Origin of the sequence: Bradyrhizobium sp. CCH5-F6 (genome assembly GCF_001556045.1) — a bacterium.
Taxonomy (GTDB): domain Bacteria; phylum Pseudomonadota; class Alphaproteobacteria; order Rhizobiales; family Xanthobacteraceae; genus Bradyrhizobium.
In genome coordinates, this window is record NZ_LSIC01000141.1 from 1 (window position 1) to 53,277 (window position 53,277).

Here is a 53,277-nt window from a genome sequence, read left to right on the forward strand (position 1 = left end):
TCGGCCTCGTCGTCAACGGCTTCGTCAAGGACGTGCTGCAGCAGCTGCCGATGGAGTTCGCGGTGGAAGCGCAGAAGCTGATCTCGATCTCGCTCGAAGGGAGCGTCGGATGACTGTCTTTGGACCTACCAGGCAAGGAGAAGTGTGATGACGGCGCTCCTCGATATCCGCGGGCTCAAGGCCGAGATCGACGGCCGCCAGATTCTCAACGGGCTCGACCTCGCCGTGAACAAGGGCGAGGTCCACGCCATCATGGGTCCGAACGGCGCCGGCAAGTCGACGCTGTCCTATGTGCTGTCCGGCAAGCCGGGCTACGAGATCACCGGCGGCGAGGTGTTCTTCAACGGCGAGGACCTCCTTGCCATGGATCCGGACGAGCGGGCGGCAAAAGGGTTGTTCCTGGCCTTCCAATACCCGCTCGAAATTCCCGGTGTGGCAACGCTGACATTCCTGCGGACGGCGCTCAATGCCCAGCGCAAGAAGCGTGGTGAAGAGGAATTGTCCTCACCCGACGTGCTGAAACGGGTGCGCGAGCTCGCCAAACAGCTCAGCATCGACCCTGAGATGCTGAAGCGGCCGCTCAATGTCGGCTTCTCCGGGGGCGAGAAGAAGCGCAACGAGACGCTTCAGATGGCGCTGCTGGAGCCCAGACTGTGCGTGCTGGACGAGACCGACTCCGGGCTCGACATCGACGCGCTACGCATCGTCGCCGACGGTGTCAATCGCCTGCGTGCGGCTGATCGCGGCATGATCGTGATCACGCACTATCAGCGGCTGCTCGACTACATCGTGCCTGACGTCGTGCATGTGCTGGCTGCGGGCCGCATCGTCAAGACCGGTGGCAAGGATCTCGCGCTCGAACTGGAGGCGACGGGCTACGCGCAGTATCAGAGCGAGGCGGCGTGATCCCATGAACGCGGAGATTCGTTCCGTAAAGACCGCCGCCGAGATCGGATTCGCCGATTTGTTCGCGGCCGTGCGCGAGAGTCTGCCCGGCGGGCAAAAGGTCGGAGCGGTCCGGCGCGATGCCTTCGACCGCTTCGCGGCGCAAGGCCTGCCGCATTCCCGCACCGAGGCCTGGAGGTATACTGACCTGCGGCGCCTGCTGCGTGATGCCAAGCCACTGGCTCCGCGCTCCGATGCGGCAGCCAGGAGTGTCGCTCGCGAGGCCGGTGCGGTTTTCGCGGGCCTCGGCCTCCGGCGGCTGCTGATCGTCGACGGCGCCTTCGCGCCCGAACTCTCCGATCTCGCCGGGCTCGAACCCGGCGTCGTCGTTCGCGCGACGGTCGAGGCTCTGGGAGCGGACGAAATGGTGCTGCCGCTCGACATGGCCGGAGGCGATCCGGTCGCTGCGCTCAACACCGCACTCGCCGCCGACGGTGTCGTGATCACCGTTGCCCCGGGTGTCGTCGTGGAGCGGCCGATCCATCTCGTCTTCGTGACCACGGGCGTCGCACCCGCCGCGACGTTCACGCGGTCGCGGCTGGAGCTCGGCAGCGGTGCGGTCCTCACGCTCGTCGAGACCCACGAGGGCCCGGATCAGTCAGATTACCAGGTTAATGTGGCCTTGCAGGTGGATGTCGCAGACAGGGCCCGTCTGGACCATGTCAAGATCACCGGCGAAGGCTCAGCTGCGCTGCACATCTCAACGCTCGAGGCCTCGATCGGGACGGGCGCGAGCTACCGCGATTTCGGCTTCACCATCGGTGGTGCCGTGGTGCGCAATCAGCTCTTTGTGAAGCTCGCGGGCGAGGGCGCGGTCGCCAATGTGCATCAGGGGAGCCTCCTGGCCGGCCGCCAGCACGCAGACACCACGCTCGTCGTCGACCATGTCGCCGCTGGTTCGCAGAGCCGGGAGGTCTTCAAGGCAGTCGTGGACGATGAGGCTCGGGCCGTGTTCCAGGGCAGGATCACGGTGCAGCCCGGCGCGCAGCAGACCGATGCCAGGATGATGGCCAGGGCGCTGCTCCTGTCCGACGAGGCCGTCGCCAATTGCAAGCCGGAGCTCGAGATCTTCGCCGACGACGTGCAGTGCGGACACGGGACCACCACCGGCGCGCTGGACGATCAGTTGAAGTTCTATCTGATGGCGCGCGGCATTCCGGAAAGAGAAGCCGAGACGCTGCTGATACAGGCCTTCGTCGGCGAGGTGATCGACGCCGTCGCGCGCGACGATCTGCGTGAGGCATTGACGCAGGCGATGCTCGATTGGCTCAGCGAGCGGGATTAGGTCCATGCATCCGGCGGTCGCCAACGGAAGTTACGACGTCAATCGCGTCCGGCAGGACTTTCCAATCCTGTCGATGCTGGTGCATGGCAAGAAGCTGGTCTATCTGGACAATGCGGCCTCGGCCCAGAAGCCAAGTGCCGTGCTTGACCGGCTGACGCAGGCCTACGCCAGCGAATACGCCAATGTGCACCGTGGCCTGCATTACCTCGCCAATGCTGCCACCGAAGCCTATGAAGGCGCGCGCGATAGGATTGCCCGCTTTCTCAATGCAGAGCGGCGCGAAGAGATCATCTTCACCCGCGGGGCCACGGAGGCGATCAACCTGGTGGCCCAGACGTTCGGTCGAGAAAGGATCGGCGAAGGCGACGAGATCGTACTCTCGATCATGGAGCACCACGCCAACATCGTGCCGTGGCACTTTCTCAGGGAACGACAGGGTGCCGTGATCAGATGGGCGCCGGTCGACGACGAGGGCAATTTCCTCATCGACGAGTTCGAGAAGCTCTTGAACGCGAAGACCAAGCTGGTCGCGATCACCCAGATGTCGAACGTGCTGGGCAGTGTCGTTCCGGTCAAGGAGGTCGTGCGGCTGGCGCATGCCCGCGGGATTCCCGTCCTGGTCGACGGTTCGCAAGCCGCGGTCCACATGGATATCGATGTGCGAGACATCGGTTGCGACTTCTACGTCATCACTGGGCACAAGCTGTACGGGCCGACCGGTATCGGTGCGCTCTACGGCAAGTACGAGCATCTGGCGGCCATGCCGCCCTTCAATGGCGGCGGCGAGATGATCCGCGAAGTATCGTGCGATGCCGTCACCTATGGCGACCCGCCGCATCGCTTCGAGGCCGGTACGCCGCCGATCGTGCAGGCCATCGGCCTCGGCGCCGCCATCGACTATGTCGAATCGATCGGCAAGGAGCGGATCCGCAGGCACGAGAGGAGCCTGCTGGCCTATGCCGAGGAACGACTGCGTGGGATCAACTCGTTGCGGATCATCGGGACCGCCGCCGACAAGGGGGCGATCGTGTCGTTCGAAATGAAGAGCGCCCACGCCCACGACCTTGCGACCGTGATCGATCGCTCCGGTGTCGCGGTTCGCGCCGGAACCCATTGCGCGATGCCGCTGCTCGATCGCTTCGGCGTGACCGCCACCTGCCGTGCGTCGTTCGCGCTCTACAACACATTGGAGGAAGTCGACGCACTGGCCGAGGCCCTGACCAGGGCCCAGGAGCTGCTCTCATGAGCGAGCAGATCGCCGCCAGGCCATCTCCCGTCAGGCCGCGGCCAGTTGCCCGCATCGTCTGCGATGCCCATCGTCGCCGAACGGTGCGGAACATGGAGCGGCGTTTCACGGGCGAGTATTCAGTCGGCGAACCGATCCGCGCCGCGGCACTGATCAGGAACGACGGCATGTATCCACACAAGGATGTCGGCGAGCCGCTCGTGCACCCCGGCGATGCCGGCGTTGTGCGCGAGAGCTGGCGCTTTCTCGGCGAGGTCTACTACACGGTCGAGTTCACGGCCCGCTCGGTGTTCGTCATCATGGCGGACCACGAGATGATGCGGATGGGAACCGCGTTCGACGTCGCCTGACGTTCCCCAGCCTTCATGCGCCCTCCGCCAGTGCGGCCGCCGCATCTGCGCGCGTCCGCGCCACCATCGACCGGAATCCGTTCGAGCGCTGCGGTGTCAGGTGCTCGCCCAGCCCGAGCCGCTCGAACAAGGCGAGGGGATCCTCGCCCGAGATTTCCGAGGCCGGTCGTCCCGATAAAAGCGCGATCAGGATCGCGACCAGGCCGCGGACGATATGCGCATCGCTGTCGCCAGCAAAGGTGAGGAATGGCCTCCCGTCCCGATGCTCGAAGGCGGTCGCAAGCCAGACCTGGCTGACGCAGCCCTGCACCTTGTTGGCGTCCGTCCGCTGCTCCTCCGGAAAGGGCGTCAGCTTGCGGCCCAGCTCGATGACGTAGCGATAGCGGTCGTCCCACTCTTCGAGGAGCGAGAAGTTCTCGATGATATCGTCGATCGGAGTTGGCCGAGATTTCGTTTCAAGCTGCATGATCGCCTCGATGCATTGGTGAGATGCGTCAAGCAAGCTCCGTACCGCGGCGCGGATCGATGCCTTCCTGCAGAAGAATGCATAGTCGATGCCGTCTGGCGACGACACGCATTGTTTTGTTTCGAACAGCCCTTCGCGCACGCACATGTCGACATGATGCGATGTCGGGTTTGCAACAATCGGGAGCGTCGAACCTATCTGCCTCCAATCACTCCGGTTTTTGCCTTCGGCCAACGCTGGCACACTCGTTGCAAAAGTCCTCGTGCAAGGCGACCTCGCGGAGGAGATCGCGAGAGCGGCGCGCCGGTTCAGGCGTCCGATCGTTCACACAGGGATAAACCGAGGGATATTCGTATGAGCCTAGCAACCACCCAGAGCGTCGCCGAGATCAAGGCCCGCAACAAGCAACTGATCGACGAGGTCTTGAAGGTCTATCCGGAGAAGACCGCCAAGCGTCGCGCCAAGCACCTCAACGTGCACGAGGCCGGCAAGTCCGATTGCGGCGTCAAATCGAACCTGAAGTCCATCCCCGGCGTGATGACCATTCGCGGCTGCGCCTATGCCGGCTCCAAGGGCGTTGTGTGGGGTCCGATCAAGGACATGATCCACATCAGCCACGGCCCGGTCGGCTGCGGGCAGTATTCGTGGGCGGCTCGGCGCAATTACTACATCGGCACGACCGGCATCGACACTTTCGTCACCATGCAGTTTACCTCCGACTTCCAGGAGAAGGACATCGTGTTCGGTGGCGACAAGAAGCTCGCCAAGATCATCGACGAGATCCAGGAGCTGTTCCCGCTCAACCACGGCATCACCATCCAGTCGGAATGCCCGATCGGCCTGATCGGTGACGACATCGAGGCCGTCTCGAAGGTGAAGTCCAAGGAGTATGACGGCAAGACCATCGTCCCCGTGCGCTGCGAAGGTTTCCGCGGCGTCTCGCAATCGCTCGGTCACCACATCGCCAACGACGCGGTGCGGGACTGGATCTTCGACAAGGTCTCCCCGGAGGCGAAGCCGGCCTTCGAAGCCACGCCCTATGATGTTGCGATCATCGGCGACTACAACATCGGCGGCGACGCCTGGTCCTCGCGCATCCTGCTCGAGGAGATGGGCCTGCGCGTGATCGCGCAATGGTCCGGCGACGGCAGCCTCGCCGAGCTGGAGGCGACGCCCAAGGCGAAGCTCAACGTCCTGCACTGCTACCGCTCGATGAACTACATCTCCCGCCACATGGAGGAGAAGTTCGGTATCCCCTGGTGCGAGTACAACTTCTTCGGCCCCTCCAAGATCGCGGAGTCGCTTCGCAAGATCGCGAGCTTCTTCGACGACAAGATCAAGGAGGGTGCCGAGCGCGTCATCGCGAAGTACCAGCCGCTGATGGACGCGGTGATTGCCAAGTATCGCCCGCGCCTCGAGGGCAAGACGGTGATGCTGTTCGTCGGCGGACTGCGTCCCCGCCACGTGATCGGGGCCTATGAGGACCTCGGCATGGAGGTGGTCGGCACCGGCTACGAGTTCGGTCACAATGACGACTACCAGCGCACGGCCCAGCACTACGTCAAGGACGGCACGCTGATCTATGACGACGTCACCGGCTACGAGTTCGAGCGCTTCGTCGAGAAAGTCCAGCCGGACCTCGTCGGCTCGGGCATCAAGGAAAAGTACGTCTTCCAGAAGATGGGTGTGCCGTTCCGGCAGATGCACTCCTGGGACTATTCGGGCCCGTACCACGGCTATGACGGGTTCGCGATCTTCGCGCGCGACATGGACATGGCGATCAACTCGCCGATCTGGAAGAAGACCAAGGCGCCCTGGAAGGATGCGCCGCGGCCGAGCCTGATGGCGGCGGAATAACGAGAGACGACGTCCGGCTCTCCCCAATTCCGGGGAGAGCCGGGACAGGCGATCGAACACGAATCCAACGAGGTGCCACATGACACAGAATGCAGAACACGTGCTCGATCACTTCGAGCTGTTCCGGGGTCCGGAATACCAGCAGATGCTGGCCAACAAGAAGGCGCTGTTCGAGAATCCGCATGATCCCGCGGAAGTCGAACGCATCCGCGAATGGGCGAAGACGCCCGAATATCGCGAGAAGAACTTTGCCCGCGAAGCGTTGACCGTCAACCCTGCCAAGGCCTGCCAGCCTTTGGGCGCGGTGTTCGTCGCGGTCGGCTTCGAGGGGACGCTGCCCTTCGTGCATGGCTCGCAGGGCTGCGTCGCCTATTACCGCAGCCATCTTTCGCGGCACTTCAAGGAGCCGAGCTCCTGCGTGTCCTCGTCCATGACGGAAGATGCGGCGGTGTTCGGCGGCTTGAACAACATGATCGACGGGCTTGCCAACACCTACAGCATGTACAAGCCGAAGATGATCGCGGTCTCCACCACCTGCATGGCGGAAGTCATCGGCGACGACCTCAACGCCTTCATCAAGACGGCCAAGGAGAAGGGCTCGGTGCCGGCGGAATACGACGTTCCCTTCGCCCATACGCCGGCCTTCGTCGGCAGCCATGTGACCGGTTACGACAACGCGCTCAAGGGCATCCTGGAACATTTCTGGGACGGCAAGGCAGGCACTGCGCCGAAGCTCGAGCGCAAGGAGGACGGCAAGATCAACTTCATCGGCGGATTCGACGGTTACACCGTCGGCAACATCCGTGAGATGAGGCGCATCTTCGAGCTGATGGGGATCGAGTACACGATCCTCGCCGACAACAGCGACGTTTTCGACACTCCGACCGACGGCGAGTTCCGCATGTATGACGGCGGGACCACGCTGGAGGACGCGGCGAACGCCATCCACGCCAAGGCAACCATTTCCATGCAGCAATATTGCACGGAGAAGACGCTGCCGTTCATCGCAGGCCACGGCCAGGAGGTCGTCGCCTTCAATCATCCGGTTGGGGTCAGCGCCACTGACGACTTCCTGATGACGCTGTCGCGCATCACGGGCAAGCCGATTGCAAAGGCGCTTGAACAGGAGCGCGGTCGCCTGGTCGACGCCATGGCGGACTCGAGCGCACACATTCACGGAAAGAAGTTCGCGATCTATGGCGATCCGGACCTCTGCTACGGGCTGGCGGCGTTCCTGCTCGAACTCGGCGCCGAGCCCACCCATGTGCTCTCGACCAACGGCAACAAGGCCTGGGCGGAAAAGATGGAGGCGCTGTTCGCCAGCTCGCCGTTCGGCAAGAACTGTCATGCCTATCCGGGCAAGGACCTCTGGCACATGCGATCGCTGCTGTTCACCGAGCCGGTCGATTTCCTGATCGGAAATACCTACGGCAAGTATCTGGAGCGCGACACCGGCACGCCGCTGATCCGCATCGGCTTCCCGGTGTTCGATCGTCACCACCACCACCGCTATCCGGTGTGGGGGTATCAGGGCGGCATGAACGTTCTGGTGAAGATCCTCGACAAGATCTTCGACGAGATCGACAAAAACACCAACGTGCCTGCCAAGACCGACTACAGCTTCGACATTATCCGCTGACGTCGCAGCAAATGCTGCCGCCGCCCCGGACATGCGGCGGCAGACCACCAGTCTAGCCAGAGTGATCGAGACTGCGGGGCACGAGGCTCGCGCAGCGGGTCAGGGAATAGGAGAGACGCATGAGCTCGCTGTCGGCCACCATCCAGGACGTCTTCAACGAGCCGGGTTGCGGCAAGAACGCCAACAAGACGGAGGCCGAGCGAAAGAAGGGCTGCACCAAGCAGTTGCAGCCGGGAGGTGCCGCCGGCGGCTGCGCGTTCGACGGCGCCAAGATTGCGCTGCAGCCGTTCACCGATGTGGCTCATCTCGTCCACGGCCCGATCGCCTGCGAGGGCAATTCCTGGGACAATCGCGGCAGCGCCTCGTCCGGCTCCGATCTCTGGCGGCGCAGCTTTACCACCGACATGAACGAGACCGACATCGTGTTCGGCGGCGAGAAGCGGCTCTACAAGGCGATCAAGGAGGTCATCGAGAAATACGACCCGCCTGCAATCTTCGTCTACCAGACCTGCGTGCCGGCCATGATTGGCGACGACATCAACGCGGTTTGCAAGGCTGCGGCCACGAAGTTCGGCAAGCCGGTCATCCCGGTCAATTCGCCCGGCTTCGTCGGCCCGAAGAACCTCGGCAACAAGCTGGCCGGCGAGGCGCTGCTCGAGCACGTGATCGGCACCGCGGAACCCGACTACACCACGCCCTACGACATCAACATCATCGGCGAGTACAATCTGTCCGGCGAGTTCTGGCAGGTCAAGCCGCTGCTGGACGAACTCGGCATTCGGATCCTCTCCTGCATCTCCGGTGACGGGAAATATCGCGAACTGGCTTACTCGCATCGGGCCAAGGCCGCGATGATGGTGTGCTCCAAGGCGATGATCAACGTCGCCCGCAAGATGGAAGAACGCTACGGCATCCCCTACTTCGAGGGCTCCTTCTACGGCATCCAGGATTCCAGCGATTCGCTGCGCGAGATCGCCCGCCTGCTGATCGAGCGCGGCGCGCCGGCGGAGCTGATGGACCGCACCGAAGCGGTGATTGCGCGCGAGGAGGCCAAAGCCTGGACCGCGATCGAGCGCTTCAAGCCACGCTTCAAGGACAAGAAGGTGCTGCTGATCACCGGCGGCGTGAAGTCGTGGTCCGTGGTCGCCGCGCTCCAGGAGGCGGGTCTCGAAATCGTCGGAACCTCCGTGAAGAAGTCCACCAAGGAGGACAAGGAGCGGATCAAGGAGCTGATGGGGCAGGATGCCCACATGATCGACGACATGACGCCGCGTGAAATGTACAAGATGCTGAAGGACGCGCGCGCCGACATCATGCTCTCCGGCGGCAAGTCGCAGTTCGTCGCGCTGAAGGCGGCGATGCCTTGGCTCGACATCAACCAGGAGCGCTGCCACGCCTATATGGGCTACATCGGCATGGTCAAGCTGATGGAGGAGATCGAGAAGGCGCTCTACAACCCGATGTGGGCGCAGCTCCGCAGGCCGGCGCCGTGGGATGACGTTGGCGTGAACTGGCAGGCCAAGGCGATCGCGCAAATGGATGCGCAGGCCGCCGAGGTCGCCGCCGATCCGGCGCTTGCGGAGGCGGCCCGCCGCGCCAAGAAGATTTGCCACTGCAAGACCGTCGACCTCGGCAGCATCGAGGATGCCATCGCTGCGCACGGCCTTTCCTCCGTCGACGGCGTCAAGGAGCACACTAACGCCTCGGGCGGCTGCGGCGCCTGCAAGGGACGGATCGAGGACATCCTCGCGGCTCAGCCGACGCCCATCCTCCAGGCGGCAGAGTAGGGCCCAGCCAATGGCCATCGTCACGACCTCGAAGAAAGCTTGCTCGGTCAATCCGCTCAAGATGAGCCAGCCGATCGGCGGCTCGTTCGCCTTCATGGGTCTGCGCGGCGCCATGCCGCTGCTGCACGGCTCGCAGGGCTGCACCTCGTTCGGACTGACTCTGTTCGTGCGGCATTTCAAGGAAGCCGTGCCGATGCAGACCACCGCAATGAGCGAGGTCGCGACCGTGCTCGGCGGCTATGAGAACGTCGAGCAGGCGATCCTCAACATCTACAATCGCACCAAGCCGGAGATCATCGGCATCAGTTCGACCGGCGTCACCGAGACCAAGGGCGACGACGTCGAGGGTTTCATCCGCCTGATCCGGCAAAGGCACCCGCAGCTCGAAAAATTCCCGCTGGTCTACGTTTCGACGCCCGACTTCAAGGACGCTTTCCAGGACGGCTGGGAGAAGACCGTGGCGCGCATGGTCGAGGTGCTCGTTGACCCCGTAGAGGCCGGGGCTGCGCACGATCCGGCGCGCGTGAACGTCCTGCCGGGCTGCCACCTCACGCCCGCAGATCTCGACGAGTTGCGTACGATCATCGAGGATTTCGGCCTCAAGCCGTCCTTCCTGCCGGACCTTGCCGGCTCGCTCGATGGACACATCCCGGACGAGTTCACGCCGACCACGATCGGCGGGATCGGGGTCGACGAGATCGCGACCATGGGGCAGGCGGCCTGGACGATCGCGATCGGCGCGCAGATGAAGCGCGCGGCGGAAGCCATGCAGCAGAAGACGGGCGTGCCGTTCCGCCTGTTCGAGCGGCTCTGCGGCCTGATCCCCAACGACGAGTTCATCGCATTTCTCAGCGAGATCAGCGGCCGGCCGGTGCCGGCGAAGTACCGCCGTCAACGCGGCCAGCTGGCGGACGCGATGCTGGATACGCATTTCCACATCGGCGGCCGCAAGCTCGCCATCGGCGCCGAGCCGGACCTGCTGTTCGACCTCTCCAGCATGCTGCACGAGATCGGTGCCGAGGTCGCGGTCGCCGTGACCACGACGGTCTCGCCGGTGCTGGAGCGCGTCAGGACGCAGGAAGTCCTGATCGGCGATCTCGAAGACCTGGAGGAGCTTGCCAAGGCGCGCGACTGCGATCTCCTCATTACCCATTCCCACGGCCGCCAGGCGGCCTCGCGCCTCAGGATCCCGTTCTACCGCGCGGGTTTTCCGATGTTCGACCGTCTCGGCGCCGGACACCAGCTGTCGGTCGGCTACCGCGGCACACGCGATCTGATCTTCGATCTCGCCAATCTCGTCATCGCCGATCGCGAGGCCAACCATCAGCCGACGCCCGATACCTGGCGGACCACGGACAGCGGCGTCCAGGTCGTCCCGCCGCAACTGCACTGACGCAACAAGAGGGACCAGATCGATGAAAGTCGCCTTCGCCACCCAGGACCTCAAGCGCGTCGATGCGCATTTCGGCTGGGCCAAGAACATTGCCATCTACGACGTCAGCCCCGAGGGACACCGCTTCGTCGAGGCCATCCAGTTCGACGGCGACCTCAAGGAGGACGGTAACGAGGACAAGCTGGCGCCGAAGATCGAGGCGATCAAGGATTGTACGATCCTCTACGTCGCGGCGATCGGCGGCTCGGGCGCGGCGCGGGTCGTCGCCAACAACATCCATCCAATGAAGGTGACGCAGCCCGAAGCGATCGACGATCTCTGCGTCAAGCTCGAGGATGTTCTGAAGGGCGTGCCGCCGCCCTGGCTGCGCAAGGTGCTGGCCAGGGATCAGGAACGCAACTTTGACTTCGAAGACTGAGGACAATCATCATGGCCGATGCGGCTGAACTCGTTCAACCCGACGCCGCGGCCGAGGCGCCGTTCGTCAAGGAACTCATCAAGATCTGGCGGGCCCAGGACACCCATGGCGCCTGGGAGGGCAAGAAGGATCTCGACCTGCTCGAGCCCTACATCCTCGACAAGGAGAAGCGTCGTGCGCTGCCGATCGTCGGCGATCCCGACCCGGACACGATCTGGCGCATGGAGCTGTTCTTCAACGCTGTCGCGCTATCGATAGAGAGGGCGACGGGAGTGATGATCTCTCCGATGCTGAAGATGCATCACGAGGGTTTTGGCCGCATGGTTCTGATCGGGGGGCGGCTGATCGTCGTCAACAAGCAGCTGCGCGACGTGCATCGCTTCGGCTTCGACAATCTGGCCAAGCTCGCCGCCGAAGGCGACAAATACGTCGCCGGTGCCGTCGAGATGATCCGCAAATTTCCAGACGTGGCAAACTACTGAGGTTGAATATGAGCGATCTTGAAACCCTGAAGGCCGAGATCAAGAAGCTGTCGGCCAAGGCCACGCAGGCCAAGATGGATCTCCATGATCTCTCCGAGGAGCTTCCGATCAACTGGATCTCTATCCTGAGCGTGGCCCAGAAGGCCCACGACGCCTTCTCCGAGCTCGAGCGCAAGCGCGAGGACCTCAAGGCGCTGGAAAAGGCCTGAGGCGGGATTCCGATCATGTCCTACGCAACCCGCGACGGCCGCGACTGGAAACCGGACTATCTGGTGTCGATCGATGCCCAGAAGTGCATCGGCTGTGGCCGCTGTTACAAGGTCTGCGGCCGTGAGGTCATGACGCTGAAAGGCATCAACGAGGACGGCGAGATGATCGACCTCGATGACGACGATGACGAGGTCGAGAAGAAGGTGATGGTGATGAACGACGACGGCGCCTGCATCGGCTGCGGCGCCTGCGCGCGAGTCTGTCCGACGAACTGCCAGACCCATGCTCCCGCGGCCGTCTGAGGCGTGTGGGATCGGAGATGAGCAAGACCCGGTTCGCCAGGTACAACATCGGCCAGGTGATCCGCCACCGGCTCTATACGATGCGCGGCGTCATCTTCGACGTCGAGACATCGTTCGCCGGCACGGATGGCGAACCGGAGCCCGACGGGGCGGCGACGGGTCTGGTCTACCGGCTGTTCGCCGAGGACGATGAAATCCCCTACGTGGCCTGTATCGCGGAACGCGACCTAGAGCCCGATGATTCCGGCGAGCCGGTCAGCCATCCAGGGATCGGGGCCATGTTCGAGGTCGGCGAAGCCGGCGGCTATCGCCGGCGCCGGCACGTATTGAACTGACACGCGAGCGACGCTGCGATCCGCCCTACTCGATCCCCTGTTCGCGCGACTTCATCATCGCAGCGATGCGGAAACGTTCGTGGATGGCGACGGGATTGGCAAGCATGTCGGCTTCCGCCTGCCTGAACGCGGCGAGCACGATCTCGGCCTCCTCGCGCGTCAGGGGCACGCGGCCAGCCATGTGGGTCGCCTCCGGCGCGGCGGCACGGATCGCGCGGCGATAGGGGTGATCCTTCACCTCGATCAGCTCGTTCGCTTCGAGCTTGCCGCCGAGCGTGATCGCGAGTCCGACGACCTCGAGCTTGCGGCCGTCCTGCGTGGTCTTGACCAGGATCGCCATCACGGCACCAGCGGCATGGCAAAGCCGGGGCTGGGATGGGCGTCGTAATAGTCCGGGCGTTCCGGCCAGCCGCCTTCGGCGATGAACTTGAACGCTGTGATCTTCACGGGCGCACCTTGCGAGCAGGAGACCTCGACGAACTTGATCTCGCGCGGGCCGGGGCCGGCGGAAAAGTCCGCCACGACGGTCCCGTCGGCCTTGCAGGCTCGCGCAAAGCCCGGTGTGCCGACACTGCTTGCCGGCACCGGATTGGCTGCGAGGTTTACGCCTGCATCGCCGCTGAAAGCCGGGGTCGCAAACTTGAACGTGGCGAGGACGGCGCTGCGATCCACCGGCCGATCAGCGGTGATCGGGCGCGCGACCGAATAGACGGTCAGCGTGCCGCCATCGAGCAACGCCTTGATCTCGTCTTCCGAGCAGGCGGCGAATTCAGACGCGACGTTCATGTCATTCTCCATGCCAGGGGGGCCTGGCTGAACAGCATCAATTTCCATGCCACCTCGCATTCCCTTCCCGGGAGCTACGACGTCGCCAAAACCGGGAGAATCGGCGTGGAACTGGCCCCACATGCTCAGCCGGGCGAGTGACGACGCTGTCGCGTGTCGGATTCCTGACCTAGCGTCCGCCAAGCCTAGCGCGATTCTTGCACCAGTCGAACGATCCGACCGCGAACGAGGACAGCATGGACCAAAATACCGCCTATGCGATCTGCGCCTTCAATGACATCCCGAGCCAGCGGGCGATCGGCTTTCATCTCATGATCGTCGGCGAAGACGGGATGCCGCAGCCCTGGCCGATCGTGATCGTGCGCTGGGGCAAGCAGGTGTTCGGCTATCTCAACCGCTGCCCGCACAATGGGGTGAACCTGGACTGGGAGCGCCACCAATTCCTGGACGGGAACGGAACCAGGCTGATGTGCGGCAAGCACGGTGCGACCTTCGAACTCGGAACCGGCACTTGCGTGGACGGGCCCTGCAAGGGCGAGAGCTTGACGCCGATCGCGCTCGCCGTCCTAGACGGCGATATCTGCGTGACCGGTGTGACGCTGGTGGAGGACGACGAGACGGCCTGCGAGGAAGAGGCCTGACGACGATGCGTCAGACCGGGCGGTTCTCGTTGCGGTTCTTCACCGGCTCCATCTTCGCAACGCCGTCCTCGAAGGAGATCTCGGTATAGGAGCCGTCGAGCTCCCTGGCGGCATCGAGCAGATAGTCGAGCTTGCCCGCGGTATCGAGCTTCTTGATGTCGTTCTTGTCCACGCCGGCGAGGTCCATCATCTCCTTCCACACCGTCGATTCGTCGCACGGCAAGATACGGAATTCGATGTCCCCGATCCTGGTACGGTACTTCGCCAGCAGGTCGATGTTGTTGCAGAACATGAAGTAGCTGCCTTTCGGGCTCAACGCGCCGTCCAGCACCTTGGCGACGTCGGCGAGATAGGCGTAGGAATGTAGATAACCGGCGAGCACCGGAATGGTCTCTTCGCCTTCCTGCGCGACGGTCAGCACCTGCTCGATTGAATAATCCGGCGGACGCTTCTCGTCGGCGACCTGGGCCTGGAATTTCAGCGCGATGTCGCCGCGAAAGCCGAAGCGGCCGGGCTTGGTCGTGTCGCCCTTCAGCACCGCGTTCAGGAGCCGGCCTTCCTTGTCCAGGCGGCCAAGGGCGGTGTTGTCGATCGACGTCATGAATGTCTCCTTGTCTCATCTGCCGCGCGGCGTCCGGCCGGCGCGAAGCTCTCGATCGCCGTTATGCAAGGAGTTTGCCGCCTGCCTGCGTATCCGCCGAAAGTTCGAAAGCGGCGGGAATCCGGACTGCTCGGCGCGCAGCTGCACATCGCCCGGTATGGCAATGCCATTCCACTTGTCCACGCGCCGCGAACGCCCCCTGTCGCAAACCCGACAAGCGTCGCAAAGGCAACAGCCGGGTGGCGGAACGAAAATGCAGCAATTTCAGACGTGTGCGCTCTGGCACGAGACTTGCGATCCCTCATTGCAGCAGACCCAGATAGCGAGGGCGACCGATGATCAACCTGACAGACAGCGCGGTGAACGCGGTGAAGACCGCGATCTCCTCGGCGGCGCAGCCGACGAGCGGCTTGCGTATCATGGTCGAAACCGGCGGCTGCGCCGGCTTCAAATACATGATGGGCCTCGCCGAAGAAGCCAAGCCCGATGACACCGTCATCGAGCGTGGCGGCGTCAAGGTTTTCGTGGACAGCCAAAGCCACGAGCATCTCAATGGCACCACGATCGACTTCGTCGTGGCGCTGGAGGGCTCTGGCTTCACCTTCGACAATCCCAACGCGAAGTCGAGCTGCTCCTGCGGCAAATCGTTCAGCTAAGTCGCGACCGTCGTCGATCTGCAAGAGAAAGATGCGAAATGCTCGTCGAATCCGAACACCAAAACCAGTTGCCAGCCGCTGAACCCAATGAACGTGAACGCGTCGTTCGCGCCGTGCTCGACGAGATCCGGCCCAATCTCAAGCGCGACGGCGGCGATTGCGAGCTGCTCGAGATCGATGGCAACAAGATCATGGTCAGGCTCACCGGAGCCTGCGTGTTCTGCAAGCTGGCGAGCGCGACCCTCGAGGGTATTCAGGCCCGGTTGATCGAACGGCTCGGCGAGTTCGTTCGCCTGATTCCCGTCGCCGGAGCTGTCAAAGCGCGCCATTGAGGAGAGGGGTTCCGTGCGGCCGATCTACCTCGACAATAACGCGACGACCCGCACGGATCCCTCAGTCGTCGCGGCGATGCTGCCATTCTTCTCCGACCAGTTCGGCAACGCGTCCTCAGTGCACGCCTTCGGTAACGACGTTGCCGGGGCGGTGAAGGAGGCGCGGCGCAGCGTGCAGGCGCTGATCGGCGCCGCCTTTGACCACGAGATCGTCTTCACCTCAGGTGGCACGGAGTCGGACAATGCGGCGATCCTGTCAGCGCTCGCCACTCAGGAAGGACGGGACGAGATCGTCACCACCGCCGTGGAGCATCCCGCCGTGCTGTCGCTGGTCGAAGAGCTGGGCGGCCGCGGTATCAAAAGCCATCTCATCCCCGTGGATACACGTGGCCGCCTGGACATCGAGGCCTTTCGGCGCGCGTTGGGACCGCGTACCGCGATCGCGTCCGTGATGTGGGCCAACAACGAGACCGGCACGGTCTTCCCGGTCGAGTTTCTGGCCAAGATGGCGCGCTCGGCTGGCGCGCTGTTTCATACCGATGCGGTGCAGGCCGTCGGACGACTTCCGATCGATCTCAAGACCAGCGAGATCGACATGCTCTCGCTCTCCGGCCACAAGCTGCACGGTCCCAAGGGCATTGGAGCGCTCTATGTGCGCAAGGGAACGAAATTCAAACCGCTGCTTCTGGGTGGTCCTCAGGAACGCCGCCGCCGCGCCGGCACCGAAAACGTTCCCGGGATCGTCGGTCTCGGCAGGGCAGCCGAGCTTGCAGTAGTGACATTGGAGCAGGAGCGGGCGCAGATCGCCGCGTTGCGCGACCGGATGGAGCAGGGCATCCTGCGGCTCGGCCATTGCATGGTGCTGGGCGACATCAAGAGCCGGCTGCCGAACACCTCGAACATCGCCTTCGAGCATGTCGAGGGCGAAGCCATCATCCATCATCTGAACCGCGCCGGCATTGCCGCCTCGCTGGGATCGGCCTGCGCCTCCGGATCGATGGAGCCCTCGCATGTGCTGCGTGCGATGAACGTGCCGGCCGCGTCGTTGCGCGGCGCGATCCGCTTTTCCCTGTCGCGCGAAACCACCGGCGACGAGATCGACCGTGTCCTGCACGCATTGCCGGACATCCTATCGAAACTGAGAGCATTGTCTCCGTCGTGGCAAGGGCGCGCGAGCGACACCTCTCGTCCTGCGGAGATGAGCCTATGAAAGTCATGATTCGCCGTTCCCCGGAGACCGGCCTGTCGATCTACGTGCCGAAGAAGGATCTCGAGGAGCCGATAGTCGAAGCCGAGCACGAGACGTTGTGGGGCGGCTGGATCCGGATCGCGAACGGCTGGGTGCTCGATCTGCCGCAGATGGCTGCCGATACCAACCTGCCGATCACGATCAACGCCAAGAAGCGTGGCGGCGAGGGAGACGAGTGATGAACGCGCCGGTCCCGCAGATCGAGTTCGCCAATCCGGCCGATGCCGAGGCGATTTTCCGCGAGGTTGTCGGGCGGCTTCGTAGTGGCAGCGTCATTCCCTATCTTGGAACTGGCGTGACCGAGCTGTCCGCGCCAAGCGTGCCGATGAACCCGGAAGGTCTCGCGGCATTTCTCGGTAGCAAGGTTGCGCTGCCGCGGCGGGCCAGGGGCAACGCCTGGGCCGCGGCGCAGCACATCGAGAGCACGCGGCATCGCGCCACCGTGACGGCCCTGATGTCGGAGGCCTTTGCGACGCCGGTCGCGCCGACATCGTTGCATCGGTATCTCGCCACGCTGCCGCTCCCCCTGATCGTCGATAGCTGGTACGATGGCGCGATGCGCACGGCGCTGGCCGGTCGGGACGACTGGGGCGAGATCCAGGGCATCACTCGCGCCGGCATCGGCGAGGATCGCTGGTACCGGTTTTACGATGCCACCGGCCAGGAGGTCGACCGCGCCCGGGCCAAGGACTGGACCACCATCCTCTACAAGCCCCACGGCAGCGTCGCGCCGGCGAAGAACTTTCTGATCTCCGACGCTGACTATGTCGAGGTCTTGACCGAGATCGACATCCAGACGCCGATCCCGGACGAGGTGAAGGCGCGGCGCACGGGCCGGAGCTTCCTGTTCCTCGGCTGTCGCTTCAACGATCAGCTCCTGCGCACCTATGCGCGACAGGTGTCGAAGCGCTCCGCGGACACGCACTATGCAGTCGTCGAGCCGGACGCGCTGTCGAAGAACGAACTGCGCTTCCTGGTGAGCCAGGGACTGACCCCGCTCGCCATCCCGCTCCCGCGCGCCATAGAGATCGTGCTGGCGGGTTGAGACACCGGCCGTTTGCGAACTGTCGTCCCTTCTTCCCTCCGGGAGCGGGGCCGAACGCGTTTGCAAGGCGCCTGTCGTCATCAGGCATCACCGCGAACCTAACGACATCTGTCACCTTTCCAACATGCGTTGGCAACCCGACATTCTTCCGCACGAGCGCTAACTCCTTGAAGCAAGACAAGAATGTCGCCGGCGCGACGGTGGCATGCGGGTTGCTAATACCTTTCTAGAACCACTCTTAGGACGCTTCTCGAAATCCGAGTCCCGCAAAATCCGTTCGGCCTGCAAGGAGAACTGACCACATGGACGTTTCAGCGCAACACGACGCGAGCAGCAATGGCAACGGTGCCGATGTCGGTGAGATCATGCAGGCCATCGCCGAGCACAAGGGCTGCGGCACCAGTGGCGGTAGCGGCAAGGCGAGCTGCGGATCGCAGGCCGGGCAGGGCGATCTGCCGACCGAGATCTGGGAGAAGGTGAAGAACCATCCCTGCTATAGCGAAGAGGCGCATCATCATTACGCGCGGATGCATGTCGCGGTCGCCCCAGCTTGCAACATCCAGTGCAATTACTGCAATCGCAAGTACGATTGCGCCAATGAATCGCGCCCTGGCGTCGTCAGCGAGAAGCTGACGCCCGAGCAGGCCGCCAAGAAGGTGCTGGCCGTCGCCTCCACCATTCCGCAGATGACCGTACTCGGCATTGCTGGCCCCGGCGATCCCCTCGCCAATCCGGAAAAGACCTTCAAGACCTTCGAGCTGATCTACAACACGGCGCCCGATATCAAGCTGTGCCTGTCGACCAACGGTCTCATGCTGCCCGATCACGTCGACACCATCGCGAAGTACAATGTCGACCACGTCACCATCACCATCAACATGGTCGATCCCGAGATCGGCGCGAAGATCTATCCCTGGATCTTCTACAAGCACAAGCGCTACACCGGCTACGAGGCCGCCAAGATCCTCACCGATCGGCAGCTGCAGGGCCTGGAGATGCTCACCGAGCGCGGCATCCTCTGCAAGATCAACTCGGTGATGATCCCCGGCATCAACGACCAGCACCTGGTCGAGGTCAACAGGGCCGTGAAGTCGCGCGGCGCCTTCCTGCACAACATCATGCCGCTGATTTCCGCGCCCGAGCACGGCACCGTGTTCGGTCTGAACGGCCAGCGCGGTCCGAGCGCGCAGGAACTGAAGGCGTTGCAGGATTCTTGCGAAGGCGAAATGAACATGATGCGGCACTGCCGCCAGTGCCGCGCCGACGCCGTCGGCCTGCTCGGCGAGGACCGCAGCGCCGAGTTCACCACCGAGAAGATCATGGCGATGGAGGTGAACTACGACGCCGACACCCGCAAGGCCTACCAGGCCAAGGTCGAGGAGGAGCGTGTCGCCAAAGTCGCCGCCAAGCAGGAGGAGCTCGCCGAGCTCGCCGGCGCCTCCAGCGACATCAAGGTGCTGGCTGCGGTCGCGACCAAGGGCTCCGGCTTGATCAACGAGCATTTCGGCCACGCCAAGGAATTCCAGGTCTACGAGCTCTCCACGGCCGGTGCCAAATTCGTCGGTCATCGCCGCGTCGATCTCTACTGCCAAGGCGGGTACGGCGAGGAGGACAGTCTCGAAACCATCATCCGTGCCATCAACGATTGCCATGCGGTCTTCGTCGCCAAGATCGGCGGGTGCCCGAAGGGTGATCTGATCAAAGCCGGGATCGAGCCGGTCGATCAATATGCCCACGAGTTCATCGAGAAGTCCGCGATCGCCTGGTTCAAGGCCTATCTCGATAGGGTCAACAGCGGCGAGATCGAGCATGTGGAGCGCGGCGATGCCGCCATCCGCCAGGGCGCGCTGATCTCGGCGGCTTGAGGAGGGACCGATGCCGTTCAAGATCATCGCCTCGCAGTGCACGAGCTGCTCGGCCTGCGAGCCGGAATGCCCGAATGTCGCGATCCGCGAAAAGGGCGGGACGTTCGTGATCGATCCGAAGAAGTGTACGGAGTGCCTGGGTCATTTCGACGAACCGCAATGTGTGGCGGTCTGCCCGGTCGACAATACCTGCGTCATCGATACGTCGCTGCCGCGCTATCAGGCGCCTGCTTGAGGGAGGAAAAGGAGATGAACTTCACGATCACACCGGCGGCGCAGAAGTTCATGCGCATGATGCTCCGCGTCGACGGCGGAGCGGGCAGCGGCTTCCGCCTCGCGGTCAGCCCCGGCGGCTGCTCCGGCCTTGCCGCCGACATCAGCGTGCGCACTGAACCGCAGGCCGGCGACGCGGTGGTCGAGCGTGACGGCGTCAAGCTGTTCCTGCCCGCCGAGAGCCGCCTGCTGCTCGACGGCGTCACCATCGATTTCGCGGATACGGCGACCCAGACCGGGCTCGTGTTCCACGATCCGAAGCAGGTTTCCTGCGGACATCACTGAACAGGCGACAATGATGCCCGACACGTTTGTCAGCCCGCAGGTCGAGATCAACGAGGCGCTCGTCACCGGCGCCTTGCTCGGGCGCGGGCTGCCGAGCGAGGCGGAACATCATTTGTGGGAAGCCGGTCTCTCCTATCACCTGGACGACATCGCGGAGCGTCATTTGCGTGAAGCCGAGGCGCTGGCGCCCGACCACGCCGCTGTGCTGATCGGCCTCTATCGATTCTATTTCTACAAGGGCCGTCTCGCCGAGGCGCTCGCTGTCGCCCGTCGCTGCCTGCTCAAGGCGGCGCAGGAGAACAATCTTCCCGCCGATTGGCGCTCCGTGCGGGCTGGCGATGCCGAGTTTGGCCGCTACGAGAACATCCTGCCGCGCTTCTTTCTGTTCTCGCTGAAGGGCTACGCCTATTTGCAGATGCGCCTTGGCGAGACCGAGGAGGGGCGGCTCGCGGTCCAGAAGCTCCTGGAGCTCGATCCCACCGACAAGATCGGCGCCAGAGTGCTGCTGGGCGTGCTCGAGCGGAAGGGGAGCGACGATGAGTGATGACATCGACGAGGCCCTCGATTGGCAGAGCCAGCAGATCGATTGCACATCCTGCGCCCATCTGGCGCTCAACCAAGCCGGCGGCTGTCGGATCAAGCGTGCGTGTGTCAACGATCGCTACGCGCGCCGCATCGATCGTTTCTTCAACTGGAATCCGGGCCTCGCCGACGCCTATCTCGGCCATCCGCATTTCGAGGTTCGCGCGATCGCCGCAAAGTCTGCGAATCTGTTCCTGCTTCCGCCGTTGCTTGGCGACGTCGACGAGACGGTACGCTGGAACGCCGTTCGCCGCCTGCCCAGGCGCTATGCGCTGCAATTGCGCAAGGACTCGCACCGCGAGGTCCGGATGCGGGTCGCGACACTGATCGACGGCGATGATCTGCTGCCGATGGCCTCCGACGATGACTATTACGTCCGTCTCGTCGTTGCGCGCAGGCTCGCGCCGCTGCTGCTCGGCCGGATGATCGGCGACGAGGAGGCGGAGGTTCGCCGCGTCGTGGCCCGGCGCATTCCGGACGAATGGCTGCTCGGCATGATCAACGACCGCGACGCCGCCGTTCGGCTCGACGTCGCGCAGCGCCTGTCGCCGGAACTGCTGGCACTGATGCGCCGCGATCCGGATTGGCGCATCCGCTACGAGGTTGCGAGCCGTGCTGCGGCCGGCGAGATCATGGGGCTCGTCGAGGACCAGGACGGCCTGGTGCGCGAAATCGCGCGGTCGCGGGTCGCGGTGCGGCTGGAACGAGGAACGGGAGCCTCCCTATGAGCAATATCGTCCGCGACAGCGACGTGGTCGAGCTGTCGGCGCCTCCTTTCTTCAGCTTCGGCGAAAAGGTGCGCGCCAAGCGCACCATCCGCAACGACGGCACCTATGCCGGCAAGGAGATCGGCGACATCCTCGCGAAGAAGGGCGAGATTGGTTACGTGGTCTCGATCGGCACCTTCCTCCAGCAGTTCTACATCTATGGCGTCGAATTCCTCGAAAGCGGCAACCGCGTCGGGATGAAGCGCAAGGAGCTTGACCCCGTCACCCCGCGCGACGCGGTCGAGGACATTCCACTGCCGGAGACCGTGTCATGATGATCGAACCCAGATTGCCGAAGTATCAATGGGGCCAGCGCGTGAAGGCGGCGGTGGACCTGCACAATGACGGCTCGTTTCCGGATGCGCCGGCCGAAGGTCTCCTCGTCCGCGTCGGCGGCACCGGGGAAATCGTCCAGGTCGGCAGGCATACCGATGCCAACCTGCCGATCTACCTCGTCGAGTTCGGCGAGCGGCTGGTGGTCGGCTGCCTCGAGGAAGAAATCAGTCCGCTCTAGGGATGTCACTATGAACGCCGCGGTGCTCAGACAGCCGGACATGCACTTGCCCCCGCATCCCAACGAGCTCGATCGCAGGCGGATCGAGCGCGCACTCGGATCGCGCAAGCGCTATCGCTATGTCTCGCCGGTGGTGAAGGGCGTGACCGGCGGGTATCTCGTGGAGAGTCCGTGCTGCTCGCGGAACATCGATGCCGAGGGCGGCGTCATCGACGTCGCGCTCCTGCATTACGACGCGGCGGGCGCAAGCTGGAAGCTGTTCCGGAAGGATCACGAGACCGGGTCCTGGAAGCTGCACGGCGTGCATCAGCGGCTCGTGTCGGCGACGGAGGTCCTGAACGCCGATCCCGAGCGCGTGTTCTGGCAATAGCGGGAGTTGGAAAGATGTCGCTGGCAGCAATCGAACTGGCTGAAATCGAGCAGGTGCTGGCATCCTCGGATGCGGCGCCACAGGCTTATGTCGAGCTGCGGCAAAGATTCCCCAATCTTGCCTGTATCCGTTGCGACGCCTCCGACGTGACGGAGACGCCATACCGCAGCTTTGGGGCGTTCGACCTGCATCTGCTCGACAGCGCCGATCATTGCGCCGCGATCACCGACGATCCGGCACGCGCGACCGGCATCGTGCTGGCGAAGCGGGCAGTCGCGTCATGACGGAACCTGCTCTCGCCTATGACGGCGTTGCGGAGACGGACGAACTCGCGGTCGCGGCTGGCCATGACTTCATTCCGCTCTCCGACCCCGACGTTACGCTGGCGGAGATCGCGGCGGTGGACGCCGTCCTGCGCTCGCCGCGGCTGTCCAGCGGTCCGGTCGCGGAAGAGTTCGAGGCGGCATTTGCGAGCTATGTCGGTCGTGCCTATGCGATCGCGGTGCCGAGCGGCACCATTGGCCTCATGCTCGCGCTCAAGGCTTACGGCATCGGCGCAGGCGACGAGGTCATCGCCTCGTCCTATTCTTTCCGCGAGACCGCGCATGCGATCAGCCTCGCCGGCGCACGGCCCGTGTTCGCCGACATCGACTACTGGTCGGGGACGCTGGCGCCGCAGAAGGTGGAAGAGCGCATCACTCCCGGTACGCGGGCCATTCTTGCAGCCAACACCAACGGCCATCCGGCGCCCTGGTCGGAGCTCCGCGACATTGCGGGCCGGCACGGCATTCTCCTGCTGGAGGATTCCACCGAGGCGATCGGCTCGCGCTACAAGGGCAGGTTGGTCGGCAGCTTCGGCGACATCGCCGTGTTCGATTTCGCACAGCCCTCGCTGCTGACCTGCGGCGAGGGCGGCATGATCGTCACCGACGACATCGATCTTGCCGTGACCTTGCGACGTCACCGCTCACATCGGCTGAACGAGCGATCCTCCGTTGTCGTGAGCTCGACGGCGGCCCATCAGGCCGCGATCAGCGATCTCGCGGCAGCGCTTGGGCTGGCCCAGCTCAGGCGCATCGACGAGATCATCGAGCGTCGCCGGCTGGTCGAGCAGCTCTATGCGACGCATGTCCAATCGTTCGAAGGCATCAAGCCGCCCTATGTCGGTCCCGATGTGACCGAGGTGAACTGGTTCCTCTATCTCGTGCATCTCGGTACACGTTTCACCCGCTCCAGCCGGGATGCCATTTCCGAGGATCTCCGGGTCGAGCAGGTAGAGGCTGCGGCCTACAGCCATCCGCTGCATTTGCAGCGACACTATTTCGATCTCGGCTACCGGCGCGGCGACCTGCTGGTGACCGAGAAGATCGCGGATCGCGCTCTCGCGCTGCCGTTCCATACCCATCTGACAGATAGCCAGATCGAATTCATCGTCGAGACCATGAAGGACGCCTCGATCAATGTGGGCGCAGGCGCGGCGATCTACTGAAGAGCCGATCACCAACGAAAGAGGATGACGACCATGACCACACTGACCGTTCTGCCCGCAGGAAAGACCATCGAAGTTTCCGAGGGAACGACACTTCTGGCCGCGCTGCTCGGCGCCGAAATCGCGATCCCGCACAAATGCGAAGGTCAGGCGAAATGTGGCTCCTGCCACATCTTCGTGCAGGAGGGGCGCAAGGGGCTGTCGAAGATCGCGCGCCTCGAAAACGAGAAGCTCGACACCATTGTCGGCGTCGGATCGAAGTCGCGCCTCGCCTGCCAAGCCACGGTGCTCGGCACGGAGGACGTCAAGATCGAGCTCCTCGGCTTCTCGTCGGGCATCTGAGCGCGGGAGCAGGACGATGGATACGCAGAAGCTCATTCTTCACACGCGTTTTGCGCCGAACGGTACCGTGGTTGAGATCAGCGAGCGGCCCGAGGGCCTCACGCCGCAGGCCTGGTTCAACTTTCTCAGCGACAAGGCCGGCGACGTCTATCAGACGCTTGCCGGCGGCCGGGGTGTGTTCCGGCTGACACGGGAAGAGCTGACGGCGCTGAGGCAGGCGGCCACGCCGGCGGCCTGACCAGCTGGAGGAGTGACGATGGGAGCGAGAGAGATCGACGTCTTCGTCATCTGCGCCAGCGACGAGATCGAACGCGGCGGCGCGAGGGCGTTCAGCCTGTCGCGTTTCGACGCGTCCGGCGAAACCCGGCCGTTCCCGATCGTCGTGATCCGGACCCACGGCAACGACTATGTCGGGTACGTCAATGCCTGTCCGCATGACGGTGTCTGGCTCAACATCGGCAGTGGCGATTTCTTCACGCAGGACCGCGCGTTCCTGAAATGCGGTCGCCACGGCGCCACGTTCGAGATCGACAGCGGGCTCTGCATCGACGGCCCCTGCAACGGCAAGAACCTCGAGCCCATCGCGCTTGCCGTGGTCGACGGCGAGGTCTGCTTGTGCGGCGAGCGGCTGGTCGAGGACGACCGTCCGTTCGGCGCCTTCGACGACCATGACGAGACCATGGACATCATGATCCACCCGGATTAGGAGGGCAGGGCGTGACCGTCGCGCAATTGCTCGATCGCCTCAAGGATCTCCCGGGGGACGCCGTGGTGCTGATGGACAGCGGCGACGGACTGTCGCGCGTCTCCACGCTGGAATTTGTCGCCGATCAAGGCCCCGGCGCGCCGGCGGAGGTTATCCTGTCGCCGAGCATGGACGAGTAGGTACAACAGAAGGCATCGGCATGAGCGATACGGCGGTCACTGTTTCAATGTTCGAGCGGATCGGCGGGCCGGTTGTCATCGACCGCCTGGTGGAAAGCTTCTATCGCCGGATGGACGCGCTCCCCGAAGCCGCCGGCATCCGCGCCATGCATGCGGACGACCTGACGTCGACCAGGCAGGTGCTGAAGCGATACCTCACCGAATGGACCGGCGGGCCAAAGCTCTATTCGCCGGAGAAGGGCCACCCGCGGCTGCGTCAGCGTCACATCGGTTTCCCGATCGGTAGCGCCGAGCGCGACGCCTGGCTGCTGTGCATGCGCGGCGCGCTGGTGGAGACGGTCGCCGACGAAGCGGCGCGGGCAGAGCTCGATGCCGCGCTCACCAAGCTCGCCGACTGGATGCGCAATCAGGCCGGCAATCCGCACGATGCGCGCGGCGGGCACGGCTGAGGGGACGCAGCGTCAGTCCGACAGCGGCAGTCCAAAGAACTCCTCCTCGGCGCCGCCCCACGCCTTGTGCAGGGCAAGGCCGCTCTGCCACTTGCCGATCTCGATATCATTTGCCAGGCGGTGTGTGATCTTGCCCTCCGGTTTCTCGGCCAGCAGGAAGGTCTTGCCGTTGCGGATGAAACGATTGAGGTCCTTGGTATCGGTCGGCCGCACGACGCAGCGCGGCGCATCGTCAATGAGAATCGTCGTCGGCATCATCGCGCTGGACTCCTTCAATCCATCGGCGGTCCGAGATCGTCGTTTTCCTTCTTCTTTTTCTTCTTCTCGGTCTTGGCCTGGGCGTAGGCGCCGGCATTCTTCAACAGGATCGGCTTCTGTCCCTCGACATATTGCGAGATCCAGAACAGGGTCCGTTCCAGCGCCTTCGCCGCCGCGTCCTCGCGAAAACTGCCGCGCTGCTCGCAGCCGAAGCCCTGGGCTGCCTCCGGATAGGTGAAAGCGCTGACGTCGGGGCGCCAGGCGCGGAATTGGGTGATGGCCTCCAGCGACAGCTCAGGATCGCTTTCGCAGAAGTGCAAGAGGGTCGGCACCTTGCGCTTTTCGCGATAGTCGGCGACCGCGTTGCTGCCATCATAGCCGATCACGCAGGCAATGCCGTTGACCTTGTTCGCCGCGGAATAGGCGAGGTCGCCGCCCCAGCAATAGCCAACGAGCGCCACCTTGCCGGTGTCCTTCACAGCGTCGACCGTCGCCTGGATATCCGAGATCGCCTGCTCCTTGGCGATCTGCGCGCTGATCGCGGCTCCCTCGGCCTTGCCGTCCTGGTCGTGACCGAGGCTGACGCCCGGCTTCACCCGGTCGAACAGGGAGGGCGCGATCGCTACGTAGCCCTTGGCAGCGAATGCATCGGCAATCTTCTGGATCTCGGGCGTGACACCGAAGACGTCCTGGAGGACGACCACGGCGCCCTTGGGCGCTTCGGCGGGATCGGCACGATAGGCGGAGAAGCTCGCTCCGTCGCTGGCCGTCAGTTCGATCATTGTATCCTCCTGATGGGTCTCTGGTTGTTCCGCTAGAGCAGGCCGAGCTCGAGCTTGAGGTCGTCGGTCATCCGCGATGAGTCCCAGGGTGGATCGAACACCAGCTGCACCGCGACTTTCTCGATGCCGCCGATCTCGATGACAGCCTTCTCCACCCACGACAGCATTTCGCCCGCGACCGGACAGCCCGGCGCGGTCAGCGTCATGTCGATCTCGACCAGGCCGTCGTGCTTCGGCTCGATCCGGTAGATCAGGCCGAGGTCATAGATGTTTACGGGGATTTCGGGATCGTGAACCGTCCGCAGCGCGGCGATGATACCCGCGATCAGCGTCTCGTTGTCGGCAAGCTCTGTGGTCGTCATCGCCACCTCACTGAAGTCCCTCGGCGAGTGCCGCAACGACCGACCAGCCGACCGTCCCCGTCGGGTCAAGTTGACGCAGGGCTGCCAGCAGTTCGTGAGCCTGCTGTCGTTCGTCCTTGCGAAGATGGATGAAGGCGAGCGCCTTCAACGTATAGAGCGCGAAGCGGCCGGCGCCGTCCGGCAGCTCGGCCTGCGGCTGCCAGCGACGCCAATCGGGGTTCCAGCCGGCCTGGTGAGCGGCCTCGCGCAGCCCGCGCTCGGCGATTCTCTGGGCCTCGTCGAGACGCCCGCGATAGGTGTGGGTTTTGTAGAGGCAAAAATAGACTGCGAGCTCGGTCGGGGCTGCATCCAGGGCCTTGCGGAAGATCCGATCGGCCTCGAGAGGGTCGTGCCGGTAGCTCACCACGCCTTGCTGGAGAAGCGTGTCGATCTCGGGCGCGAGCTCGCCGAAATTGATGCCGTCGGAATCGACGAGCACGTTCGCCATCATTGGGATTGGGCGCTGATCGCTCAATCTGCTGGAGTCTGTGCGAGACAATTCGAGTTCCTCTTCTGGCGTATCGGAATACGGATGCAACCTTGCAAAGCAAAAGCCGGGCCGAATAAGAAACGCCGCGAAAGGCGCATCGTTTCGAGGCGCTGCGAGGCATCGTCGCAAGTGTTCGGAGCGAGGCCGTCGGCGTTCGTCACGTCATCGACATGCATGCCGGCGGAGTTGTCGCAAGTCGGACATCGCGGCGGCGCCGGGCACGCAAGTCCCTCTGAACACACATGTTCCGAAACTGGTTTGGCGTTTGCATGGACCAGGCGCAGAGCAGGAGTGTGCGACATGGCGATGGCAGGACCGGAGATCGAGCAATTGATCAGGGAGGCGTTTCCGGACGCTCATGTGATCGTGACCGATCTCGCCGGCGACGGCGATCACTACGGCGCGCGCGTCGTCTCGCAGGCGTTTGCCGGCAAGAGTCGGATCCAGCAGCACCAGATGGTCTACGCCGCCTTGAAGGGACAGATGGGCGAGGCGCTGCATGCGCTCGCGCTCGAAACGGCGGTGCCGACGTGAATATGGAAGGATAGAAGCATGAGCGAACCGACCGAACAACGCATCAGGGACATCATCGCAGGCAGCGACGTCGTGCTGTTCATGAAGGGTGTTCCAGCTGCGCCGCAATGCGGCTTCTCAGGCGCCGTCGTGCAGATCCTGAACGGCCTCGGCGTGCCCTTCACCGGCATCAACGTGCTCGCCGATCCCGACATCCGCGAGGGCATCAAATCGTTCTCGAACTGGCCGACCATTCCCCAGCTCTACGTCAAGGGCGAGTTTCTCGGCGGCTGCGACATCGTGCGCGAGATGTTCAAGCTGGGTGAGCTGGCCGCAGTGCTGAACGACAAGGGCGTTGCGGTGGCGGCGTCATGAGCGACGGAATGACGGAGGAGTTCGAGCTTCCGCAGCTCTATCGCCATCACGTCTTCGCCTGCCACACCCAGCGGCCTCCCAGCCATCCGCGCGGAAGCTGCGGAGCGTCAGGCGGCGGGCCGCTGTGGGAGCGGCTCGGCAAGGCCATTGAAGCGAAGGGGCTGACTGACGTCGGCTTCACCGCATCGGGCTGTCTCGGCTTCTGCGCCGCCGGTCCACTGATGGTCGTGTACCCCGACGGCGTCTGGTATCGGCCGACGACGCCGGAGGACATCGACGAGATTGTCGAGCAGCACCTCGCGCAGGGCCGGCGCGTCGACCGCCTGGTGATGGTGCTGGCGCGGAGTTGAGCCTCACGGCTCTGCGCAATGCGGCATTGCCTCCGGTCGTGTGCAGCCCTCGAGGTCACTTCGCTCGCCGCCGAGCAGGGATGGGACCGGCTCGCGGTCGAAGCCGGCGCATCTGGCGCCGTCAACGTCGATCAGCGGACGCCGGATCAGCAGGGGATCGTCCAGCATCAAGGCGATTGCATCTGCTGCGTCGATCTCTGCCGGCTTCACCTCACCGGATTTGATCCGCGGCGCGGCCGGGTTGAACCAGGACGTGACGGGCGTCGCACCGAAGAAGGCGAGCAGACGCTCTGCCGTCCACGGCTCGGTGAGCAGGCTCTTCGCGATCACCTCATGACCTGCCGCATCCAGCGCGCGAATCTGCCGAGCGTTGGTCCCGCAACCGGGCTTCTGGTAAAACAGGATGGTCGCCACGCGGGCGCTCCTATTTCATCATGCTGAGCTGGACCAGGGGCGCAGCGCCGCCACGCCCGAGGATGGTGTCCACCTTCTTGCGGACGCCTTCCAGCGTCAGCGGTTTCACCACGGCGCCATGGGCACCGGCCTTCATCGCTTCGACCGCGGTGGTCTCGTCGGATTTGTCGGTGACGACGAGAATGCGCACACCCGGAAACCTCGCGCCGAGCTCGCCGATCAGAGCAGGGCCGCGAGCCTTCAGGAAGGAGACGCCAAGCAGCACGACGTCGGGCTTCAGCCATTCCACGCCCTTCTCATAGGCCTCCTCCGGAGTGGCGAGCTCATGCGTCTCGATCTCGTCGTGCAGCATGAACTGAAGCGCTGCGCGGGTGATCTCGTCCTCGTCGACCACGAACACGCGCCGCTGGTCGACTGCCTTGGCCGTCTCGACACCGATCTGCATCCGTCATTCTCCTCGAATTGTTTCGCCTCGTGGATTAGCAATTTCCGTTCCGCGTGCTCGCCGCGGAAATCGCGGTGCGCTTGCACCGCAAGCGCCGCGATCCTTGTCCGGTTTCTGACAGAGGCCCTACCTCTGTAGGGTTCGACACAGCTTCTGTCGGCTGCCTGGGGCGAAATATTTCGCGAGCGCGATCAGCGTCTTAGTGAGCGCGCCGCGAATGGCACGCCAGTTGCTATTTGGATGCAGCAACAACGAGTGAGGGCTGAGAACACGCCGACGCCGCTGGCGAGCGATGTTTTCCTTCCCGAACCCCGCGGGCCCACGCTTCTGAGAGAGAAGCAATCTCGCGCGAGTAGCGCGGAGTCATTGGCAATCGGTTGATGGAGAGCAACATGTCTTCACTGAGACAAATCGCGTTTTACGGCAAGGGTGGTATCGGAAAATCGACGACGTCGCAGAACACGCTCGCGGCGCTTGCCGAGATGGGTCACAAGATACTGATCGTCGGCTGCGATCCCAAGGCGGACTCGACCCGCCTGATCCTGCACGCCAAGGCGCAGGACACCATTCTGAGCCTCGCGGCCAACGCCGGCAGTGTCGAGGACCTCGAGATCGAGGACGTCATGAAGGTCGGCTACAGGGACATTCGCTGCGTCGAGTCGGGCGGGCCGGAGCCGGGCGTCGGCTGCGCCGGCCGCGGCGTCATCACCTCGATCAACTTCCTGGAAGAGAACGGCGCCTATGAGGACATCGACTACGTGTCCTACGACGTGCTCGGCGACGTCGTCTGCGGCGGCTTTGCGATGCCGATCCGCGAGAACAAGGCGCAGGAGATCTACATCGTGATGTCCGGCGAGATGATGGCGATGTACGCCGCCAACAACATCTCCAAGGGCATCTTGAAGTACGCCAATTCCGGCGGCGTTCGTCTCGGCGGCCTGGTCTGCAATGAACGGCAGACCGACAAGGAGCTGGAGCTGGCGGAGGCCATGGCCAAGAAGCTCGGCACCCAGCTGATCTACTTCGTGCCGCGCGACAACATCGTCCAGCACGCGGAACTGCGCCGCATGACGGTGCTGGAATATGCGCCGGAGTCTCAGCAGGCCGAGCACTATCGCAAGCTTGCGCACAAGATCCACAACAACGCAGGCAAGGGTATCATCCCGACCCCGATCACGATGGACGAGCTCGAGGACATGCTGATGGAGCACGGCATCATGAAGCCGGTCGACGAGACCGTCGTCGGCAAGACCGCTGCCGAGCTCGCGGCAATGTCGGCCTGACCATCGTGCCGGCCTTCCTGAACGGGGAGGCCGGCACGTTTCGGCATCACCGGCGGAGCCCCTCCATGATTGAAGCGCAAGTGATGATCGGAACGACATCGCCGGCGGGCCCCATCGCCGATGGCACGCATGCCGGAATAGAAGTTTATCGCGTCTTGACCGGCAGCGAACCGGCCGAAGCCGACATTGGTGACGACGACGATTTCGATCGACACGTGCTCGCTTCGGTCCTGGCGGCAGCTGTCATGGACGGCGGTCCGATCGCGGAGCGGGTCGGCCTGCCCGAACGGGACCTCGATGCGCTCCTGGCGCAGTGTTTCCCATCCGTGCCGGCCCGGGCGTTTGCCTGGACAGGCGGGCGCGACGCGAGCGTCGACGACGAGACGGCCATGGTGCGCGATCTCCTGCTCACTCAGCGTTCGACCGAAGGCGATGTCGGTCGCTGGCTCGCGGCGATGGTGGCGCGGCGTGCGATGGAGCCAAACCACCTCTGGGAAGATCTCGGGCTGCGCGAACGCCCCGAGCTGTCACGCCTCCTGACACGTCATTTCGCACCGCTGGCGGTCCGCAACACCGGGAATATGCGCTGGAAGCGCTTCTTCTACCGCATGCTCTGTGAGGACGATGGCTTCGTGATGTGCACGACGCCGGTCTGCACGCAGTGCAACGATTTCGACCTCTGTTTTGGCGAGGAGAACGGCGAGAGCCGCATGGCCGAGCGCCGGCGGGACTATTTGCGGGGCGACAGCGATCGGGTCGATGCCGACCGATCGGCGTGAGGTGATCATGGACGCGTATTCCGAAAGCTCTCTTGTCGACGTGGCGGACGCAGGGCCACCGGCGTGCCACGTGCTCCGGGACGGTGGATGCTCCACGTTCCAGCGGTTGCGCGACGCTGGCCTGCGGCCGACGCGCCAGCGCCTGCTATTGGCAGATTTGTTGTTCGGCCAGGGACACCGTCACGTCACCGCGGAAATGCTCTTTGCCGAATCGGCAGAGGCTAACATCCAGCTGTCGCTGGCGACCGTCTACAACACGCTGAACCAGTTCACCCAGGCCGGGCTGTTGCGCCGAATCGGACCGGATGGCTCGCGGTCGTTCTTCGACACCAACACCTCGGTGCATCCGCATTTCTACCTTCACGGCGAGGATGTCCTGATCGACGTGCCCGAGACGCTCGTCCTTGCGCAGATGCCCGAGCCTTTGCCGGGCCACGAGATCTCGCGGCTCGACATCATCATTCACGTCCGCCGCAAGTCCGCCGACACCTGACAAGCCTGTCTGGGCCTGTCGCATTTGCGACAAAGCGGGCGGCGCCGAGAAGTCGTGGAATCCCAATTGCTTGGCGATTGTTCCGACAATGGCATGCAGGTTGCTGAACTCTTGATCGGAATGAATGACTGGAGTGCGCGGATGGTGTTTTCCAACCCGATGAAACGACTGGATGGCGGTCAGCTTCCGCTCGTCGTCCTCAACGACACCACGCTGCGGGACGGCGAACAGGCGCCGGGCGTCGCGTTCACCACCGCGGAAAAAGTCTCGATTGCGCGCGCATTGGCCTCGGCCGGCGTTACCGAGATCGAAGCCGGCACGCCCGCCATGGGCCATGACGAGGTGAGCGCGATCCGGGCCATCGTCGAGGCAGACTTGCCTGCGACCGCGATCGGCTGGTGCCGGATGCGGACGTCTGACGTCGATGCAGCGATCGAGGCCGGCGTCTCCATGGTGAATGTATCGATCCCTGCCTCCGACGTGCAGATCGCCGCCAAGCTCGGCGGCGGACGGCCGGCGGCGCTGGAGCAGGTGAGGCGGGTGGTCGGCTACGCCCGCGACAGGGGCCTCGACGTCGCGGTCGGCGGCGAGGATTCCTCGCGCGCCGATGTCGATTTCCTGGTTGAGCTGATCGCCACCGCAAAGGCCGCGGGCGCACGGCGTTTCCGCATTGCGGACACCTTGAGCGTGCTCGATCCTGACGCCGCCTTTGCGTTGCTGGCAGCACTTCGTTCGACCACCGATCTCGAGCTCGAATTTCACGGTCACGACGATCTGGGTCTTGCGACCGCCAACACGCTTGCCGCAATCAAGGCCGGTGCGACCCATGCCTCCGTCACGGTGATCGGTCTCGGTGAACGGGCGGGCAACGCGCCGCTGGAGGAGGTCGCCGTCGCGCTCAGGCAGCTCTACGGCCGCGAGACCGGCGTGGTGCTGTCCGAGCTGGAGCATGTTGCATCCGTGGTCGCGGCCGCGGCCGCGCGCGCCATCCCTCTGAACAAGGCGATCGTCGGCGAGCACGTCTTTACCCACGAATCCGGGATTCACGTCGATGGCCTCTTGAAGGATCAGCGTACCTATCAGGCGCTGGATCCGCGGCTGCTCGGCCGCTCCAACCGCATCGTGATTGGCAAGCATTCAGGGCTCGCGGCGATCACCGCGCTGCTGGCCGAGCTCCAGCTGTCCGTCAGCACGGAGGAAGCCAAGTCCGTTCTCGCCCGCGTCCGCCAGCACGCCGTCGAGCACAAGGGCGCCGTTGCGCGCGAGACGGTGACGGCGATCTGGCGCGAGGTGCGCGAGCGCTCGCTCCTGAATTGCGCGTGAGGGTGCCATGGCCTGTGCCGTCGATATTCCGCTCGCCGAACCGTCCGCTCCCGGACCGGCAAAGCCCTCCCTGCTGAAGTTGATCCGCGAGGACGTCGGCTGCGTGCGCCAGCGCGATCCCGCCGCGCGCGGCCAGATCGAGACGCTCCTGACCTATCCCGGCGTCCATGCCGTCATCTGGTATCGGATCGCGAACCGGCTGTGGACCCGCGGCTGGCGCTTTCCGGCGCGGCTGTTGTCCTGGTTCGGGCGCTTCGCGAGCAATGTCGACATCCACCCCGGCGCGCGCGTCGGCCGGCGTTTCTTCATCGATCACGGCGCCTGCGTCGTCATCGGCGAGACCGCCGAGATCGGCGACGACGTCACGCTTTATCATGGCGTCACCCTCGGCGGTACGTCGTGGTTTCCCGGCAAGCGCCACCCGACGCTGGAAGATCGGGTCGTGGTCGGAGCGGGGGCCAAGATCCTCGGGCCGATCACGGTCGGCGCCGGCTCACGCGTCGGGGCCAACTCGGTGGTGATCGACAGCACGCCACCCGACGTCACCGTGGTCGGCATTCCTGCGCGCGTCGTGCGTCCGCAACTTGGTCATCGCCGCGTCGTCGGGCGGATCGATCTCGACCATCATTTGATGCCGGATCCCGTCGGCGACGCCATCGCCGTGTTGCTCGACCGCGTCGAGTTCCTGGAAGCGCGGCTGAGCCACATGCAGAGGCGCGCCAGGGATGCCGCCGCACCCGCGCCACAGAACCTGATGGAGACCGACAATGGCTGATGGAATCCTGGCGCGACTCAACGAGGCCTCAGCGGCCGAGGAGTTCTTCACGCTGCTTGGCGTCGACTACGATCCGAAAGTCGTCAACGTGGCGCGGCTGCACATCCTCAGGCGCATGGGCCAGTATCTTGCCGGGGAAGATCTTGCCGGCGTGGCAGACGAGACCGTGGCGGAACGGTGCAAGATCGTGCTGGAGCGAGCCTATGCGGACTTCGTCGCATCCTCGCCGATCGACCAGCGCGTGTTCAAGGTCCTGAAGGATGCCGTCGCGCCGCAGCCGAAGCAGACGCCGACATTGGTGCAGATCGGTACGCTGAAGTGAGCCGGTGCTCTGTCGCATTTGCGACGTGTGTCGCAGCAGCGTTGTCGGCCCTACGGCCCGAAGCGGATGCAACCGATACCGTCACTCTACTAAGTTGCTGTGTCCGCATCTGAATTTCGTCGTTTGCGCAGTTGGTACGACACTTGCTGTTCCTGCTCTGAACGAGGTTTTCCGAAGACGAGTCCTGGAGAAGCGCATGCACATCGTCGTCTGCATCAAGCAGGTCCCCGACTCCGCACAGATTCGCGTGCATCCCGTGACCAACACCATCATGCGTCAGGGCGTGCCGACCATCATCAACCCCTACGACCTCTTCGCGCTGGAAGCGGCACTCGAGCTGCGCGATCAGTTCGGCGGCGAGGTCACGGTGCTGACCATGGGTCCGCCGTCGGCCGAGGATTCCTTGCGCAAGGCGCTGACCTTCGGTGCCGACCGCGCGGTGCTGCTGACCGATCGCTTCTTTGCCGGTGCAGATACACTGGCCACCACCTATGCGCTCGCAACCGCGATCCGCAAGATCTCGACCGAGTTCGGCGCGCCCGATCTCGTCTTCACCGGCAAGCAGACCATCGACGGCGATACCGCCCAGGTCGGCCCTGGCATCGCCAAACGGCTTGGGCTGTTGCAGCTCACCTATGTCGCGAAGATCAGCGCGCTGGACCTGCAGGCCCGCACCATCGACGCGGAACGGCGTTCCGAGGGCGGCGTGCAGATCCTGCGCACCAGGCTGCCGTGCCTCGTCACAATGCTTGAGGCGACCAACCAGATCCGCCGCGGTGCGATGGCCGACGCCTTGCGTGCGGCGCGCGCGCCGATCGTGAAATGGAGCGCGCAGGAGGCCGGCGTCGAGGACATCTCGAAATGCGGACTGCGCGGCTCGCCCACCATCGTCAAGCGGGTGTTCGCGCCCGCGGCGCGCAGCGACAAGGCGACGCTGATCGAGGCCGGCGAGCAACCGGCGGAGGCGCTGATCGACGCCATCTTCAAGCGCCAGCCGGCGCTGGAGACCGAGCTCGCCGCGCTGGCGCGCGGCTATTGAGGCGAGGGGAACGAGCAACATGAGCACCGCACCGAAAACCGCCGCACCCGCTGCGGGCCGCGCCGCGACCAAGAAGGAGCTGCCCGAGCACTTCAAGGCCTACAAGCACGTCTGGGTCTTCATCGAGCAGGAGCGTGGCCAGGTTCACCCCGTATCCTGGGAACTGATGGGCGCCGGTCGCAAGCTCGCCGACAAGCTCAAGGTCGATCTCGCCGCGGTCGTGATCGGTCCCGAAGGCGAGGCGACGCAGAGCGCCGCTGCGGAGTCGTTCTGCTACGGCGCCGATCTCGTCTACATGGTCGCCGACAATCTGCTCGCCGACTATCGCAACGAATCCTACACCAAGGCGCTGACCGACGTCGTCAATACCTATAAACCCGAGATCCTGCTGCTTGGCGCCACCACGCTTGGCCGCGACCTCGCGGGTTCGGTGGCAACGACGCTGCTCACGGGGCTGACCGCGGACTGCACCGAGCTCGACGTCGATGCCGACGGCTCGCTCGCCGCGACGCGCCCGACCTTCGGCGGCTCGCTGCTCTGCACGATCTACACGCTGAACTACCGGCCGCAGATGGCGACGGTGCGTCCGCGCGTGATGCCGATGCCGGATCGCGTCGTGCGTCCCCTCGGTCGCATCGTCAGCCACCCGCTCGGCCTCGTCGAGGACGACATCGTGACGAAGGTGCTGTCGTTCCTGCCCGATCGCGATTCCGCCAAGTCCAATCTCGCCTATGCCGACGTCGTCGTCGCCGGCGGCCTGGGGCTGGGGTCACCGGAGAATTTTCAGCTGGTGCGCCAGCTCGCCACGGTGCTGGGGGCCGAATATGGCTGCTCGCGGCCGCTGGTGCAGAAGGGCTGGGTCACATCCGACCGGCAGATCGGCCAGACCGGCAAGACCATCCGGCCGAAGCTCTATATCGCCGCCGGCATTTCCGGCGCGATCCAGCACCGCGTCGGCGTCGAAGGCGCCGACCTGATCGTCGCCATCAACACCGACAGGAACGCGCCGATCTTCGAGTTCGCGCATATGGGCATCGTCACCGACGCCATCAGGTTGCTTCCGGCCTTGACCGCGGCGTTCCGGGCCCGGCTGTCGCCGCATTCGCGCGACCGGATCGCCAGCTGAGACAGGAGTACGCCATGATCGAGGAGAAGTTCGATGCGATCGTCGTCGGCGCCGGCATGGCCGGCAATGCCGCGGCACTCACACTCGCCCAGCGCGGGCTGAAGGTGCTTCAGCTCGAGCGCGGCGAGTATTCCGGCTCGAAGAACGTGCAGGGCGCGATCCTCTATGCCGACATGCTGGAGAAGCTGATCCCCGATTTCCGCGAGGATGCGCCGCTGGAGCGACATCTGGTCGAGCAGCGCTTCTGGATGATGGACGACCGCTCGCACACCGGCCTGCACTACCGCTCCGATGATTTCAACGAGGAGAGGCCGAACCGCTACACCATCATCCGCGCGCAGTTCGACAAATGGTTCTCGCAGAAGGTTCGCGAGGCCGGCGCCACCGTGCTGTGCGAGACGACGGTGACTGAGCTCGCGCAGGACGCCTATGGCAAGGTGATCGGCGTTCGCACCGACCGCGCCGATGGCGAGATCCATGCCGATGTCGTCGTGTTGGCCGAGGGCGTCAATGGCCTGCTCGGCACCCGCGCCGGCCTGCGCGAACGGCCCAAGCCCGACAAGGTCGCGCTCGCCGTCAAGGAGATGCATTTCCTGCCGCGCGAGACCATCGAGGCCCGCTTCAATCTCAGGGGCGACGAAGGCATGGTGATCGAGGCCGCCGGCACCATCTCCCGCGGCATGACCGGCATGGGCTTCATCTACGCCAACAAGGAATGCATCTCGCTCGGCATCGGCTGCCTCGTCGCCGATTTCCAGCGAACCGGCGAGACGCCGTACGGGCTCCTAGACCGCTTCAAGCGGCATCCTTCGGTCGCCCCGCTGATCGAAGGCTCAGAGGTGAAGGAATATGCCGCGCACCTCATTCCCGAGGGCGGCTTCAAGGCGATCCCGCAGCTCTATGGCGAGGGCTGGGTCGTGGTCGGCGACGCTGCCCAGCTCAACAATGCGATCCACCGCGAGGGCTCGAATCTCGCAATGACCTCGGGCCGGATCGCAGCGGAGGCGATCTTCCAGGTCAAGTCACGCAAGGATCCGATGACGGCGGAGAACCTGTCGCTCTACAAGACGATGCTGGATCAGTCCTTCGTCATCAAGGACCTGAAGAAGTACAAGGACATGCCTGCGCTGATGCACACCCAGTCGCAGAATTTTTTCCTGACCTATCCGGAGCTCGTCTCGAAGGCGATGCAGAACTTCCTGCGCGTCGACGGTACGCCGAAGGTCGAGAAGGAAAAGACGACGTTCAAATCGTTCATCAAGGCGCGGTCGTGGAGCGGGCTGTTTGGCGACGCCTTCCGCCTCGCGCGCGCCTGGCGGTAACGTCAAGGAAACGCAACACTGGCGATGGAGGACCTAGGCCATGTCGATCGAGCCATCTGTACGTGTCGAGGACAAGCTGTTCTACAACCGTTATCTGGTCGACGCCGGCCGGGCCCACATCAAGGTGCGCCCGCACACCACGCCGTCGCCGGAACTCCTGACGATGCTGAAGGCCTGCCCGGCGCGCTGCTACGAGCTCAATGACAAAGGCCAGGTCGAGATCACAGTCGACGGCTGCATCGAATGCGGGACATGTCGTGTGATCTGCGAGGGTAGCGGCGACATCGAGTGGAGCTATCCGCGCGGCGGTTACGGCGTGCTGTTCAAGTTCGGCTGATCCATGAAGCTCAGTGCACGCAACATTCTTCCAGGAAGAGTCATCGCCGTCACCAAGGGCACGACGACGGCCCATGTGAAGATCGAGCTCGCGCCGGGCCTGGTGGTGTTTTCCGCGATCACCAACGAGGCCGTGGACGATCTCGCGCTGAAGGTCGGGGATACCGTCTCCGCCGTGATCAAGTCATCCGACGTGATGATCGGCAAGTAGCGCCGCAGGCGCATCGGCGGGCCGGCGCTCTGCGCGGGCCCGCTTTATCCGGGACGACAGGTCCTGCCACCAGCCCTCGATCGCTCCTCGCTCGCACAACAAGCTGGTGCCGATCCCGCCGGTAAAGTCATTCCAGGCGTCCAGGCATTTTTCCGGCACCGCCGTGAGCACGGGGATGCCTGCGCCGATGGCGCAGGCCAGTTCGTCGCGCAGGCCGTCGCCGGCAGCTTCCTGCTTGGAGAATTTGTTGATCACGACGAGATCGACGTCGGCCGCGATCGCGCGGGTGACGGCGACCGCCGCTTCGGCAAGGCCCGCAGCGTCGAGCTTGCACGCCATGGCGCCCGAGCCGAGCGGCTGGCAAATCGAGATCTCCGCGCCGGTCATGAGGTCGACCGCCTGCATGCCGATCTGGCAGTCCGCGCCATCCTTGACGTTGCGCTGGACCACGCCGCCGATCCGCTCGCCCGACCGGACGAGCTCCTGAGCAAAGTCGGCGAGCAGGCCGTCGACGTCGTCCTGCGGACGGTAGAGGATCGCGGCGACGCGGTTCGGGTCGATATCGTGAAAGTCGATCGGCATGGCAGTCATCCTCGTCGGGTTTCCTACGCTCTTCCGTCGTCGCGAGCAATCTCCATGCTGATCGCGGCTCCCGGCCAGCGGTATCGGATGGAGGCTGTGCAGCGGGCCGGAGCCGACGACGCGGCCTTGCTCCATCAGCACCAAGTGATCGGCAAAGCGCTCGATCTCCGCCATGTCGTGGCTGATATAGAGTACCGGCAGAGACAGCGTCTCGTGCAGCTGCTCGAGGAACGGGAAAATCTCGTCCTTGGTCGTGTGGTCGAGCGCGGACAGCGGCTCGTCCATCAGAAGGAGTTTTGGCTGTGACAGCAGGGCACGGCCGATCGCGACGCGCTGACGCTCGCCGCCGGACAGGCGGGAGGGCGAGCGGTCGAGCAGTGCGGCAAGGCCGAGCAGCTCAACGACCTCGCCGAACGCGATCTGCGCACGGGACGTGTTCGGCGCACCGAACAGCAGATTTCGTCGTACCGACAGATGCGGAAACAGGCTGGCCTCCTGGAAGACGTAGCCGATCGGCCGCCGGTGCACGGGCCGAAACGACGAACCGTCCTGCCAGACTTCACCATCCACCGCGCAGAAGCCGTCGGCCATGCGTTGCAGGCCGGCGATACAGCGCGCGACACTGGTCTTGCCGCAACCCGACGGGCCGAAGATTGCAGTGACGCCGGTGGCAGGCAGGCTGAGCTCGGCGTCGAGTGCGAAACTGCCGAGCCTGCCGCGGAAGGCTGCGATGATCCGGCCGGCCTGGGCCATTTTCATGCTGTCGTCCTCGCAGCGCGCTTGTCGACCAGCGTCATGGTCAGGATGACAGCGAAGGCGAAGATCACCATGCTGCCGGCGAGAATGCTCGCCTCGCGCCAGCGCGAGGTCTCGACATAGTCGAAGAGAGCAACCGACAGCACCTTGGTTTGGCCGGGAATGTTGCCGCCGATCATCAGCACGAGGCCGAACTCTCCGACGGTGTGCGCGAAGCCGAGCACCGCACCGGTCAGGAAACCAGGCCGCGCCAGCGGCACGGCAACGGTCCAGAACGTGCGGAGTGGCGAGGCGCGCAGGGTCGCGGCGACCTCGAGCGGCCGTTCGCCCATGGCGGCGAAGGCGTTCCGGATCGGCTGCACCACGAAAGGCATCGAATATACGACCGAACCGATGATCAAGCCCTCGAAAGTGAAGGCGAGCGTGCGCCCGCCCCACAGGCGCGCGATCCATCCGCCCGGCCCGTCGGGGCCGAGAAGGACCAGCAGATAGAAGCCGAGCACGGTGGGCGGCAGCACCAGCGGCAGCGCGATCACGCTCGCGACGATCTCGGTCCACCAACCCTTGGCGTGCGCCAGCCACCAGGCGAGCGGCGTGGCCAGCACCAGCAGGATCGCGGTCGAGATCGCGGCCAGTTCGACCGTCAGCAGAACCGACTGGCGAATCTCCGCCGACCAGATCTCCATGCGCGTCAGCTCTGCACGTCCAGCACGTAGCCGTATCTCTCGATGACGGCGCGCGCCTCGGATCCCCTGAGGAAGCTGATGAACGCGCCGGCGGCCTCGTTGCCGGCGCCCGCCTTCAGCAGGACCGCGTCCTGGCGGATCGGACTATAAAGCGCCTGCGGTACCACCCAGCGCGAACCGGCCTCGCTGCCGGTCAGCTGCGACAGCGCCACGAAACCGACCTCGGCATTCCCCGTCTCGACGAACTGATAGGCCTGGGTGATGGTCGCACCCTCCACCAGCTTCGGCTTCAGGGTGTCATAAAGGTTCAGAGACTTCATGGTTTCCACGGCAGCAAGGCCGTAGGGCGCGGCGGCCGGATTGCAGATCGAGAGTTTTGCAAAGGAGGCGGCCTTGAGCGTCTCCTCGCCCGTCACGACGCCCGGCGACTTGCTCCACAGCACAAGCTTGCCGATCGCGTAGGTGAAGCGACTGCCCGTGACCGCGAGGCCGTCCTCGACGAGCCTCTTCGGCCTTGAATCGTCGGCTGACAGGAACACCTGGAACGGCGCGCCTTGCGTGATCTGGGTATAGAATTGGCCGCTCGCACCGAAGCTCAGCACCGCCTCGTGCCCGGTCTTCTGCTTGAAGAGGGCCGCGATCTCCTTGGCGGCATCGGTGAAGTTGGCGGCCACGGCGACGTTGGTCTGCGCGGCCTGCGCCGATGCGCATACGAGCAGCAATCCTGCGACGACGGTGATCGAGCGAAGCAGCTTCATGATGAACTCCAGCGGCCGGCAATTGCTTCAGCGCAGCCCGATTGCTGCACCGCGCCGGCCGGAAGCATCCCAGCAATCGGCGTGCCGGATATGCGGTCGCAGCTCTGGTGTGCGCCTTGCAGGAATGGTGTCAAAAAAAGGGGGCTTCCCGCCTCTTGCAGCGGCGGGACCGATGATCCGTGTCGGCTTCCCGACAATGCCGTCGGCAAGCCGACACCAATGAAGGGAAGCACGACATGGCAACCGTTGCATCGCGCGCCGAGCTCGAAAGCCTGCTGGAGGACGACGTCCCCTATGGCGATCTCACCACCGAGGCGCTCGGGATCGGGGGTGCCATCGGCGTGATGCAGTTCGCCGCGCGCGCGCCGATGGTGCTGGCGCTCGCCGAGGAGGCCGCCGCGATCATCGCGCTCGCCGGCTGCGAGGTGGAACTGTTCGCCGCATCCGGCGCGGCGCTGGAGCAGGGTGCGCCGATCCTCGAGGCGCGCGGTTCGGCTGCAAGCCTGCTGAGGAGCTGGAAGGTGGCGCAAACCTTGATCGAGATCTGGTCGGGCGTGGCCAGCGAAACGCGCGCCATCGTCGATGCTGCGAGGGCGGTCGCACCTCATATCCCGGTCGCGTGCACCCGCAAGAATGTGCCGGGCACCAAGCGCTTTGCGGTCGCAGCCATCAAGGCGGGTGGCGCCGTGATGCACCGGCTCGGCCTGTCCGAAACTGTGCTGGTGTTTCCCGAGCACCGCGTCTTTCTCGGCGACCTGCCGCTGTTTCAAGCGGTCGAGCGACTGCGCCGGGCGGCGCCGGAGAAGAAGCTAGTGATCGAGGTGAAGACCGCCGATGCCGCACTTGCCGCGGCGGTCGCCGGTTTCGACGTGATCCAGGCCGAGAAGTTTTCGCCGGTCGAGATCGCCGCTCTGGTCAAGCGCATCGCGTCCATGGCCTATACGCGCGCTCGTCCGATCATCGCAGCCGCCGGTGGAGTCAACGCGGCAAACGCTGCGGCCTATGCCGAGGCCGGCGCCGATGTCCTGGTCACGTCGTCGCCGTATCAAGCGAAACCGAAGGATGTCCAGATGCGGATATCGGCCGCCGACGCGCCCATGCTCCGGTTCCGCCATTCCAACGACTCGAAGTCGGGCTCGCCCATGGCCACCGCAGCTCATATGGTGGATGGCTGTTAGGGGCGACCAGATTGCCTATCCCTGACGAAGATTGACTGACACTCTCGCCGTCGCACTGCTTCTCCAATGCATCCAGAAAGCTTGGTTGGGTAGCCGCCTGCTCGCCGCCTCACCAATTGCCGAGTCTGCCCTCGCGGGCCACTCGCACTTCCGCAGAATCGCAGCAGGAATTTCTGTTCGTTCGGTGATCTGTTCCCTCGTTGCGATGCATAGCAGCCAGCGGCGGTATCGCCTGTCGCGACGTGTTTAGCCATGTGCAAATGACCTCGACGCTGTCGCCCATCTCAGGCGCGCGTCGATTCCGAACATGTGCGACATTCGTACAACGTCTTCCACTGCGTGGCTCTGAGGAGCTCGGACGTTCTTGGTGCGCGGTCCAAGGCGGCGATGTTCTTTGTTGGGGTGGGCGAGAAGCATCCGGGTCTGCATGAATCCAATTGTGACTTGCAGGCGAGCTGATAGGAACTGGCGCAGGAATATTCATGCGGACGACACGCAACCGGCTCGGACAGATCGCGAATTCGAGACGGAGCAACAGAGTTTCGCCGAGATGTTGCATGCGGATCGAGATTAGAACGATTAGAAAATAGAAGCATTCAAAGATTGAACGACGTCATTCGAGGCTGACATCGATCCTCCAATCGCGACGGTTTCCCGTACAACCTTAGATAACTTCTAGGTCCCGATCCCTTTTCGGAGTACCCGCGTATGTTAGGAAGCGCGGGGACCTGTAATGGAATTGGGGTGCAGGAATGACGCGTGAACTCTCGGCCGGGAAAATCGTGCGCACGCTATCGCTGGGAGCAGTGAGCTATCTGGCGCTGTCGCTGGAATCGTCGGGTGACATTCAGCACGCATTTGCGCAAACGAATCTGCCGCCGGTGACGGTCGATGCTCCCAAGCCAAGAGTTCGGCAGTCGGTTCAAAGATCCCAGTCGACGCGCGCATCGCGGGGACAAAGATCCGTCGCCGCAGCGGCTCCCCGGCAGGCCGCGCCCGTACCCTATGTCGTACCGTCGACCGGTACGATCGGCACCGTACCGCCTGCCTATGCAGGCGGCCAAGTCGCAACTGGCGGAAGTCTCGGTCTTCTCGGCAATCGCGGCGTGATGAACACGCCGTTCAACCAGACGAGCTATACGGCCGAGCTGATCAAGAATCAGCAAGCGCGCACGGTCGGCGACGTCCTGTTCAACGATCCCTCAGTTCGGACGAAGACACCCGCGGGCAACGGCATCGACGGCGTTTACATCAGAGGCTTCTACCACGACAGTGGCGACTATGCCATGAACGGCCTCTATGGAATGGCACCGTTCTATTCAACGTCGGCGAACTTTCTTGAGCGCGTCGAGGTTCTGAAGGGGCCAGGCGTGCTTCTCAGCGGTATGCCGCCTGCGGGTGCTAATGGTGGCAGCATTAATCTGGTGACGAAGCGCGCGCCCGACTTCGACATCACGCAATTAACCGCACTCTATATATCGAAGTCCCAGTTCGGACTGCAGACGGATGTGAGTCGGCGATACGGCGAACACAAGGAATGGGGAGTTCGGTTTAACGGCGAAGCGCGGGGCGGATCGACCGCTTATGACCGACAGACCGACCAGTTTGGCAATGCTGTGCTCAATCTCGATTATCGCGGCGAGCGCGTCCGCTTTTCGACGGATATCGGGTATCAGGCTGAAGATCTCAAGCCACCGCTTCGGTTCTTGACGTTCACCACCAGTCCCCCTTTCGCGACCACGATTCCGGTTCCAGCCCTTCCGAAGCCCGGCGCTAACTACATGCCGGACTGGGCGACATGGAAACCGAGAGATGCGTTCGCCATGACGCGCGGCGAAGTCGATCTGACGGAGTCGCTAACTGCGTATGGCGCGGCTGGATATCACAAGAGTGAGATAGACTACGTCTATCCATCGCCCCGCATCACGAGTGCAAACGGCAACTGGACCGCGGCGCCGTTTAGTGGACGCGATGTTTATGACAACTATGCTGGCGAGGTTGGACTGCGCGCCTCGGTGGACACCGGTCCGATCAATCATCTCTTGACCGTGAACTACTCGGCCTTCGAACGAGACTATAGTTCGTTCGGCAGAGCAGGTGCGGCTATCAATTCAAATCTATACAATCCGCTGCCGGTCCCTTACCCGAACTTCGCTACAGTCGTTCAAAATCTTGAAACACGAACAAAGCTTACCAGCGTCGGCGTTGCTGACACGATGTCCATGCTCGACAACAGGCTTCAGTTCGTGATCGGGGCAAGGCGCCAGACTGCAGGTGTAGATAGTGTGAACCTGCTCACCTCCGCGAAATCGAGTGTTGATGTTCCGACCTGGAGTCCCGGTTATGCAGTCATCGTCAAGCCGCTAGAGAATATCTCGCTTTACGCAAATTACATCGAAGGCCTAAAGTCGCCGGAAGTTGTTACCGGAGCCACGTCGTACTCAAATGTCGGCGAGATCATTCCTCCCGCTCAGACCAAGCAAAAGGAAGTCGGGATGAAGGTCGATATGGGCCGGATCGGCTTTACCGCGAGCGTGTTCGACATCACTAGTCCGAACATCATCTCGGTCGCAGTACCGGGGCAAACCCTTCCTGCGAGGCGACTTGGCGGCGAGCAGCGCAATAAAGGCGTGGAACTGTTCACCTTCGGTGAGGTGACGCCGACGTTCCGGGTGCTGGGTGGCGTAACCTTCATCGACGGAGAAGTGGTTAGGCAGGCAGTCTCGGTTGGGTCGATAATTGTCAGCTATAACGGCAAGATCCCTGTCGGCGTATCTGCGGTCAACCTCAACCTTGGAGCCGAATGGGATACTCCGTTCCTGCCGGGACTGACCATGACGGGTCGGGTCATCTACACTAGCGAGAGTTACGCCAACGATGCGAACACGCAGGAGCTTCCTGCATGGACGCGGGTCGATCTTGGTGCGCGCTACACGTTCCTGTCGCCCTGGAACGGCAAGCCGATCGTCATTCGTGCCAGTGTCGAGAACGTGTTCAACGAAGCGTACTGGAATTCCTATCGCACGGTCAGCAGCGCAATATCACTCGGTGCGCCGCGTACATACCTCCTGTCGACGACGTTCAATTTCTGAGCACCGCGCCGATTCAGATACGTACCGCCGCGGATATTGTCCGCGGCGGTTTTTTGTTTGCTCTTATCGTCAGCAATGGCACGCTTATCGCACTGATGACAATGCGATGAACTGCGTGCGTGGCGGAACGCGCGATCGTGTCGTATCCGAAAAGTTCCTGCGTGCGCAGTTAGAATTGCAGCAATCTGCGGCCCGTCCCGAAATCTCGATATTTTCCTGCGTATTGGCCCGCAAGCGCGGAGGTTGCATTGTGTCTGTCCGTCGCCAGTTTTGAGGTCTTAAAAAAAGTCGCGTCGATATTGCTTTGACCATCGTTTGCTTCTGACCTAGTCAAACGTCTCTGCTTTCGCTTTCCGAAGAGGGGACCGAGCCATGATGGTGTTCGACAGAGACGACGTCACCTTCACCGTCGTCGTGAATCACGAAGAGCAATACTCCATCTGGCCGACGTTCAAGGAGATTCCGGGCGGTTGGAAGGCAGTGGGCAAGACGGGTAGCAAGAAGGAATGTCTCGACTATATCGAGCAGGTGTGGACCGACATGCGCCCACTCAGCTTGCGCAAGTTCATGGACGAAACGGCGCCTGAACAGTCGGCATAGTCGGCGGAGCTGGTCTTCCGATGCGGCTTCTTTGTTTGCCTTACTCCGGCGGCAGCGCCATGGTCTATGCGCGTTGGCGCAGGCTTCTGCCGTCATGGATCGACGTGCGGCCGGTGGAATGGCCTGGGCGCGGCGCGCGCATGGACGAGCCGCTGGCGACAGATCCCCGCGCGTTGGCAGCCCAGCTCGCTGGCGAGCTCAGCGCGCAGATCGACGGCCCTTACGCGTTGTTCGGGCACAGCCTCGGTGCGGTGATCGCGTTCGAGCTCGCGCACGACCTGCTGGATCGCGGCGCGGCTGCACATGCCATTCTCTTTGCCTCGGGCGCGGAAGCCCCGGCGGTCCGCAACGGCAGCAGGTGGCGCGAGCCAATGAGCGACGAGGCGCTGATGCAGAAGCTGCGCAATCTTCAGGGCACGCCCGACGAGGCGCTTTCGAATGCAGAGCTGATGCGATCCGCGCTGCCCGTGCTCCGTGCCGATTTTCTGATGTGCGGGGCCTATGTGTATCGGCCGCGACGTCCGCTGCCATGCCCGGTGCACGTCTTTGGCGGAGCTGATGACGAAACCGGCCGCGAAGCGCTCGAGGCTTGGCGACAGGAGACCTCGGCCTCATTCGCGCTCGATATCCTGCCGGGGCACCACTTCTTCATTCACACGCAACAGGCTGAGCTGATCGAGCGGATCGGCGCGGCGCTGGCCCGGCAGTCGGGTCGGACGATTGATTTGCATTGGAGCGAGGATCATGAGCGCGTTCTCCGTCCAGCCACTCATTGAGGGTAAACCCCTCCCTCTGCTGCTCAAGGCAGATGAAGTAGGGAAACCGCTCGGCAAGGCACTTCCCATGCTGCGCGAGACCATCGACCGACACCTGATTGACAGTGGCGGCATCGTGTTTCGCGATTTCTCGCTCGACGGTCCCGATGCGTTTCGGGCGTTCGCGGCCGATTTCGGCCACCCGCTGCTCACCTACGAGTTTGGATCGACGCCGCGTTCGCAGGTGACCTCGGGGGTCTACACGTCCACGGAATATCCGCCACACCAGCATATCCCGCTGCACAACGAGCAGGCCTATACCCGCGATTGGCCGATGAAGATCTGGTTCTATTGCATGCAGCCGGCGCTGGAAGGAGGGGAGACGCCGATTGCCGACAGTCGGGCCATCTATCGCGACATGCCGCCGGCCATACGCGAGCGGTTTGCCGAAAGGGGCGTGATGTATGTGCGGAACTACGGCAACGGCCTCGATGTCGATTGGCAGCAGGTGTTCGGCACCGACTCCAAGTCGGAAGTGGAGGCTTACTGCGCTCGCCATGACATCGACTGCGAGTGGAAGGAGGATGGCGAGCTCCGCACCCGCCAGGTCTGTCAGGGCACGGCGCAGCACCCGGTCACGGGCGAGTGGGTCTGGTTCAATCAGGCACATCTGTTCCACATCTCAAATCTCGAGCCGGAGGTGCGCGAGAGTTTGCTCGACGTGGTCGACGACGAAGCCGATTTGCCACGCAACGTCTTCTACGGCGACGGTTCGCCGATCGCGGATGAGACGTTGTCGATCGTCCGGGCCGTCCTCGAGAAGCACAAGATCAGCTTTCCCTGGCAGGCCGGCGACGTCGTGATGCTCGACAACATGCTCACCGCACATGCGCGCGCGCCCTTCAAGGGGCCGCGCAAGGTAATTGTCGCCATGGCCGAGGCTCATCGGCAGGGATGATCGGCCGCGCTCGTCATGAGGGCGGTGAGAAGTTCCGGCTGGCGGCCAGGACAGGGATTCGAGAACATGGACAGAGCCAACCTCGTCGAACGCTTGCGAGAACATGCCGCCTTGCGACCGGAGAGAGTGGCGTTGCGGTTCCTGGAAGGCGAAGGCATTGCCGATGAGCTGACGTTTGCCGCGCTCGACGTTCGGATCAGGGCGCTTGCAGCGTGGCTGCAGCAGATGGGCGGAGCAGGCGAGCGGGCGGTGATCCTGCTTCCAAGCGGGATCAATTATGCCGTGGCGTTCTATGCCTGCTTGTATGCCGGCGTGATCGCCGTTCCGGCGTATCCGCCCGAAGGTGGCCCCGAGCGCTATGCGGGGCGTCTCAACGGCATCCTGCGGGATGCGGCGCCGCGCTTCATCCTGGCAGAGACGGCCCTGCGCCATCTGATCGAAGCAACGCTGCCCTCATTGGATGACGTGCAAATCGTTGCGCTGGATACGATCCCGCCAGAACTTGCAGCGGAGTGGCGCGAGACGAGGCCTGCGGCTGATGCGATCGCGTTCCTCCAGTACACGTCCGGATCGACCTCGGAGCCGAAGGGCGTTTGCGTCTCCCATGGCAATTTGACGGCCAACGAACGCGCGATCGAAGCGGTCGCCGGCGGAACGCCGGATGATGTCTTTGTGAGCTGGCTGCCGCTCTATCATGACATGGGGCTGATTGGAGGGCTCCTGAACCCGCTGTTCACAGGCTTCACCGGCGTCCTGATGTCGCCGCGGAATTTTCTCGAACGGCCGCGACGCTGGCTCGAGGCCATCGACCGTCACGGCGGCACGATGAGCGGCGGCCCCGATTTCGCGTACTCGCTCTGCGCCGACCGCATCTCGGACGAGACCATTAGTCGGTTGGACCTCAGCCGTTGGAGATTCGCGTTCTCGGGCTCGGAGTTCGTCCGCCGGGCCACCCTCCAGAAGTTCGGCGACCGGTTTGCACGGGCCGGATTAAATCGGCGGGCATTGACGGCTTGCTATGGTCTCGCCGAAGCGACACTGCTGGTCGCGGCCGACGACATTGCCGAAAACACCGTCAGCTACACGCTCGATACCGCTGAGCTCGCCGCTGGCCGCATCACGATTGCCAGCGAAGGTACCGACCTCGTGGCGTGCGGCCGAACCGATGCATATCACGCTATCCGTATCATGCGCGTCGATGGATCGGCTGCGGCTGAAGCCGATGAGGTCGGCGAAATCTGGGTGAGTGGCCCCAGTGTCGCGCCTGGATACTGGAACAATTTGGAGGCCACGCGCCAAGCCTTCGTCGAGCGAGACGGCGCGCGATGGCTGCGGACCGGCGACGTCGGCTTCATCCGCGATAGCGCCCTGGTCGTGGCTGGGCGCCTCAAGGACCTGCTCATTGTTCGCGGGCAGAACGTCTACCCGACCGACGTCGAGCAGGCGGTCGAAGCTGAGGTCGAATCCGTCCGCGCCGGACGTGTTGCCGCCTTCCCCGTTGAAAGGGACGGACGAGAAGCCATCGGAGTGGCCGCTGAGTTCAGCCGCGCCGTGCTCAGGCGCAGCGATCCCGAGACGCTCGCGCAAGCGATCGGCGAAGCGGTGCTGCGGCAGGCGCAGGAATATCCGGCCGTGATCGTTTTGCTGAACCCGCAAGCGATGCCGCTGACCACGAGCGGCAAGCTGCAGCGGTCCGCCTGCGCGGCACGCCTCGCCGACAACACGCTCGACAGCTTCATGGTGTTCGAGAGGGGCCGTCGTCGCGGCGGCACATCCCTGACGGTGCCGGCGACAGATACCGAGCGTGCCGTCGCCTCGATCTGGTGCGATGCGCTTGGCGTCGCCGTGGTCCATCGCGAGGACGATTTCTTCGTGCTGGGCGGAAACTCGATCGCGGCCGGCCAGGTTGCCGCCGCGATCCGCGATCGCTTGAACGTGGAAGTGGAGCTGCGAACCTTCTTCGACGCACCTACACTCGCAGCCTTCGCCGGTCGGATCGATGCCCTCGCGGGCGCCGGTGCTGGACCGGCGTTGCCGCCGATCGCGTGGGCCGCCCCGGCCGATCGCGCGATGCTGTCGCATGCGCAGGAACGGCTGTGGTTCCTCTGGAACATGGACCCGGCCGGGACGGCCTATACCGTCGCAAGCACTATCCGTCTGAAGGGACGGCTTGATCATGCTGTGCTGTCGCGCGCGCTCGGCGAGATCGTCCGTCGTCACGAGATACTGCGCACCACGTTCGTCGCCAAGGACGGCCGTGGAACGCAGCTCATCCACGATGTCATGAGCATCGGCATACGGCACGAGGATCTGAGGTCCCATTCTGCGCGGGAACGCGCCGAGCGCGCGGAAGCACTGAAGCGTTTCGAGCTTGGTAAGCCGTTCGATCTCGTAAATGGGCCGCTGCTGCGCGCGGTGCTGCTTCAGCACGCGGACGATGCGCAGGAACTGCTGCTGCTGGCTCATCACATCATCGTCGATGGCTGGTCGCTCGACGTCCTGCTCGAAGAGCTGGCCGCTTTCTATCGCAGCGGTATCGGTCAAGGCGGACGCGCGTTGCCGAGCCCGGCGATTCAATATGCCGACTTCGCGGCCTGGCAACGAAACTGGCTCACGGGAGGTGAGGGCGATCGGCAGCTTGCCTATTGGCGCACCAAGCTTGGCGATGTTCATCCCATCCTGGCGTTGCCGCTCGATCGGCAGCGCCCGGCGATCCAGAGCCATGCCGGCGAGACCATTGGTCTTTCGATCGAGGGGGCGCTCGCCGCCCGCCTCCGGGAGGTCGCCGGAAAGCAGCGCGTCAGCGTCTTCATGCTGCTCCTCGGCGCATATCAGGTGCTGCTGCATCGCTATACCGGGCAGAACGATCTGCGCGTCGGCGTGCCGATCGCGGGCCGACGGCACACGCAGCTCGAGCGGCTGATCGGATGTTTCGTCAACACGCTGGTTCTGCGGACAGAGGTTGCGGGCGAAGCGAGCTTCCCGAGCCTGCTGCATCAGGTCAAGGAATCCGTGATCGAGGCGCTGTCGCATCAGGACCTTCCATTCGAAATGCTGGTCGACGGCCTTAGGCCCGAACGCAGCGGTGGCCACAACCCGCTGTTCCAGGCGAAGTTCAACTACATGACGGCGCCGGGCGGATTTGCCGGCGTCGAAGGGCTCTCCGCCGATATCGACATCATCGATCTCGCAGGTTCGCATTTCGACCTCGCGCTCGACGTCGTCGATGGCGCCGTCGGCATGAACGTGACGTTCAACTACGCCACCGATCTGTTCGATCGTCCGACCATCGCGCGGATGGCCGCGCAGTTCGGTTCGATGCTGCGTCAGATTGCCGACAATGCCGAGCGGCGAGTATCTGACTTCGTCATCGACGGTGGGAATCGGCAGGCCGTGTCAAGGCAGGCCGCGACGTTCGACTTCACCGACGTGATCAGCCTTCACCACGCATCGAGCGCCGATAGACAGACTGTCATAGCCATCCGGTGCGGGCGCGAGCAATTGACGTTCGCGGAACTCGCGCGCAGGTCGAACCGCGTTGCACATGTCCTCATCGACAGGGGCGTGACGCGCGAAACGCCGGTCGCACTGTGGATCGAGCGCTCGCCAGCCTTTGTCACGGCCGTGCTCGGCGTGCTGAAGGCCGGCGGTGCCTATGTCCCGCTGGATCCGAAATGGCCGCCGGAACGCATCCGTCGGATCCTCAAGGACGGCAGCATCGACATCGTGATGGCGGCGGGTGAGACACTGGCCGAAGCGCGGAGGCTCGATTGCCTGGTGCTCGATGCGGAAGCGGAAGCCGTGCACGAGGAGATGTCGAGCCTGCCGGTCGTCGCTGCGATTCACCCGGATCAGATCGCCTACGTCATCTATACGTCGGGATCGACCGGCGCGCCGAAAGGTGTCAGCGTCTCGCACGGTGCCCTGGCCAACTACGTGCAGGCAATGCTGCAACGCCTGAAGCCGCGTCGGTCGGCGAACATGGCGATGGTGTCGACGGTCGCGGCCGACCTCGGCCACACTGTCCTGTTCGGCGCGCTGGCGTCCGGCGCGACGCTGCATCTGCTGCCTTCGGATGCTGTGTTCGACGCGGATGCGTTCGCGCAAGCCATGCGCGAGGGGGAGGTCGACATTCTCAAGATCGTGCCGAGCCATCTGCGAGGGCTGATGAGGGCCTCGCGGTCGGCCGATCTTCTACCTCGCGACGCGCTCGTCCTGGGCGGAGAGGCTTGCGATCAAGCACTGTTGGACGAAGTTCGGCGGTTGCGGCCGGAGTGCCGCATTCTGAACCATTACGGCCCCACCGAAACGACCGTCGGGGCGTTGACGCATGAATGCACGACTGAACGCGAGGACAGCCCGATTCCGATCGGACTTCCGCTCGCCAATCTGCGCGCCCATGTTCTGGATGATTCGCTGAACGAAGTGCCGATCGGCGTCACCGGCGAGCTCTATGTCGGCGGCGCCGGGCTGGCGCGGGGCTATCGCGGCGCTGCGAGTCTGACCGCGGAACGCTTCGTGCCGGATCCGTTCGGAGATGCAGGCGAGCGGCTCTACCGAACCGGGGATCGAGTCCGCTGCGACGGAGCCGGCCGGCTGATATTCCTCGGGCGCACCGATGACCAGATCAAGTTGCGCGGCTATCGCATCGAACTCGGCGAGATCGGGCGCGTCATCAGGTCGATGCCTGGTATCGACGATGCGGTAGTGATCCAGCGTGCGATCGGCAGCAGCGCCGAACGCCAGGAGTTGGTCGCCTATTGTGTGCCCGAGGACGGCGCGGGCCCGCAGGCCGATGCGATCAAGCAACAGCTGGCTGCGATCGTGCCGGACTATATGGTGCCGTCGCACATCATCCTGTTGGCGCAACTGCCTCTGACGCCCAATGGCAAACTCGATCGTCGTGCGCTGCCTGAGCCGTCGCAAGACGAGGCGGCCGGTTATGCCGCACCCGCAGGTGAGATTGAAGCTGCGGTCGCAGCGGTCTGGTGTGAGGTGCTCGGTCGCGAGCGCATCGGCCGCAATGATA

67 protein-coding genes and 1 pseudogene (1 of these 68 only partly in view) are annotated in these 53,277 nt (G+C 63.8%); 54 read left to right on the forward strand and 14 right to left on the reverse strand.

The genetic code is table 11. The features are described from left to right. Positions 1–147 precede the first annotated feature (147 nt). Genes sufC through AX729_RS25205 form a run of 4 tightly spaced genes read left to right on the forward strand, consistent with a single transcriptional unit; the run spans position 148 to position 3,826 of the window. On the forward strand, positions 148–906 hold the full coding sequence (sufC, locus tag AX729_RS25190; protein ID WP_061026908.1) for a Fe-S cluster assembly ATPase SufC: 759 nt from the start codon (positions 148–150) through the stop codon (positions 904–906). A 4-nt stretch (positions 907–910) separates the two neighbouring features. Further along, entirely contained in the window at positions 911–2,230 is a 1,320-nt protein-coding gene (gene sufD, locus AX729_RS25195) for a Fe-S cluster assembly protein SufD (RefSeq protein WP_061026909.1), read from the forward strand. 4 nt (positions 2,231–2,234) lie between these two features. Continuing rightward, positions 2,235–3,476 (forward strand): cysteine desulfurase, encoded by a 1,242-nt coding sequence (locus tag AX729_RS25200; protein WP_061026910.1) that lies wholly within the window; start codon positions 2,235–2,237, stop codon positions 3,474–3,476. After that, the gene (locus tag AX729_RS25205; RefSeq protein WP_082770531.1) at positions 3,473–3,826 is read left to right on the forward strand and encodes a nitrogen fixation protein NifZ; all 354 of its coding nucleotides are present in this window, start codon (positions 3,473–3,475) and stop codon (positions 3,824–3,826) included. Before AX729_RS25200 ends, AX729_RS25205 begins: the two co-directional genes overlap by 4 nt. Positions 3,827–3,839: 13 nt before the next feature. On the opposite strand, the gene AX729_RS25210 is transcribed toward AX729_RS25205, so the two are convergent. Continuing rightward, positions 3,840–4,292 carry a SufE family protein gene (locus AX729_RS25210; RefSeq protein ID WP_061026960.1) on the reverse strand — a complete coding sequence of 151 codons (453 nt, stop codon included), beginning with the start codon at positions 4,290–4,292 and terminating at the stop codon, positions 3,840–3,842. Positions 4,293–4,646: 354 nt separating this feature from the next. On the opposite strand from AX729_RS25210, the gene nifD reads away from it, so the two are divergent. From nifD to hspQ, 9 genes are all read left to right on the forward strand, one after another. After that, complete coding sequence (nifD, locus tag AX729_RS25215) at positions 4,647–6,149, forward strand: nitrogenase molybdenum-iron protein alpha chain (protein WP_061026912.1); 1,503 nt, start codon at positions 4,647–4,649, stop codon at positions 6,147–6,149. A gap of 79 nt (positions 6,150–6,228) precedes the next feature. Continuing rightward, positions 6,229–7,788, forward strand: coding sequence for a nitrogenase molybdenum-iron protein subunit beta (gene nifK, locus AX729_RS25220; RefSeq protein ID WP_061026913.1), 1,560 nt, complete (start codon positions 6,229–6,231; stop codon positions 7,786–7,788). A 119-nt stretch (positions 7,789–7,907) separates the two neighbouring features. Next, positions 7,908–9,575, forward strand: coding sequence for a nitrogenase iron-molybdenum cofactor biosynthesis protein NifE (gene nifE, locus AX729_RS25225; RefSeq protein WP_061026914.1), 1,668 nt, complete (start codon positions 7,908–7,910; stop codon positions 9,573–9,575). 10 nt (positions 9,576–9,585) lie between these two features. Further along, a complete protein-coding gene (nifN, locus tag AX729_RS25230; protein WP_061026915.1) occupies positions 9,586–10,968 on the forward strand; it encodes a nitrogenase iron-molybdenum cofactor biosynthesis protein NifN in 1,383 nt (460 codons plus the stop codon). A gap of 22 nt (positions 10,969–10,990) precedes the next feature. Further along, positions 10,991–11,386 carry a nitrogen fixation protein NifX gene (nifX, locus tag AX729_RS25235; RefSeq protein WP_061026916.1) on the forward strand — a complete coding sequence of 132 codons (396 nt, stop codon included), beginning with the start codon at positions 10,991–10,993 and terminating at the stop codon, positions 11,384–11,386. An 11-nt stretch (positions 11,387–11,397) separates the two neighbouring features. Continuing rightward, complete coding sequence (locus AX729_RS25240) at positions 11,398–11,868, forward strand: NifX-associated nitrogen fixation protein (protein WP_061026917.1); 471 nt, start codon at positions 11,398–11,400, stop codon at positions 11,866–11,868. Positions 11,869–11,876: 8 nt separating this feature from the next. Beyond that, positions 11,877–12,077: a CCE_0567 family metalloprotein gene (locus tag AX729_RS25245; protein ID WP_061026918.1), complete on the forward strand. Its 201-nt coding sequence runs from the start codon at positions 11,877–11,879 to the stop codon at positions 12,075–12,077. 15 nt (positions 12,078–12,092) lie between these two features. Beyond that, complete coding sequence (fdxB, locus tag AX729_RS25250) at positions 12,093–12,380, forward strand: ferredoxin III, nif-specific (protein WP_061026919.1); 288 nt, start codon at positions 12,093–12,095, stop codon at positions 12,378–12,380. 17 nt (positions 12,381–12,397) lie between these two features. Then, positions 12,398–12,715, forward strand: a complete 318-nt coding sequence (gene hspQ, locus AX729_RS25255) for a heat shock protein HspQ (RefSeq protein ID WP_061026920.1) — start codon at positions 12,398–12,400, stop codon at positions 12,713–12,715. Positions 12,716–12,740: 25 nt separating this feature from the next. On the opposite strand, the gene AX729_RS25260 is transcribed toward hspQ, so the two are convergent. Together AX729_RS25260 and AX729_RS25265 are read right to left on the reverse strand one after the other, a co-directional pair. After that, positions 12,741–13,055: a hypothetical protein gene (locus tag AX729_RS25260; protein WP_061026921.1), complete on the reverse strand. Its 315-nt coding sequence runs from the start codon at positions 13,053–13,055 to the stop codon at positions 12,741–12,743. Next, positions 13,055–13,501 carry a hypothetical protein gene (locus AX729_RS25265; protein ID WP_061026961.1) on the reverse strand — a complete coding sequence of 149 codons (447 nt, stop codon included), beginning with the start codon at positions 13,499–13,501 and terminating at the stop codon, positions 13,055–13,057. The genes AX729_RS25260 and AX729_RS25265 overlap by 1 nt, the downstream gene beginning before the upstream one ends. Positions 13,502–13,737: 236 nt before the next feature. Here AX729_RS25265 and AX729_RS25270 point away from each other — a divergent pair, with 236 nt between their 5' ends. Beyond that, the gene (locus AX729_RS25270; protein ID WP_061026962.1) at positions 13,738–14,142 is read left to right on the forward strand and encodes a Rieske (2Fe-2S) protein; all 405 of its coding nucleotides are present in this window, start codon (positions 13,738–13,740) and stop codon (positions 14,140–14,142) included. 10 nt (positions 14,143–14,152) lie between these two features. Here AX729_RS25270 and AX729_RS25275 read toward each other — a convergent pair whose 3' ends face one another. Continuing rightward, positions 14,153–14,743, reverse strand: coding sequence for a hypothetical protein (locus AX729_RS25275; protein WP_061026922.1), 591 nt, complete (start codon positions 14,741–14,743; stop codon positions 14,153–14,155). A 335-nt stretch (positions 14,744–15,078) separates the two neighbouring features. Here AX729_RS25275 and AX729_RS25280 point away from each other — a divergent pair, with 335 nt between their 5' ends. The 20 genes from AX729_RS25280 to AX729_RS25370 all read left to right on the forward strand — a co-directional run bounded on the left by AX729_RS25280 (position 15,079) and on the right by AX729_RS25370 (position 25,846). Beyond that, a complete protein-coding gene (locus tag AX729_RS25280) occupies positions 15,079–15,399 on the forward strand; it encodes an iron-sulfur cluster assembly accessory protein (RefSeq protein ID WP_061026923.1) in 321 nt (106 codons plus the stop codon). 38 nt (positions 15,400–15,437) lie between these two features. After that, complete coding sequence (locus AX729_RS25285; protein ID WP_061026924.1) at positions 15,438–15,731, forward strand: NifU family protein; 294 nt, start codon at positions 15,438–15,440, stop codon at positions 15,729–15,731. A 13-nt stretch (positions 15,732–15,744) separates the two neighbouring features. Next, a complete protein-coding gene (gene nifS, locus AX729_RS25290) occupies positions 15,745–16,941 on the forward strand; it encodes a cysteine desulfurase NifS (RefSeq protein ID WP_061026925.1) in 1,197 nt (398 codons plus the stop codon). Then, a complete protein-coding gene (gene nifT, locus AX729_RS25295) occupies positions 16,938–17,159 on the forward strand; it encodes a putative nitrogen fixation protein NifT (protein ID WP_061026926.1) in 222 nt (73 codons plus the stop codon). The genes nifS and nifT overlap by 4 nt, the downstream gene beginning before the upstream one ends. Continuing rightward, complete coding sequence (locus AX729_RS25300; protein WP_061026963.1) at positions 17,159–18,025, forward strand: SIR2 family NAD-dependent protein deacylase; 867 nt, start codon at positions 17,159–17,161, stop codon at positions 18,023–18,025. The genes nifT and AX729_RS25300 overlap by 1 nt, the downstream gene beginning before the upstream one ends. 302 nt (positions 18,026–18,327) lie before the next feature. Continuing rightward, positions 18,328–19,890, forward strand: coding sequence for a nitrogenase cofactor biosynthesis protein NifB (gene nifB / locus AX729_RS25305; protein WP_061026927.1), 1,563 nt, complete (start codon positions 18,328–18,330; stop codon positions 19,888–19,890). A gap of 10 nt (positions 19,891–19,900) precedes the next feature. Next, the gene (locus AX729_RS25310; protein WP_025037807.1) at positions 19,901–20,125 is read left to right on the forward strand and encodes a 4Fe-4S binding protein; all 225 of its coding nucleotides are present in this window, start codon (positions 19,901–19,903) and stop codon (positions 20,123–20,125) included. A gap of 14 nt (positions 20,126–20,139) precedes the next feature. Beyond that, entirely contained in the window at positions 20,140–20,448 is a 309-nt protein-coding gene (locus tag AX729_RS25315; RefSeq protein ID WP_061026928.1) for a HesB/IscA family protein, read from the forward strand. A gap of 10 nt (positions 20,449–20,458) precedes the next feature. Continuing rightward, entirely contained in the window at positions 20,459–20,992 is a 534-nt protein-coding gene (locus tag AX729_RS25320; RefSeq protein ID WP_061026929.1) for a hypothetical protein, read from the forward strand. Beyond that, a complete protein-coding gene (locus AX729_RS25325; RefSeq protein ID WP_061026930.1) occupies positions 20,985–21,758 on the forward strand; it encodes a 4Fe4S-binding leucine-rich repeat protein in 774 nt (257 codons plus the stop codon). The genes AX729_RS25320 and AX729_RS25325 overlap by 8 nt, the downstream gene beginning before the upstream one ends. Further along, complete coding sequence (locus tag AX729_RS25330; RefSeq protein WP_061026931.1) at positions 21,755–22,072, forward strand: nitrogen fixation protein NifZ; 318 nt, start codon at positions 21,755–21,757, stop codon at positions 22,070–22,072. The genes AX729_RS25325 and AX729_RS25330 overlap by 4 nt, the downstream gene beginning before the upstream one ends. Beyond that, positions 22,072–22,311, forward strand: coding sequence for a nitrogen fixation protein NifZ (locus AX729_RS25335; protein WP_061026964.1), 240 nt, complete (start codon positions 22,072–22,074; stop codon positions 22,309–22,311). The genes AX729_RS25330 and AX729_RS25335 overlap by 1 nt, the downstream gene beginning before the upstream one ends. Before the next feature lie 10 nt (positions 22,312–22,321). Further along, a complete protein-coding gene (locus AX729_RS25340; protein ID WP_061026932.1) occupies positions 22,322–22,681 on the forward strand; it encodes a DUF3024 domain-containing protein in 360 nt (119 codons plus the stop codon). Positions 22,682–22,695: 14 nt separating this feature from the next. After that, on the forward strand, positions 22,696–22,965 hold the full coding sequence (locus tag AX729_RS25345; RefSeq protein ID WP_061026933.1) for a DUF6129 family protein: 270 nt from the start codon (positions 22,696–22,698) through the stop codon (positions 22,963–22,965). Continuing rightward, positions 22,962–24,170, forward strand: coding sequence for a DegT/DnrJ/EryC1/StrS family aminotransferase (locus tag AX729_RS25350; protein ID WP_061026934.1), 1,209 nt, complete (start codon positions 22,962–22,964; stop codon positions 24,168–24,170). The genes AX729_RS25345 and AX729_RS25350 overlap by 4 nt, the downstream gene beginning before the upstream one ends. Positions 24,171–24,203: 33 nt before the next feature. Continuing rightward, on the forward strand, positions 24,204–24,512 hold the full coding sequence (locus AX729_RS25355; protein ID WP_061026965.1) for a 2Fe-2S iron-sulfur cluster-binding protein: 309 nt from the start codon (positions 24,204–24,206) through the stop codon (positions 24,510–24,512). A 16-nt stretch (positions 24,513–24,528) separates the two neighbouring features. Beyond that, on the forward strand, positions 24,529–24,750 hold the full coding sequence (locus AX729_RS25360) for a hypothetical protein (RefSeq protein ID WP_061026935.1): 222 nt from the start codon (positions 24,529–24,531) through the stop codon (positions 24,748–24,750). Positions 24,751–24,768: 18 nt separating this feature from the next. Then, positions 24,769–25,218 carry a Rieske (2Fe-2S) protein gene (locus tag AX729_RS25365; protein ID WP_061026936.1) on the forward strand — a complete coding sequence of 150 codons (450 nt, stop codon included), beginning with the start codon at positions 24,769–24,771 and terminating at the stop codon, positions 25,216–25,218. 11 nt (positions 25,219–25,229) lie between these two features. Then, positions 25,230–25,397: a hypothetical protein gene (locus AX729_RS40645; RefSeq protein ID WP_197433667.1), complete on the forward strand. Its 168-nt coding sequence runs from the start codon at positions 25,230–25,232 to the stop codon at positions 25,395–25,397. A 20-nt stretch (positions 25,398–25,417) separates the two neighbouring features. Beyond that, positions 25,418–25,846 carry a group II truncated hemoglobin gene (locus tag AX729_RS25370; RefSeq protein WP_061026937.1) on the forward strand — a complete coding sequence of 143 codons (429 nt, stop codon included), beginning with the start codon at positions 25,418–25,420 and terminating at the stop codon, positions 25,844–25,846. A 12-nt stretch (positions 25,847–25,858) separates the two neighbouring features. Here the strand turns inward: AX729_RS25370 and AX729_RS25375 are convergent, their stop codons facing one another. The 4 genes from AX729_RS25375 to AX729_RS25390 are packed head-to-tail and all read right to left on the reverse strand — an operon-like array spanning position 25,859 to position 27,735. After that, the gene (locus AX729_RS25375) at positions 25,859–26,104 is read right to left on the reverse strand and encodes a hypothetical protein (protein ID WP_061026966.1); all 246 of its coding nucleotides are present in this window, start codon (positions 26,102–26,104) and stop codon (positions 25,859–25,861) included. Between the two features lie 14 nt (positions 26,105–26,118). Beyond that, positions 26,119–26,886 carry a dienelactone hydrolase family protein gene (locus tag AX729_RS25380; RefSeq protein WP_061026938.1) on the reverse strand — a complete coding sequence of 256 codons (768 nt, stop codon included), beginning with the start codon at positions 26,884–26,886 and terminating at the stop codon, positions 26,119–26,121. Between the two features lie 32 nt (positions 26,887–26,918). Further along, on the reverse strand, positions 26,919–27,248 hold the full coding sequence (locus AX729_RS25385; RefSeq protein WP_061026968.1) for an iron-sulfur cluster assembly protein: 330 nt from the start codon (positions 27,246–27,248) through the stop codon (positions 26,919–26,921). Between the two features lie 7 nt (positions 27,249–27,255). Continuing rightward, the gene (locus AX729_RS25390) at positions 27,256–27,735 is read right to left on the reverse strand and encodes a hypothetical protein (RefSeq protein ID WP_061026967.1); all 480 of its coding nucleotides are present in this window, start codon (positions 27,733–27,735) and stop codon (positions 27,256–27,258) included. A gap of 342 nt (positions 27,736–28,077) precedes the next feature. On the opposite strand from AX729_RS25390, the gene AX729_RS25395 reads away from it, so the two are divergent. The 3 genes from AX729_RS25395 to AX729_RS25405 are packed head-to-tail and all read left to right on the forward strand — an operon-like array spanning position 28,078 to position 29,015. Next, positions 28,078–28,311, forward strand: a complete 234-nt coding sequence (locus tag AX729_RS25395) for a BolA family protein (protein ID WP_061026939.1) — start codon at positions 28,078–28,080, stop codon at positions 28,309–28,311. An 18-nt stretch (positions 28,312–28,329) separates the two neighbouring features. Next, a complete protein-coding gene (gene grxD / locus AX729_RS25400; protein ID WP_061026940.1) occupies positions 28,330–28,665 on the forward strand; it encodes a Grx4 family monothiol glutaredoxin in 336 nt (111 codons plus the stop codon). Further along, the gene (locus AX729_RS25405) at positions 28,662–29,015 is read left to right on the forward strand and encodes a (2Fe-2S) ferredoxin domain-containing protein (protein ID WP_061026941.1); all 354 of its coding nucleotides are present in this window, start codon (positions 28,662–28,664) and stop codon (positions 29,013–29,015) included. Before grxD ends, AX729_RS25405 begins: the two co-directional genes overlap by 4 nt. A gap of 3 nt (positions 29,016–29,018) precedes the next feature. On the opposite strand, the gene AX729_RS25410 is transcribed toward AX729_RS25405, so the two are convergent. Then, positions 29,019–29,429: an ArsC/Spx/MgsR family protein gene (locus tag AX729_RS25410; RefSeq protein ID WP_061026942.1), complete on the reverse strand. Its 411-nt coding sequence runs from the start codon at positions 29,427–29,429 to the stop codon at positions 29,019–29,021. A 10-nt stretch (positions 29,430–29,439) separates the two neighbouring features. Then, positions 29,440–29,874: a response regulator gene (locus AX729_RS25415; protein WP_061026943.1), complete on the reverse strand. Its 435-nt coding sequence runs from the start codon at positions 29,872–29,874 to the stop codon at positions 29,440–29,442. Positions 29,875–30,266: 392 nt separating this feature from the next. Between AX729_RS25415 and nifH the strand changes: the two genes are divergently transcribed. The 11 genes from nifH to AX729_RS25470 all read left to right on the forward strand — a co-directional run bounded on the left by nifH (position 30,267) and on the right by AX729_RS25470 (position 38,883). After that, positions 30,267–31,157 carry a nitrogenase iron protein gene (nifH, locus tag AX729_RS25420; protein WP_061026969.1) on the forward strand — a complete coding sequence of 297 codons (891 nt, stop codon included), beginning with the start codon at positions 30,267–30,269 and terminating at the stop codon, positions 31,155–31,157. A 65-nt stretch (positions 31,158–31,222) separates the two neighbouring features. Continuing rightward, a complete protein-coding gene (locus AX729_RS25425; RefSeq protein WP_082770532.1) occupies positions 31,223–31,936 on the forward strand; it encodes a nitrogen fixation protein NifQ in 714 nt (237 codons plus the stop codon). A gap of 7 nt (positions 31,937–31,943) precedes the next feature. Next, a complete protein-coding gene (gene irr / locus AX729_RS25430; RefSeq protein WP_082770536.1) occupies positions 31,944–32,429 on the forward strand; it encodes a Fur family transcriptional regulator Irr in 486 nt (161 codons plus the stop codon). Positions 32,430–32,570: 141 nt separating this feature from the next. Then, positions 32,571–33,752, forward strand: coding sequence for a homocitrate synthase (gene nifV / locus AX729_RS25435; protein WP_245325376.1), 1,182 nt, complete (start codon positions 32,571–32,573; stop codon positions 33,750–33,752). Between the two features lie 7 nt (positions 33,753–33,759). Further along, positions 33,760–34,527: a serine O-acetyltransferase gene (cysE, locus tag AX729_RS25440; RefSeq protein WP_061026944.1), complete on the forward strand. Its 768-nt coding sequence runs from the start codon at positions 33,760–33,762 to the stop codon at positions 34,525–34,527. Beyond that, entirely contained in the window at positions 34,520–34,849 is a 330-nt protein-coding gene (gene nifW / locus AX729_RS25445; RefSeq protein ID WP_061026945.1) for a nitrogenase stabilizing/protective protein NifW, read from the forward strand. The genes cysE and nifW overlap by 8 nt, the downstream gene beginning before the upstream one ends. A gap of 196 nt (positions 34,850–35,045) precedes the next feature. Continuing rightward, positions 35,046–35,888, forward strand: a complete 843-nt coding sequence (locus AX729_RS25450) for an electron transfer flavoprotein subunit beta/FixA family protein (RefSeq protein WP_061026946.1) — start codon at positions 35,046–35,048, stop codon at positions 35,886–35,888. Between the two features lie 19 nt (positions 35,889–35,907). Beyond that, positions 35,908–37,014 (forward strand): electron transfer flavoprotein subunit alpha/FixB family protein, encoded by a 1,107-nt coding sequence (locus AX729_RS25455; protein WP_061026947.1) that lies wholly within the window; start codon positions 35,908–35,910, stop codon positions 37,012–37,014. 14 nt (positions 37,015–37,028) lie between these two features. After that, complete coding sequence (locus AX729_RS25460) at positions 37,029–38,336, forward strand: FAD-dependent oxidoreductase (RefSeq protein WP_061026948.1); 1,308 nt, start codon at positions 37,029–37,031, stop codon at positions 38,334–38,336. Positions 38,337–38,376: 40 nt separating this feature from the next. Then, the gene (locus tag AX729_RS25465; protein ID WP_061026949.1) at positions 38,377–38,673 is read left to right on the forward strand and encodes a ferredoxin family protein; all 297 of its coding nucleotides are present in this window, start codon (positions 38,377–38,379) and stop codon (positions 38,671–38,673) included. A 3-nt stretch (positions 38,674–38,676) separates the two neighbouring features. After that, positions 38,677–38,883 carry a TOBE domain-containing protein gene (locus AX729_RS25470; protein ID WP_061026950.1) on the forward strand — a complete coding sequence of 69 codons (207 nt, stop codon included), beginning with the start codon at positions 38,677–38,679 and terminating at the stop codon, positions 38,881–38,883. Here AX729_RS25470 and AX729_RS40650 read toward each other — a convergent pair. The 4 genes and pseudogenes from AX729_RS40650 to modA all read right to left on the reverse strand — a co-directional run bounded on the left by AX729_RS40650 (position 38,857) and on the right by modA (position 41,665). Next, positions 38,857–39,474, reverse strand: coding sequence for a DUF2478 domain-containing protein (locus tag AX729_RS40650; protein ID WP_349643770.1), 618 nt, complete (start codon positions 39,472–39,474; stop codon positions 38,857–38,859). The two genes, AX729_RS25470 and AX729_RS40650, sit on opposite strands and share 27 nt — an antisense overlap. Positions 39,475–39,525: 51 nt before the next feature. Next, a pseudogene (modC, locus tag AX729_RS40655) lies at positions 39,526–40,218 on the reverse strand (molybdenum ABC transporter ATP-binding protein); the annotation flags it as partial. Between the two features lie 2 nt (positions 40,219–40,220). After that, positions 40,221–40,907, reverse strand: coding sequence for a molybdate ABC transporter permease subunit (gene modB / locus AX729_RS25480; protein WP_061026951.1), 687 nt, complete (start codon positions 40,905–40,907; stop codon positions 40,221–40,223). A 5-nt stretch (positions 40,908–40,912) separates the two neighbouring features. Beyond that, a complete protein-coding gene (gene modA / locus AX729_RS25485) occupies positions 40,913–41,665 on the reverse strand; it encodes a molybdate ABC transporter substrate-binding protein (protein WP_061026952.1) in 753 nt (250 codons plus the stop codon). A gap of 236 nt (positions 41,666–41,901) precedes the next feature. Between modA and modD the strand changes: the two genes are divergently transcribed. From modD to AX729_RS25515, 6 genes are all read left to right on the forward strand, one after another. Continuing rightward, positions 41,902–42,843: a ModD protein gene (gene modD / locus AX729_RS25490; RefSeq protein WP_061026953.1), complete on the forward strand. Its 942-nt coding sequence runs from the start codon at positions 41,902–41,904 to the stop codon at positions 42,841–42,843. A 752-nt stretch (positions 42,844–43,595) separates the two neighbouring features. After that, complete coding sequence (locus tag AX729_RS25495) at positions 43,596–45,935, forward strand: TonB-dependent receptor (RefSeq protein ID WP_061026954.1); 2,340 nt, start codon at positions 43,596–43,598, stop codon at positions 45,933–45,935. 372 nt (positions 45,936–46,307) lie between these two features. Next, positions 46,308–46,535 (forward strand): MbtH family protein, encoded by a 228-nt coding sequence (locus AX729_RS25500; protein WP_061026955.1) that lies wholly within the window; start codon positions 46,308–46,310, stop codon positions 46,533–46,535. 20 nt (positions 46,536–46,555) lie between these two features. Next, positions 46,556–47,311 (forward strand): thioesterase II family protein, encoded by a 756-nt coding sequence (locus AX729_RS25505; protein WP_082770534.1) that lies wholly within the window; start codon positions 46,556–46,558, stop codon positions 47,309–47,311. Beyond that, positions 47,280–48,248: a TauD/TfdA family dioxygenase gene (locus AX729_RS25510; protein ID WP_061026957.1), complete on the forward strand. Its 969-nt coding sequence runs from the start codon at positions 47,280–47,282 to the stop codon at positions 48,246–48,248. The genes AX729_RS25505 and AX729_RS25510 overlap by 32 nt, the downstream gene beginning before the upstream one ends. A 66-nt stretch (positions 48,249–48,314) precedes the next feature. Further along, positions 48,315–53,277 carry the 5' portion of a non-ribosomal peptide synthetase gene (locus AX729_RS25515; protein ID WP_061026958.1) on the forward strand. The gene runs 4,769 nt beyond the window's last position, so only the first 4,963 of its 9,732 coding nucleotides appear in the window; the start codon lies at positions 48,315–48,317; its stop codon lies off the right edge, out of view.

Excerpts from the sequence above, each read along its gene's own strand:
- sufC (WP_061026908.1), top strand. The coding sequence starts at position 148 with ATGACGGCGCTCCTCGATATCCGCGGGCTCAAGGCCGAGATCGACGGC.
- sufD (WP_061026909.1), top strand. The coding sequence starts at position 911 with ATGAACGCGGAGATTCGTTCCGTAAAGACCGCCGCCGAGATCGGATTC.
- AX729_RS25200 (WP_061026910.1), top strand. The coding sequence starts at position 2,235 with ATGCATCCGGCGGTCGCCAACGGAAGTTACGACGTCAATCGCGTCCGG.
- AX729_RS25205 (WP_082770531.1), top strand. The coding sequence starts at position 3,473 with ATGAGCGAGCAGATCGCCGCCAGGCCATCTCCCGTCAGGCCGCGGCCA.
- AX729_RS25210 (WP_061026960.1), bottom strand. The coding sequence starts at position 4,292 with ATGCAGCTTGAAACGAAATCTCGGCCAACTCCGATCGACGATATCATC.
- nifD (WP_061026912.1), top strand. The coding sequence starts at position 4,647 with ATGAGCCTAGCAACCACCCAGAGCGTCGCCGAGATCAAGGCCCGCAAC.
- nifK (WP_061026913.1), top strand. The coding sequence starts at position 6,229 with ATGACACAGAATGCAGAACACGTGCTCGATCACTTCGAGCTGTTCCGG.
- nifE (WP_061026914.1), top strand. The coding sequence starts at position 7,908 with ATGAGCTCGCTGTCGGCCACCATCCAGGACGTCTTCAACGAGCCGGGT.
- nifN (WP_061026915.1), top strand. The coding sequence starts at position 9,586 with ATGGCCATCGTCACGACCTCGAAGAAAGCTTGCTCGGTCAATCCGCTC.
- nifX (WP_061026916.1), top strand. The coding sequence starts at position 10,991 with ATGAAAGTCGCCTTCGCCACCCAGGACCTCAAGCGCGTCGATGCGCAT.
- AX729_RS25240 (WP_061026917.1), top strand. The coding sequence starts at position 11,398 with ATGGCCGATGCGGCTGAACTCGTTCAACCCGACGCCGCGGCCGAGGCG.
- AX729_RS25245 (WP_061026918.1), top strand. The coding sequence starts at position 11,877 with ATGAGCGATCTTGAAACCCTGAAGGCCGAGATCAAGAAGCTGTCGGCC.
- fdxB (WP_061026919.1), top strand. The coding sequence starts at position 12,093 with ATGTCCTACGCAACCCGCGACGGCCGCGACTGGAAACCGGACTATCTG.
- hspQ (WP_061026920.1), top strand. The coding sequence starts at position 12,398 with ATGAGCAAGACCCGGTTCGCCAGGTACAACATCGGCCAGGTGATCCGC.
- AX729_RS25260 (WP_061026921.1), bottom strand. The coding sequence starts at position 13,055 with ATGGCGATCCTGGTCAAGACCACGCAGGACGGCCGCAAGCTCGAGGTC.
- AX729_RS25265 (WP_061026961.1), bottom strand. The coding sequence starts at position 13,501 with ATGAACGTCGCGTCTGAATTCGCCGCCTGCTCGGAAGACGAGATCAAG.
- AX729_RS25270 (WP_061026962.1), top strand. The coding sequence starts at position 13,738 with ATGGACCAAAATACCGCCTATGCGATCTGCGCCTTCAATGACATCCCG.
- AX729_RS25275 (WP_061026922.1), bottom strand. The coding sequence starts at position 14,743 with ATGACGTCGATCGACAACACCGCCCTTGGCCGCCTGGACAAGGAAGGC.
- AX729_RS25280 (WP_061026923.1), top strand. The coding sequence starts at position 15,079 with ATGATCAACCTGACAGACAGCGCGGTGAACGCGGTGAAGACCGCGATC.
- AX729_RS25285 (WP_061026924.1), top strand. The coding sequence starts at position 15,438 with ATGCTCGTCGAATCCGAACACCAAAACCAGTTGCCAGCCGCTGAACCC.
- nifT (WP_061026926.1), top strand. The coding sequence starts at position 16,938 with ATGAAAGTCATGATTCGCCGTTCCCCGGAGACCGGCCTGTCGATCTAC.
- AX729_RS25300 (WP_061026963.1), top strand. The coding sequence starts at position 17,159 with ATGAACGCGCCGGTCCCGCAGATCGAGTTCGCCAATCCGGCCGATGCC.
- nifB (WP_061026927.1), top strand. The coding sequence starts at position 18,328 with ATGGACGTTTCAGCGCAACACGACGCGAGCAGCAATGGCAACGGTGCC.
- AX729_RS25310 (WP_025037807.1), top strand. The coding sequence starts at position 19,901 with ATGCCGTTCAAGATCATCGCCTCGCAGTGCACGAGCTGCTCGGCCTGC.
- AX729_RS25315 (WP_061026928.1), top strand. The coding sequence starts at position 20,140 with ATGAACTTCACGATCACACCGGCGGCGCAGAAGTTCATGCGCATGATG.
- AX729_RS25320 (WP_061026929.1), top strand. The coding sequence starts at position 20,459 with ATGATGCCCGACACGTTTGTCAGCCCGCAGGTCGAGATCAACGAGGCG.
- AX729_RS25325 (WP_061026930.1), top strand. The coding sequence starts at position 20,985 with ATGAGTGATGACATCGACGAGGCCCTCGATTGGCAGAGCCAGCAGATC.
- AX729_RS25330 (WP_061026931.1), top strand. The coding sequence starts at position 21,755 with ATGAGCAATATCGTCCGCGACAGCGACGTGGTCGAGCTGTCGGCGCCT.
- AX729_RS25335 (WP_061026964.1), top strand. The coding sequence starts at position 22,072 with ATGATCGAACCCAGATTGCCGAAGTATCAATGGGGCCAGCGCGTGAAG.
- AX729_RS25340 (WP_061026932.1), top strand. The coding sequence starts at position 22,322 with ATGAACGCCGCGGTGCTCAGACAGCCGGACATGCACTTGCCCCCGCAT.
- AX729_RS25345 (WP_061026933.1), top strand. The coding sequence starts at position 22,696 with ATGTCGCTGGCAGCAATCGAACTGGCTGAAATCGAGCAGGTGCTGGCA.
- AX729_RS25350 (WP_061026934.1), top strand. The coding sequence starts at position 22,962 with ATGACGGAACCTGCTCTCGCCTATGACGGCGTTGCGGAGACGGACGAA.
- AX729_RS25355 (WP_061026965.1), top strand. The coding sequence starts at position 24,204 with ATGACCACACTGACCGTTCTGCCCGCAGGAAAGACCATCGAAGTTTCC.
- AX729_RS25360 (WP_061026935.1), top strand. The coding sequence starts at position 24,529 with ATGGATACGCAGAAGCTCATTCTTCACACGCGTTTTGCGCCGAACGGT.
- AX729_RS25365 (WP_061026936.1), top strand. The coding sequence starts at position 24,769 with ATGGGAGCGAGAGAGATCGACGTCTTCGTCATCTGCGCCAGCGACGAG.
- AX729_RS25370 (WP_061026937.1), top strand. The coding sequence starts at position 25,418 with ATGAGCGATACGGCGGTCACTGTTTCAATGTTCGAGCGGATCGGCGGG.
- AX729_RS25375 (WP_061026966.1), bottom strand. The coding sequence starts at position 26,104 with ATGATGCCGACGACGATTCTCATTGACGATGCGCCGCGCTGCGTCGTG.
- AX729_RS25380 (WP_061026938.1), bottom strand. The coding sequence starts at position 26,886 with ATGATCGAACTGACGGCCAGCGACGGAGCGAGCTTCTCCGCCTATCGT.
- AX729_RS25385 (WP_061026968.1), bottom strand. The coding sequence starts at position 27,248 with ATGACGACCACAGAGCTTGCCGACAACGAGACGCTGATCGCGGGTATC.
- AX729_RS25390 (WP_061026967.1), bottom strand. The coding sequence starts at position 27,735 with ATGGCGAACGTGCTCGTCGATTCCGACGGCATCAATTTCGGCGAGCTC.
- AX729_RS25395 (WP_061026939.1), top strand. The coding sequence starts at position 28,078 with ATGGCGATGGCAGGACCGGAGATCGAGCAATTGATCAGGGAGGCGTTT.
- grxD (WP_061026940.1), top strand. The coding sequence starts at position 28,330 with ATGAGCGAACCGACCGAACAACGCATCAGGGACATCATCGCAGGCAGC.
- AX729_RS25405 (WP_061026941.1), top strand. The coding sequence starts at position 28,662 with ATGAGCGACGGAATGACGGAGGAGTTCGAGCTTCCGCAGCTCTATCGC.
- AX729_RS25415 (WP_061026943.1), bottom strand. The coding sequence starts at position 29,874 with ATGCAGATCGGTGTCGAGACGGCCAAGGCAGTCGACCAGCGGCGCGTG.
- nifH (WP_061026969.1), top strand. The coding sequence starts at position 30,267 with ATGTCTTCACTGAGACAAATCGCGTTTTACGGCAAGGGTGGTATCGGA.
- AX729_RS25425 (WP_082770532.1), top strand. The coding sequence starts at position 31,223 with ATGATTGAAGCGCAAGTGATGATCGGAACGACATCGCCGGCGGGCCCC.
- irr (WP_082770536.1), top strand. The coding sequence starts at position 31,944 with ATGGACGCGTATTCCGAAAGCTCTCTTGTCGACGTGGCGGACGCAGGG.
- nifV (WP_245325376.1), top strand. The coding sequence starts at position 32,571 with ATGGTGTTTTCCAACCCGATGAAACGACTGGATGGCGGTCAGCTTCCG.
- cysE (WP_061026944.1), top strand. The coding sequence starts at position 33,760 with ATGGCCTGTGCCGTCGATATTCCGCTCGCCGAACCGTCCGCTCCCGGA.
- nifW (WP_061026945.1), top strand. The coding sequence starts at position 34,520 with ATGGCTGATGGAATCCTGGCGCGACTCAACGAGGCCTCAGCGGCCGAG.
- AX729_RS25450 (WP_061026946.1), top strand. The coding sequence starts at position 35,046 with ATGCACATCGTCGTCTGCATCAAGCAGGTCCCCGACTCCGCACAGATT.
- AX729_RS25455 (WP_061026947.1), top strand. The coding sequence starts at position 35,908 with ATGAGCACCGCACCGAAAACCGCCGCACCCGCTGCGGGCCGCGCCGCG.
- AX729_RS25460 (WP_061026948.1), top strand. The coding sequence starts at position 37,029 with ATGATCGAGGAGAAGTTCGATGCGATCGTCGTCGGCGCCGGCATGGCC.
- AX729_RS25465 (WP_061026949.1), top strand. The coding sequence starts at position 38,377 with ATGTCGATCGAGCCATCTGTACGTGTCGAGGACAAGCTGTTCTACAAC.
- AX729_RS25470 (WP_061026950.1), top strand. The coding sequence starts at position 38,677 with ATGAAGCTCAGTGCACGCAACATTCTTCCAGGAAGAGTCATCGCCGTC.
- AX729_RS40650 (WP_349643770.1), bottom strand. The coding sequence starts at position 39,474 with ATGACTGCCATGCCGATCGACTTTCACGATATCGACCCGAACCGCGTC.
- modB (WP_061026951.1), bottom strand. The coding sequence starts at position 40,907 with ATGGAGATCTGGTCGGCGGAGATTCGCCAGTCGGTTCTGCTGACGGTC.
- modA (WP_061026952.1), bottom strand. The coding sequence starts at position 41,665 with ATGAAGCTGCTTCGCTCGATCACCGTCGTCGCAGGATTGCTGCTCGTA.
- modD (WP_061026953.1), top strand. The coding sequence starts at position 41,902 with ATGGCAACCGTTGCATCGCGCGCCGAGCTCGAAAGCCTGCTGGAGGAC.
- AX729_RS25495 (WP_061026954.1), top strand. The coding sequence starts at position 43,596 with ATGACGCGTGAACTCTCGGCCGGGAAAATCGTGCGCACGCTATCGCTG.
- AX729_RS25500 (WP_061026955.1), top strand. The coding sequence starts at position 46,308 with ATGATGGTGTTCGACAGAGACGACGTCACCTTCACCGTCGTCGTGAAT.
- AX729_RS25505 (WP_082770534.1), top strand. The coding sequence starts at position 46,556 with ATGCGGCTTCTTTGTTTGCCTTACTCCGGCGGCAGCGCCATGGTCTAT.
- AX729_RS25510 (WP_061026957.1), top strand. The coding sequence starts at position 47,280 with ATGAGCGCGTTCTCCGTCCAGCCACTCATTGAGGGTAAACCCCTCCCT.